The following is a 56574-nucleotide window of genomic DNA, read 5'->3' as shown; positions in this document are numbered from 1 at the left end:
AAGTAGGTCCCGCGCGGGCCGGGCGGATCAGGCCGCCCGGTCGTCCGGGACCGCCGCCCGCGCGCGGTCGATCAGGCGGCGGGCCTCGGCGCCCGGGACCGGGCGGCTGAACAGGAAGCCCTGCACCTCGTCGTAGCCCTCGGCGCGGAGCATCGCGAGCTGCTCGGCGGTCTCGACGCCCTCGGCGGTGGTGGCGATGCCGAGGCTGGTGCCCAGGCTCGCCACCGCGCGCACGATCGCCGTGCAGTGGGTGTTCTCGCCGACCTGGCTCACGAAGGAGCGGTCGAGCTTGATCTTGTCGAACGGGAAGCTGCGCAGGTAGCCGAGGCTGGAATAGCCGGTGCCGAAATCGTCCATCGCGATCCGGATGCCCATGGCCCGCAGCGCGTGCAGCGTCGCGAGGTTGGCGGCGCTGTCGGCGAGCAGGACCGATTCGGTGATCTCCAGCTCGAGGCGCCGCGGGTCGAGCCCCGCGGCGGCGAGCGCCCCGCGCACGGTCTCGACCAAGTCGCGGTTGCGGAACTGGATCGGGGAGAGGTTCACGGCGAGCCGGATCGCCTCCGGCCAGGTCGCCGCCTCGGCGAAGGCGGTCTGCATCACCCAGGCGCCGATCGGCACGATCAGGCCGGTCTCCTCGGCGAGCGGCACGAACTCGGCCGGCGAGACCGGGCCGTGCTCCGGGTGGTGCCAGCGCAGCAGCGCCTCGAAGGCGAGGATCCGACCGGCGCGGGCATCCATCAGCGGCTGGTAGACCAGCGAGAACTGGCCGCGGGCGAAAGCCTCGCGCAGCTCGTTCTCGCGCCGCCGCCGCGCCTGCACCCAGGCATCCATCTCCGGCTCGAAGCACCGGAAGGTGCCGCCGCCCTCGGCCTTCGCCCGGTAGAGGGCGAGGTCGGCGTTCTTCATCAGCGTCTCGGGATCGGTGCCGTCCCGGGGCAGACAGGCGACGCCGATGCTGGTGCCGATGTGGCAATCCTGGCCGTCCAGCCGGAAGGGGCGGCCGAGCTCGGCGATCACCCGCGCGACCAGCCCGTCGGCCAGCGCCGGGAGGTCCGGCCCGCGCACCAGGATGGCGAACTCGTCGCCGCCGAGCCGGGCCACGAGGTCGTCCTCGCGCAGGCAGCCGGCGATCCGCTCGGCCGCCTCGCGCAGCAGCGCGTCGCCGACCGGGTGGCCCAGCGTGTCGTTGACGATCTTGAACTTGTCGAGGTCGAGGCAGAGCAGCACCGCCGCCTCGCCGTCCCGGGCGTGGCGGGCGATCGCCTCGGCGAGGCGGTCCCGGAACAGCACGCGGTTCGGCAGCCCGGTGAGCGCGTCGTGATGGGCCATGTGGGCGATGCGGGCCTCGGCCCGGCGCCGCTCGGTCATGTCGATGGCGGCCTCGAGCACCGCCTGCCGCCCCTCGAACGGCATCGCCCGCTGGAACAGGGACACCTCGATCGCGGAGCCGTCGGCGCGGCGGTGGAGGGTGCCGGTGGGCGGCAGGCCGGGTGCCGGCGCCGCGTCGGCGGCCATGGCGAGATCGGCCGGCGCCCGCTCCAGGAACTGCTCGCGGCTGTAGCCGTAATGGGCGATGGCCGCGTCGTTGACCGCTAGGAACCGGTCGCGCGCGTCGGCCACGACCCACATCGGCACCGGGTTGTTCTCGAACAGGAGCCGGAACGAGGCCTCTCGGGCCTTGATGTCGCCGACATCCGTCATCGTGACCGAGACGAGATCGCCGACGCAGCCCGCCTCGACCTTGAGGTAGAGCGTGCCGCCGTCGGAGCGGGGACGGCTCAGCTCGAAGGCCGCCCGCCCGCCCCGCTCGACCATGGCGGCGAGCGTCGCGATCGTCCGCGCGGTGACGGCCCCCGGGAAGAGCTGGCCCACGCGCTGCCACTGCAGGGCGGCGGCGGGGCGTTCCAGCAGGCGCTCGGCCCCGCGGTTGAGGGCGACGATCTTGAAATCGACCGGCCGGCCGGCCGCGTCCCGGACCGTGCTGAGGGCCAGGATGCCCTGGTCGGTGGCGGTGAACATCGCCTGGACCAGCTCGGTCCGGACGCTCGCCCCGTCGAACCCGACCAGCACGAACGGCTCGCCCCAGCGGTTGTCCAGGGGCACGCCGACGAGGCGGGTCGACGTCACCACCCCGGCGGCGAGGCGATCGCACCGGGCGTAGGCGGGCTGGCCGGACGTGAGGGCGGCCGCGACCATCTCGTCGACGGGCTCGCGCAGCTCGATCGGGAGCGCGTCGACTGGGAGGGTCTCCGTCGGGATGATCTCGGCCGGGACGATCCCGGACAACGCGCCCTCCGCGCCTTCGGCACCCTGCGCGAGCCAGGCGCCGAAGACCTGGCCCGCCCAGAGGATCCGGGCGGCCCGCCCGTCGCGGGTCGTCACCAGGGCGGCCCGGTCGGCGAGGCGGCCGAGGCTCCCGAGCACGACGGCCTCGTAGGACGGGATCGGCGCCCCCGGCGTCCGGCAATCCTGCCAGTGCCGGAGGAGGTTCTTGCCCGTCTGTCCGTCATCGTGCTGCGCGCTCACCGAGCCGCCCCAGTTGTTCACCGGGCGCCAGGAAGCAGGGACTTCGTTTAAGCCGGGTTCATATGCCGACTTATAATCCCATGATACGTACTATTCCCCGGTTCTAGCCAGGATTTCAGGCAGACTCGAGCAGCCGGCGGGCGATCACCTGCGCCTGGATCTCCGCAGCGCCCTCGAAGATCGAGAGGATGCGCGCGTCGCACAGGATCCGGCTCACCGGGTACTCGAGCGCGAAGCCGTTGCCGCCGTGGATCTGGAGGGCGTTGTCGGCCGCCGCCCAGGCGACGCGGGCGCCGAGCAGCTTCGCCATCCCGGCCTCCAGGTCGCAGCGCTTGCCCTCGTCCTTCTCGCGGGCCGAGAAGTAGGTGAGCTGGCGGGCGATGTTGATCTCCACCGCCATCATGGCGAGCTTATCGGCCACCCGCGGGAAGTTCACCAGCGCCTTACCGAACTGGACCCGCTCCTCGGCGTAGCGCAGGCCGACGTCGAGGGCCGACTGGGCGACGCCGATGGCGCGGGCCGCGGTCTGGATGCGGGCCGACTCGAAGGTCTGCATCAGCTGGGCGAAGCCCTTGCCCTCGACCTCGCCGAGCAGGTTGCCGCCCGGCACCTCGAAGCCCTCGAAGGCGAGCTCGTACTCCTTCATGCCGCGGTAGCCGAGCACCTCGATCTCGCCGCCCGACAGGCCCTGGACCGGGAAGGGATCCTCATCCGTGCCGCGGGGCTTCTCGGCGATCAGCATGGAGAGGCCCTTGTGGCCCTTCTCCTCGGGCTTGGTGCGCACCAGCACCGTCATGATGTCGGCGCGGACCGGGTGGGTGATCCAGGTCTTGTTGCCGGTGATCTTCCAGACGTCGCCCTCCTTCACCGCGCGGGTGCGCAGGCTCGCGAGGTCGGAACCGGTGTTCGGCTCGGTGAAGACGGCGGTGGGCAGGATGTCGCCGGAGGCGATCTTCGGCAGGAAGCGCTGCTTCTGCTCCTCGGTGCCGCCGCACAGGATCAGCTCCGCGGCGATCTCCGAGCGGGTGCCCAGCGAGCCGACGCCGATATAGGCGCGGGACAGCTCCTCCGAGACCACGCACATGGCGGTCTTCGGCAGGCCCATGCCGCCGTACTCCTCGGGGATCGTCAGGCCGAAGACGCCGAGTTCGGCCATCTTCTGCACGATCTCCATCGGGATGTAGGCGTTCTTCAGGTGCCACTCGTGCGCCTGATCGACCACCTCGGCCTTGCCGAAGCGGCGCATCTCGGAGCGGATCGCCTCCATGTCCTCGTCGAGGCCCGAGGCGCCGACGGTCGCCGAGCCGCCGCCGTCGCGCATCAGCGCCACCAGGGCGGCGCGGTTCTCGGGGGTGTTGCCCTCGGCGATCAGGGTCTCGACCGCGTCCGTGCGGTACGGGGCCACCTCCTTGGCGGAGAGGCCGAGCGACCCGGTGACGCGGACCATCTCGCCCTGGCTCATCGGGATGCCGGAGAACAGCTGGTCGAGATACTCGCCGGCGCCGATCCGGACGAGGAGTGCCTCGGTCTCGCCGAACCGGCCCTCCCCTTGCAGGCGCTCGGCGTAGCCGCCGAGCTCGTTCACCGCCTCCGCGTAGGTCGCGAGCCACGCGAGCCCGTGGGCGGCGTGCTGCTGGCCCTCGAGCTTGGCCGCGTCGATCCGCCCGTCCGTCCCGAGGATCCGCGTGCGGACCCGGCGCGTGGCCTCGGCGGCCAGCGCCTTCGCGCTCTCACCGGCGGCCTTGGTGAGGGCCACGAGATCCTGCGGCTCGGTCTGGATGGCGGGGGATGCGGACATGGTTCTCTGCTCGCGTGGCGTCTTCTTGGATCGGGTCTTTTAACCTGCCGCGGTCCGGAGCCGAAGCAGATTTCGTTTGTCTCGCCTTGAACTGAAGTTGAATACCGGGGCTGGCGGGCCGGCGCGCAGCCCTGCGAAGTCAAGGCCTGACCGGCGCGGCGACGCGCGACGCTCCGGACACTGATGATCGTGCCTTCAGCCTACCGAAACCTGCTCGCCGGACGGCCCCGGCTCAGCGCCTCTGCTCGCACCGGGTCTTCAGGTAGGACCCGTCCTCGCCCTTGAAGCCGGCATTGGCCGCCAGGACCGGACCCTGGACGAGGCATTCCTGGAGCGTGTGGGCCGGGCCCGTCACCACGTCGATAGCGGTCTCGCGCGAGCAGTCCGGGGCCTGGACGGAGGCGGCGCAGATGAGGGCGACGACGATGATCTGGTTCATGGGGCCTCCCGTGCGGGCCCGGCTCACGAGACGGCGGGCGGCGTCTACCGAAAGATGGACCGCCCGACCTTGTTCCCTCGGTCCGGCCGCCCCGACGTGGCGCCGATGTCGCGCCGTCACACCAGCCCGGCGAGATCCGCACCGGCCTCGATCCGGTCGGGGGCGGGCACGCGGCCCTCGCCCAGCAGGTGGAGGAACGCCGTGAAGGCGGGGTTGCGGCCGATGCTGCAGGCGGCCACCGCGCGGTTGTCGCGGACGTAGTAGGCGATGAAGTCGAGCGCCGCCGGGTCGCCCTGCAGGATGATCCGCTCGAAATCCGGCGCGTAGCCGCCGTAATCCAGGCGCTTGTCGCCCTGGTTGCTCCAGAAGAACGGCGCCCCCGCGAAGGCGCCGGTGGCGCCGAGCATCGCCCGGGCGACGTGCGTGCCGTGCTGCTGCGCCAGCCGCCAGTGCTCGATCCGCGCCGTGACGCCGCTGCCGCGCTCCGGGAAGGCCGCGATGTCGCCCGCGACCCAGACGTTGTCGGCGAGCTTCAGGTCGGCGCCGACCGGGAGGCCGCCGGACTCGTCCGGCTCCACCCCGGCGACGATCCCGGTCTCCGGCGCGGCGCCGGCGCCGATCAGCACGAGGTCGGCCGGAAGCCGCGCGCCGTCCTCGGTCTCGACGGCCTCGACGGAGCCGGTGCCGGCGATCCGCGCGACCGTGCCGGTCACGAAGGTCACGCCGTTGCCGGCGTGGTAGCGCTTCAGCGCCGCACCCACGGCCTCGCCGAAGCGCTTGGCGAAGGGGACCTCCTCCCGGGACAGGACCGTCACCGACAGGCCGCGCTTGGTCAGGAAGGCCGCGGCCTCCAGGCCGATGAAGCCCGCGCCGATCACCACCACGCGCGTCGCCCGTTCCGCCGCGGCGCTGAGGCGCACCGCGTCGTCGAGGCTGCGCAGGGTCATGACGCCGTCGAGATCCCTTCCCTCGAAGTCCGGCACCACCGCGCGGCTGCCGGTGGCGATCAGCAGCGCGTCGCCGGTGAGTGTGCGCCCGTCCGCCAGCGCGACGCTGCGGCCGGCCGGGTCGATCCGCGTCGCCTCGGCCTCGACCCGCTCGACCCGGTGGGCGGCGGCGAAATCCGGCTCCAGCAGGGTCTTCTCGGCCGGGGTGGGCTTGGCCAGGAACTGCTTGGACAGCTTGGTCCGGTCGTAGGGCGGGTGGCCCTCGCGGCCGACCAGGGTGATCGCCCCCGCGAAGCCCTCGCGCCGGAGCGTGGTGACGCAGGCGGCGGCGGCCGCACCGGTGCCGACGATCAGGACATGCGCGACGGGCGTTTCCGCCCGCTTGGCCGGAGGGGGCTCAGGGCTGAGGGTCGCCACCGCCTCGCCGCCCTCGATCCGGACGGGATAGCGGGTCAGCGCCTCCAGCGCCGGCGGCTCCTCCAGGCTGCCGTCGGCGACCGCGAAGGCCGCCTTGTGCCAGGGGCAGTAGAGCCGGCCGCCGCAGATCTCGCCCTTGGCCAGCGGCGCGCCGAGATGCGGGCACTTCGCCTGGAAGGCGCGCACCCCGTCAGCGTCGCGCACGAACAGCACCGCGTCGTCGCCGGCCTTGCCCTCGGCCTTGCCGCCGAGGGGGATCGCGTCGAGGGCGAGGCGGATCTCGCGGGGCTTGTCCTGGTTCATCCTCGCCTCGCGCGCTGCCGGCCCGGGCCGATCCGGCCCGCGCGCACCAAACCGCGAGGGCGCGAAGGGTTTCCGCGCCTTCCGTCGCAGGGGTCGCGGCCTCGGCGGCGACCGCCCGCGGCCATCTCAGCCGCGGCTCGCCACCGCCACGCCGAGGGCGGCGAGCGCCATGCCGGCGCCCTGCACGGGGGTCAGCACCTCGCCGAACAGCAGGTAGCCGAGGACGGCCGCGACCGGCGGCACGAGGAAGAACAGGGCGGCGACGCCCGCCACCGCGCCCCGCCGGATCAGCACCAGCAGCAGCAGGATCCCGGCGACCGAGTTGACCAGGACCGCCCAGCCGAGGCCGAGCCACAGGGCGGGCGCCGGATCGAACGCGCCGCCGCCGAAGGCGAGCGCCAGCGGGATGGCACAGGCCATGCCGCCGACGAACTGGAGGGTCGCTCCGGCCAGGAGATCGACCTGGCCGCCGGTGCGCTTCTGCCAGAGCGTGCCGAGGGTCAGCGCCAGCACCCCCAGGAGGCTGACGGCCAGCGCCGCCGGCGGGATCCCGGACGGGTCCGTGGCGCCGAGCTTCGGGGCGAGCACGAGGCCGGTGCCGACGAAGCCCATGAGGATCCCGAGCGCCCGCCGGCCGCTGACGCGCTCGCCCAGCAGCGGCTGCGCCAGGAGCGCGGTGAGCAGCGGCTGGAGGCTGCCGACGAGCGCCGCGATGCCGGCCGGCAGCCCGTGGCTCACCGCCCAGAAGACGCCCGACAGGTAGACGCCCTGCATCAGGAAGCCCGCGACGACCGGGTCGCGCCACCCCGCCCGGTCCGCCGGCCAGCGCACCCGGGCGGCCGCGGCGATCAGGGCCAGCACCAGGGCGACGGCCGTGAAGCGGATTGCGGTGAAGGCCAGCGGATCGACGTGCGGCACGACCGCCCGGGCCGAGATGAAGCCCGTGGCCCAGATCGGGATGAACAGCGCCGGGAGAGCGCCGGACGCGAGCGTCGACGGGCGGGAGAGCGTAGGCATGGCCGCCGGACGGAGCATGCCGGCGCGCCCGGCGCAACGGTGATCTCGTCCGCGGGGCGCGACCGGCACCGGCGTGGCGCGGACGCGTCACCGGCCGCCGATCGGGACCGGAGCGCGCCGGCGGCGTTGACGCGCGGGTCCCGGCGCCGTTCATCGGCGGACCTCTCCCGGAGAGGGCCGCCCCGAGGATCGCGCGATCGAGGATCGTTGGACACCCGTGAAACCCCTCCGCAGCGGATTACAGGTCATGGGCGTCGCCGCGCAGCGCTTCGTCTCCCATGACGGCTGGGCGATCGCGAGCCACATCGCGCTCTCGAGCCTGACCTCGCTGTTCCCGTTCCTGATCCTGCTGGCGGCGCTCGCCGGCCTGTTCGGCACCCAGTCGCTCGCCGACGAGGCCGGGGTGCTGATCTTCGACGCGTGGCCGCGGGAGATCGCCAAGCCGATCGTCGGCGAGGTGCACCGGGTGCTCACCGAGCAGCGCAGCGGCGTGCTGACGCTCGGCGCGCTGTTCGCCCTGTACTTCTCCTCCTCGGGCGTCGAGAGCCTGCGGGTCGGGTTGAACCGGGCCTACGGCCTGCGCGAGAGCCGGCCCTGGTGGCTGACCCGCCTCGAATCGATCGGCTACGTGATCTGCGGCGCCTTCGCGATGCTGGCCTTCGCGCTGCTCGTGGTGCTGGGGCCGCTGATCTGGCGCAACGTCGTCCTGGTGGCGCCGGGCCTGGAACCCCTGAGCCTCACGGTGGCGATCGGGCGGATCGCTGTCACGGCCCTGCTGCTCGCCGTCGTGCTGGTCATCGCCCACAAGTTCGTCGCGGCCGGGCGGCGCTCGATCCTGTCGGTGCTGCCGGGGATCGGGGTGACCCTGCTCCTGTGGTTCTTCGCCGGCCTCGGCTTCGGCTACTACCTGGACCGGTTCTCCAACGCCTACGCGTCGACCTACGGGGGGCTGGCCACCGCGATGGTGTTCCTGGTCTTCCTCTACTGGCTCGCCGCCATGTTCCTATTCGGCGGCGAGATCAACGGCACGGTGATCGCCGCCCGCCGCACCCGCCTGCAGGCGAAGATGCTGGCGCGCCGGGCCGAGATGGAGGGCCGCCGGGCCGGGACGGGGTCCACGGGACCGGGCGCCTGACGCCTCTCGGCCCCCGCCTCGAGGCGGTGCGCCCGGCGGCGGCTCACGCCGCCAGCGCCAGCCCCTCGTCCTCCTCCGCCTGGGCCGCCATGAACTGCGCCCGGGCGAGTTCGGCGAAGCGGCCGCCCTCGGCCACCAGCTGGTCGAAGGTGCCGGCCTCGACGATCCGGCCCTCGTGGAACACCAGGATCCGGTCGGCGTCGCGGATCGTCGCGAGGCGGTGGGCGATCACGAAGGTGGTCCGCCCCTCCATCACGGTCTCCAGGGCGCCCTGGAGCTTGCGCTCGGTGGCGGCGTCCAGCGCCGAGGTCGCCTCGTCGAGGATCAGGATCGGCGGGTTCTTCAGGAGCGCCCGGGCGATCGAGAGCCGCTGGCGCTCGCCGCCCGAGAGCGACCGGCCGCGCTCGCCGATCACCGTGTCGAGCCCGTCGGCCTGACGCGCCATGAAGGCGCTGGCCTGGGCGCGCTCCAGCGCGTCGAGCATCTCGGCGTCGGTGGCGTCGGGGCAGCCGACCTGCAGGTTCTCGCGGATCGAGCGGGCGAACAGCATCGGCTCCTGGAACACCACGCCGATGTTGTGGCGCAGCGAGGCGAGGCCGACGTCGCGGATGTCCATGCCGTCGATCCGGATCGCGCCGGAGGCCGGGTCGAAGCTGCGGTGCAGGAGGCCGAGCGTCGTCGACTTGCCCGAGCCGGTGGTCCCGACCAGCGCGATCGTCTCGCCGGGCTTGGCGGTGAACGAGACCCCGTCGAGCGCCTGGCGCCTTCCGTCGTACGAGAAGGCGACGTCCTCGAAGGTGACCGCGCCCTCGAAGCGGGCGACCTGCCGGGCGTGCGGCCGGTCGGCCACCGCCGGGACGGTGTCGTAGATCTCGAAGAACTCGGCGATCTTCGGCGCCTGCTGGAACAGGCCGTTGACGAAGCCGACCACGTGGTCGAGCCGGGCCACGAAGGCGGTGGCGAGGCTCATGAAGGCCACGACCTCGCCCACCGTGGTCGTGCCGGCCTGGTAGAGCCAGATGCCGGTGACGAAGATCGCCGTCATGGTGATGGTCGCCGAGGCGCGGGTCGCCACGTTGGCGAGCGCCCACCAGGACAGGACCGGGATCTGCGCGGCGAGCAGGTTGGTGATGATGCCGCGCATCGCCTCCTTCTCGGCCTTGGCGCGGGTGAAGGACTGGATCACCGCGACGTTGCCGAGGGCGTCGGAGGCGTGGGCGGCCAGCCCCGAGTTGAACGCCTCGACCTGACCCTGGAGCGTCTCGGTCCGGCGCATCACGAAGGTGGTGAGCGCCGTGAAGGCCAGCACCAGCACCACCAGGATCGAGCCGAGCTGCCAGTTGATGAACAGGGTCATCGGCAGGAGCACGCCGAGCGAGACCAGGGCGACGAGGTGATCGCGGAAGAAGCCGAGCCACAGCCACGCCATGCCGTTCGTGCCCTCCAGCATCGCCTTCAGGACGCGGCCGGAATGGTTGGCCGAGTGGAAGGCGAGCGGCAGGTCGAGGACGTGCTCGAAGTAGCTCGCCATCGACGACAGGCGGTTGCGGTGCGCCAGCCGGTCGGCGTGGAGCGCGATGAACACGCCCGCCGCGATGGTGAAGAAGCCGAACGCCACCCAGGCGGCGAGCAGGGGCAGCATCGTGCCCATGGCGTCGCCGCCGCGCTTGAGATGGGTCAGCTGGTCGATGATCCGGCCCATCAGCAGGGGCTCGGCGAAGGCCGCGATCGCCAGGACCACGTTGGTGACGGCCAAGCCTATCGCCAGCCGCCGCTCCGCCTTCAGAAATCCCAGGACCCGCCCGTACAGACGAACCATCGTACCGCTCCGCCACCCCTGGCGCGGCCCGTGTGACCCGGGTCTCACGCCTTCACCGAGGAGGTCCGCGCGGCCGGCATGCGTGCCGGATCCGAGTCAAACCCCTCGTACGAAACGGGTATGCCAGCGCCTGCCTGAACGGGCGATGACGGGCCGATACAGGTTCGAAACAGTCGCCTTTACGGTTGCTTCAGCAAAGTTTCCCGAAGCTTAGCCCGGACCCGCCGCGTCCCGGACGCGCGGGCGGTGCCCGACGGCTCGGCGGCGTCGAGGCGGCGTTCGCGCCGTTCATGATCGACGGCGGCCGGCTGTCCGGACGACCGATTCGCCTCCCGCCGGCGAGGCCCCCTCCATGCCGGCCGACCGGCGGGGTGCCGCTACTTCGCGGTGAGGAGGGCCCAGTAGACCTTGTACTTCGAGCCCGGGGCGTAGGCGGTGGCGATCCCCATCCGGGTCGCCCCGGGCGCCAGCATGGTGGCGTCGTGGGGCGGGCTCTCGCGCCAGCCCGAGAAGGCCTCGGCCAGGGTGTGGTAGCCCGCCGAGAGGTTGGCGTTGACGCTCGCGTAGCCGAGCCGCTCGACGGCGGCCTTGACGGTCTGGGCCCGGCTCGGCCGGTCGGCGAGCGCCATGGCGGCCGCCTCGGCCTCGGCGAGGCGCTGCAGTTCGGGATCGACCGTCAGCGGCGGCGCGCCGCGGTTGCGACGGTAGGACGAGATCATGTCGCGGGCCGCCTCGACGTCGATATGCGCGCTGTTGCTGGCGAGCGGCAGGTAGATGCTCGGCAGCCCGGCGCTGCTCGGCGGCTGGGCGGCGCAGCCGCCGAGCAGCGCCGCCGCCAGCGCGGCCGGACCGACCATCCGGGCCCCGGTCCTGATCCGGGCGAGCCCGCGCCCCGCATGTCGACCGTCCCGATCGCGTCTCGTCACGTTTCACCCATCCCTGCGACGGCCCCACCGCCCAGCCGCCATATAGGGGCTGCCGCTCGGCCGCACATCGGACGGTTAGGGCTTCCTCAAAGGCCCTCCGTCTAAAATTGCACACCGATGACGGCCGCGCGTTCCCTGACCCCGGTGGATCCACCCCGCGACCGACCCGTCGGCGGGTGCGCGGACCCGTCGGCAGCGTCTGAGGCGGCGTCGGAGGCCGCGGCCGCGCGCGCCCTCCAGCGGACGATCCTTCGCCAGCAGGCCGGCCTGCTGGCGCGGCAGGAGCGTGCCCTGGCGGCCGCCGGGATGGGCCTCTGGTCCTGCCGCCTGCGCGACGGCGCCCTCGACTGGTCCGGGGGCGTCCACGACCTGTTCGGCGTCCCCCGGGGCGCGGCGCTGCACCGGCCCCGGATCCTGGACCTCTACGAGCCGACCTCGCGGCGCCTGCTGGAGGCGCTCCGGCACCGGGCGATCGCCGGGAGCGGCGCCTTCGTGCTCGACGCCGAGATCCAGGCCGGGGGCCGGCGGCGCTGGATCCGGATCCGCGCCGCGGTCGAGGCCGAGAACGGGCGCCCCGCCCGCCTGTTCGGAACCAAGCAGGACGTCACCGAGGAGATCGCCCGGCTGGCCGAGCTGAGCCGGCGCGCCGAGCGCGACCCGCTCACCGGGCTGGCGAACCGCCGCGGATTCGAGGCGCGGTTCGAGGCCGGGACGGACGGCGCCGGTCCGGATCCCCTCGCCGCCCTGCTGCTGATCGACCTCGACGGGTTCAAGCCGGTCAACGACGTCCACGGCCACGCGGCCGGCGACCTGTGCCTCCGGCGCTCGGCCGCGCGGCTCGCCGCCGTCTGCCGGGACGCGGCCCTCGTGGCCCGCATCGGCGGCGGCGAGTTCGCCGTGCTTCTGCGGGCGCCCGTCGACCCGCTCGCGCTGGTGGAGCGCGGCCGGCGCGTCGTCGCCGCCCTGAGCCGGCCGATCCCGTATCGCGGCCGGGAGTTGCGGATCGGCGCCTCCGTGGGGATCGCGGTGGGAGACGCCGCGGGGATGTCCAGCGGGCGCGGGGGCCGCGCCCGGCTGTTCGACCGGGCGGACGCGGCGCTCTACGCCGCCAAGGACGCGGGCGGGAACGCCGTCCGGATCGTCCTCGGCGGCGGCCGGTCAGGCACCGGCGCTGCGCAGCCCGCGGTCGCGCTGGGGGCGGGCTGATTCGCCGCCCTCGGGAACCGCGGCCGGCTGGATGAAGCGGCTGGCGATCTCGCCCATGGCGCTCTGCATCGTGTCGAGGCCCTGCACGGTGACGATGCTGGAGCCGGGCCCGAGCGGCGGGATGAAGCCCGCCTCCGAGAGGGTCGCGAACACCGAGAAGTTCAGGTCGGTCACCACCTTCTGGCCGAGGCTCACGTCGACGATCCAGACGAGCAGCTCGAATTCCAGGAACGGGTCGCCGATCTTCTTGAACACCACCCGGGGCGGGGGCTCCTTCAGGACGTCGGAATGGCCCTGCGCGCAGGCCGTGATCATCTCGGCGGCGCGCACCGGGTCCTGGTTGCGCAGGACGCTGACCGTGATGCTGACGCGCCCGGTCCGGTCGCCCCGCACCCGGTTCTTCACCACCCCGGAGATCAGGTTCGAGTTCGGCACGATCACGGCCGAGCGGTCGAAGGTCTGGATCTCGGTGGAGCGCACCGAGATCCGCTTCACGATGCCCTCGGAATCGCCGATCACCACTTGGTCGCCGACCCGGATCGGGCGCTCCCACAGGAGCAGCAGGCCGGAGACGAAGTTGTTGACGATCGACTGGAGGCCGAAACCGATACCGACCGACAGGGCGCCGGCCACGATGGTGAGCTTCTCCAGGCTCAGGCCGAGATACGAGAAGGCCAGCGCCAGCGCGATCAGGAAGCCGCAATAGCCCGCCACCGTGGTGATCGAGTTGCGCAGGCCCGCGTCGAGGTCGGTGGCCGGCAGGTAGGTGTTCTCCAGCCAGCGCTGCACCCCGCGGGTGATGAACACGCCGACCACCAGGATGCCGATCCCGAAGGCGATGCTGGAGAGCGAGATCGTGACGTCGCCGACCTTGAAGCCGAAGAAGGCCTGCCGGACCGACGAGACGATGTCGGTGGAGTCGAGCCCCCAGGGCGCCAGCACGAGGACCGCGGCCGCCAGGAACAGGATGAGCCGGGTCGCGCCGGTCGTCAGGACCGAGATCTGGTTGAGCGAGCGCTTGCGCAAGCCGGTATTGGCCTGGAGCGTGGTGGCGAGCCGCGTCTCGTCGCTGAGGGCGCGGCCGACGAAGATATCGACGCTCTGGACCAGCAGGTAGAGCAGCACGAGGACGGCCGCGTCCCAGATCAGCTGGTCGATCAGGAAGGCCGCGAAGGCCACGTAGCCCACCAGCGCGCCGAGCCCGATCAGCGCCACCGCGGCCCAGCCCAGGAGCCGCGCCGGCCCGCCGATGCCCGTCGTGGTCTTGGTCGGCACGTAGGGGCCGAAGCAGGCCTCCTCCTCCTGCTCGGTGTCGGCGAACCGGTGGAGGCCGACCGCGAGGATCAGCGCGGTGGCGACCGCCCCGATGCCCCGTGTGGCGATGGAGATCGGCAGGGCCGCCGAGATCCCGGAATTCAGGGCCTCGACGGACTTCACCACGGTGATCACCGTGGCGATGCCGACGGCGAGCCGGGTCAGGCGCGTGGCCGCCGCGTCGCTTACCGGGGCGGGCCGCCACGCCGGCTTCTCGGGGCTGAGCAGCCCGTCGCAGAGGGCCTCCACGAAGGCGATGAAGGCCAGCCCTCCGAGGATCGCGGCGGCGACCGGCAGGAGCCGGGACGGCAGCAGGTTGGTGGAATCGAGGGCGTAGTAGACCGCGTAGGATCCGGCCACCGCCGGCACCGTGCCGAGCAGGATCACCCGCCAGGCGGCGAGCATCACGGCGCGCCGCGACGGGTCGGTCTTGGTGGCATCCCGGCGGGCGCCCTTGGGGGCGATGTTGCGCCGGCCGAAATACAGCGCCACCGAGATCCCGAAGGCGAGCCCCAGGAACAGCAGGTTGGCGAGGTTGCCGTTGCGGGAAAACAGCAGCCCGATATCCGACACGGCGCTCTGCAGGGCGCGCGTGTCCCGGGGGACGTCGCCCATCACCTTGGTCCAGAGACCGGGGCCGACCAGCGGCTGGGAGCGCTGGAGCAGGTCGCGAGTGAACGATTCGCGGCGGCGATTCGAGACGCGGTCGACGATCTGGTCGCCCTGCACCACCAGGGAGCGGGCGAGGCGCTGGGTCTCGTCGATGCGGGTGACGGCGGCCTCGCGCTCGGCGCGCTCGGCGGCGACGTCGGCGCTCTCCTGGGTATCCTTGGGTTTCGGCCCGAGCTGGGCCAGGCGCTCGCGCGCGGCCTCCAGCGGCGCGTCGAGCCGGGTGACCAGGGTGCGGATCTCGTCGGTGACCGTCACGGCGCTGTCGCGGATGGCGGTGAGGTCGGCCACCGTCAGCTCCGTGTGGCCGAGCTGCTTCTCGCGGGCGTCGAGCTCGGTCTTGGCGGCGTCGAGCTTGGCCCGGACCTTCTTGAACTGCTCGGGAACCTCGGCCTTGGCGGCCGGCGGGGGCGCGGGCTTCGCTTCGGCGGGTTTCGCGTCGGGCGCCTTCGCGTCGGGCGCCTTGCCGTCCGCGGGCTTGGCGTCGGGCGCGGCCTTGGTGTCGGCGGACTTGTGATCGGCGGGCTTCTGATCGGAAGACTTGGCGGCGGGCGCCGGATCCTGGGCGAAGGCCGGCAGGGTCAGGGCCGCCGGGGTTGCGAACACCAGCGCGGCGAGCAGGGCGAGTGCGCGGGACGGGCGCGGCGCGCCCTCCGGCTTCCGGGTCCGCGCTGGGATACGATGCATGAGCAACCTCTCGTCGGGCGCGCGGCGGCCGGCCGGAGTCCGGCATCGGCGAATCGGCGGCGATCGGGGACCGGGCGGGCCTCCTGGCGGCCGGGCGCTCTGGGCGAGCAATAGGGCGAAACCGTGCCGCTGCCCACCCCGGGCCGGATCCCGCGCCGGGTCCCACCCCCGCGAGCCCGCTGTGGGTGCGTCCCCGGGGCTCATCCGGAAAAGCTTCACAAGGGTGTCACGCTGGGATTAGATGAACACCTGATGGACAGGGCCTTTTCGTTGCTACGCGAAAGGGCGCGGCCGGTGGCGATACCGGCCCGGCCCGGCCGCGTTCCGGATGCTACCGCATCGACCGGCGCCCCCGCGCGCCGGCCCGCCGCCCTGTTGTTCCCTCCGTCTCTCCCGTCGAGCCGTCGCTCCGCGCGCCGGCCCGTCCCGCATCGGCCCCGGGCCGGTTCGGACGGGCCGGCGGGGCGGCGGCATGGTCCCGCGCGTCCCATGCGCCAGAGCTAGTCCGAAGAGTCGCGCCGATGATGGATCTCCAAACCCTCGTCCTCAACGCGGATTATCGGCCGCTCTCGTACAATCCGCTCTCCCTCTGGTCGTGGAAGGACGCCTTCACTGCCCTGTTCCTCGACCGCGTCACCCTGGTGGCGAGCTACGACGTCGAGGCGCGCTCGCCCTCGCGCGCCCTGCGGGTGCCGAGCGTCGTGGCGCTGAAGAACTACGTGGCGCTGGCCCGCAGCCCGGCCTTCACCCGCTACAACATCTACCTGCGCGACGGTTTCAGCTGCCAGTATTGCGGCCTGCGGCTACCCTCGGGCGGCCTGACCTTCGACCACGTGGTGCCGCGCTCCCGGGGCGGCCTGTCGAGCTGGGAGAACGTCGTGGCGGCCTGCTCGCCCTGCAACCTGCGCAAGGCCAACCGCACGCCGGACGAGGCGGACATGCCGCTGATGACCGAGCCCCGGCGGCCGACGCGCTACGAGCTGCACCACCGGCAGCCCGAGTTCGACCACCGTCAGTACCATCACACCTGGCTCGACTACCTGTACTGGGACAGCGAGCTGGAGAGCTGAGGGCGGCGCGGAGGCCTCACCAGGCCGGCTCGCGGCGGGGCGGCTCGTTGTACATCGGGACGTTGTGGTTGCGCGGCAGGTAGCCCCGCACCAGGACGGGCGGGCGGACGGCGGGAACGGACGGCACCGGACTCCGGTATCGAACGCTGCGCGGCGGATGCGGGTCGCGCGGCCAATCCGCCGCGACGGCGGGGTCGAGGAGCGGGCCGGCACCGAGCAGCAGGACGGTGAGCCGGATGGTGCGTGCGTACTGCATGAACAGGCTCCCGCCGAAGCGCGGCATCAGAACTTGACGGCCGCGCCGGCCCGGACGGTGTTCAGGTTGACCTTGTGCCCGTCGAAACTGCTGAACAGCACGTACTGATACTCGGCGCGCAGTAGGATGTTCGGCGTGATCGCGTACTCGACGCCCGCTCCCGCCGCCACGCCGGCGGTGACCTTGGTCCTCGACTGCGTCTGGATCGAGGTGAACGGGGTCCCGTTGTAGGGCGCGCTCTGGTTGAAGCTCGTGTAGCCGTAATTGTTCACGTAGGTCGGCGTCCCGGCCAGAGTCGCGTTGTAGGCCGTCAGATTGAAGCCATAGTTCTGATAGCTCGTTGTATCGGCGACGCGCGCCCGACCGATGGCGATGCCGCCAGTGACATAGGGCAGGAAATTGCCCAGGGCGTAGCCGACCCGCGCGCGCAGCGTGCCATAATCGTTGACCCGCGTCGCCGTGGATCCACTCAGGCTCACGGTATCGTAGCTGCCGGCGGCCGACATTTGGGTCCGCGCAAGACCATCGCTCGACACGCCCATCCGGCCGAAATTCGTGTAGTCCCCCTCGATGCCGAAGACGAACTCGTCGAACTGAACGTTGTAGCCCGCGAAGGCGCCGAAACTCGTGTCGCCGACTCGCCGCGACGGCGGGCTGAGGAGCGTCGAGGCGTGGAAGTCGGACTCGCCCGTCGTGTTGTGCGAGTCCCGGTAGATCAGCGGTTGGAACGCGCCCTTGCTCCCCATGAGCGCGGAGGTGTAGCCGCCGTGGCCGCCGACATACACGCCGCTCCAGTCGACCACCGGGGCCGGGACCGGGTCGTAATCCGCGCCGCGCAGGTAATCGTAATCCAGATCCGCGGCGCGCGCGGTGTTCACGCCGCAGAGACCGAGAACCGCCAGCAGCGGGAAAGTGACGGTACGCATCGGGATCGTCCTGGGACGGAAGAGACGGACGGCGGATCGAGCCTCGACACGGTGATACGCCGGTAACCTTAATTCTCCGTTGCTCGACTGTGAAAGGTACGTCTCGATCCGGGGATGCCAGTCCCGGGACGTCGTGGCGGTTATTGGGTCGGCCAAGGACGGGCTGAGGACAGGCCGAGAACCGAGCCTGTCGCGACGGGGCGCCGAAACGCGAGACGGCGCGGAGACCCTCCGCGCCGTCGTCGTCCGTCAGGGGAATCGCGGTCGAGGCGCGATCAGTACTTGCGCACCAGCGGGCCGGGGACCGGCTCCGGCATCAACGGCGGCAGCGGGGCCGCCACGAAGCCGCCGAGGTAGTAGCGCAGGCCGATCTTCACGTCGTGCGCCTCGATGTCCTTGATCTTGATCGCCTGCAGGCTGCCGGTGCAGCACGGGACGAAGCCCGGGCCGGTCTCGGCCTTGCCGAGGTTCAGGTAGCGGTAGGCGAGTTCGATCTTCAGCGCGTCGGTCACGTTGTAGGCGAGACCGGCGTGGAGCGCCCAGGCGAAGCTGCCGGTGGTCTTGTCCTTGTAGAACTTGCTGCCGCTGTTGGTGTTGTAGACCGGATTGCCGTTCGGGTCGTAGACCGGGGCGTACGGGATGCAGCCGCAGCCGGCATTGGTGTAATCGTACGCGTAGGTCGGGCTGGTGAACTGCTGGTTGGTCGAGTAGCTCGAGACGTGATTGAACGCGTAGCCGACGCCGCCGCCGATGAACGGCGTGATGCCGTACCACGTGCCGAGGTCGAAATACGCGTTGGCCAGCACCACTGCGGAGTCGAAGTTGCCGCTCGACTTGTTCACGCCGTACGACCCGAGCCCGTTGTCGAAATCCGGGCCCTTGTAGTACTCGCTGCCGCGCAGGCCGGTGGAGTAGCGGTACTCACCGGTGATGTCGCCGCGCAGGAACGGGGTGAACTGGTAGCCGACGCCGACGCCCGCGAAACCGCCGCCGCCGACCGCGTTGCCGAAGGCGCGGTTGGACTCGGCGTAGCCGGTGTAGTCGTAGGCGTCGCTGTAGCGCGGACGGGTGTAGATGCTCGCGCCCACGTCGCCGCGCAGGTACCAGCCGCCGCCGACCTCGATCGGGGGGGGCGGCGGGGGCGGGGGCGGCGGCAGCATCAGATCCGCGGCCGCGGCGAGGCAGGGCGCACCGACGCTCGCCGCGAGCGTCAGGCTACGCACCAAAGCGTTCAGCTTGGAGCGGGCCATGAGGATTCCTTCACTGGACTCGTGAGCCGGACGCGCGGCGCGCGGTCCCGGGGTACGAGGGCAGGATGGAAGGAACGTCTTAAATCCGGCTTAACGTTAAATGTTAGGCTTGCGCATCCGTTGCCGAACTGTCGAAACGGATATCCGGGCGAGACTTGCTTGTTTCGGCTGCGCCGCGCCGCCGGGGTCGGCGCAGTTCTTCTGTGGGGGCCGGACGGCGCGGGGGCTGAGGCCGCATGGGACCCGACGACGTGCGCATCCTGGCGCTGATGCTGCCCGAGGCGGTGGCGGGCGCCCACAGCGGCAACCCGGATTTCCGGGTCGGCGGCCGGGTCTTCGTGACCCTCTGGGTCGAGGAGGCGCGGGTCGTGCTGCGCCTCGCGCCCGCCGATCAGGCCGCCCTCTGCGAGGCCGAGCCGGACCTGTTCGCGCCGCTCGACGGCGCCTGGGGGCGGCGGGGCTGGACCAATCTCGACCTCGACCCGTGCGCGGAGGAGATTCTGCGGGCGGCGCTGCTGGCGGCGTGGCGGATGACCGCACCCGCGGAGCTGCGCGCCGCCTACGCCGATCTGGGCTGACTCGGGCTGCCCCCTTCGGAGTCGAGCCGCGCCCCTCCGGGGCTCCGGCCTCAGGCCGCCGCGCGGGTGACGGCGTCGACCACCTCGTCGACCACCGCGTTGACGAGGCCGCGGTCGTCGCCCTCGGCCATGACGCGGATCACCGGCTCGGTGCCCGACGGGCGGATCACGAGGCGGCCGGCATTGCCGAGCCGCTCGCGGGCGTGCTCGATGGCGCTGACCACGCTGTCCTCGCGCAGGGGCTCGCCGCTCCGGTAGCGGACGTTCTTGAGGATCTGCGGCAGCGGGTCGAAGCAGTGGCAGACCTCGCTCACGGGCCGGTTCTGCCGCTGCACCACGCTCAGCAGCTGCAGGGCGGCCACGAGGCCGTCGCCGGTGGTCGTGTAGTCCGACATGATGATGTGGCCGGACTGCTCGCCGCCGAGGTTGTAGCCGTGCGCCCGCATGTGCTCGAGGACGTAGCGGTCCCCCACCGCCGTGCGGGCCAGGGTCAGGCCGAGACCGCCGAGGAAGCGCTCCAGGCCGAGATTCGACATGATCGTCGCCACCACGCCCGGCTGCGTCAGGCGCTCGTCCTCCTTCCAGGAGCGCGCTACGACGGCCATGAGCTGGTCGCCGTCGACCACCTGGCCCTTCTCGTCCACGATCAGCACCCGGTCGGCGTCGCCGTCCAGCGCGATGCCGATATCGGCCCGGCGCTCGCGCACCATGTCGATCAGGGCCGCGGGCGCGGTCGAGCCGACATCCCGGTTGATGTTGAACCCGTCCGGCTCGGTGCCGATGGCGATCACCTCGGCGCCGAGCTCCCACAGGGTCTCGGGGGCGACCCGGTAGGCCGCGCCGTTGGCGCAGTCGACCACGACCCGCAGCCCGTCCAGCGTCACCTGCCGCGGCAGGGTCCGCTTGGCGAACTCGATGTAGCGGGCGTGCACGCTCTCGATGCGCTTGGCCCGGCCGAGGTCGTTCGAGCCGGAGAGGCGCTTGTGCATGTCGGCGTCGATCAGCCCCTCGATCTCGTGCTCGATCGCGTCGTTGAGCTTGAAGCCGTCGGGCCCGAACAGCTTGATGCCGTTGTCCTCGAACGGGTTGTGCGAGGCCGAGATCATCACGCCGAGATCGGCCCGCATCGAGCGGGTCAGCATCGCCACGGCCGGCGTCGGCACCGGCCCGAGCAGGAGCACGTCCATGCCCACCGAGGTGAAGCCGGCGACGAGCGCGGTCTCGATCATGTAGCCCGAGAGGCGGGTGTCCTTGCCGATCACCACCCGGTGGCGGTGGTCGCCGCGCTGGAACACGAGGCCGGCGGCCTGACCGACCTTGAGGGCGAGCTCCGGCGTGATCACGCCGTTGGCCCGGCCCCGGATGCCGTCGGTTCCGAAATACTTGCGCACCATCACGTCTCCGGCGCCCGGTCTCGCGGACCCGGCACAGCTTAGCAGATTATCGCGCCCGCCGGCGGCTCACCGGCCGGCAGAGTCAACGGGGTGCTCCCCGACAAAGGCGGTCGAAATGGGGCGCCCGGCGCGCTGCAGGAGCCGCGGCGCCGAGGCCGAGACCAGCGCGAGGCCCGAGACGGTCAGCAGGCCGAGCACGAGCCGGCGGAAGGCGATCTCGCTGAGGCCGAGATAGATCCGGGTGCCGAGCAGCGTCGGGATCAGCATCGCCGGCAGGACCACCGCCAGGATCGGCAGCGTCGCCCGGGTGACGAGCCCCGCGGCGAGGTAGGTCGCCAGGGTGACGCTGAGCATCGCGAGGTTGAAGTTCTGGATCACAGAGCGCTGCACGTCGCGCTCGTAGCGGCGCAGGGTGCACCAGAGGGTCGGCAGCACGCCCGTGAAGCCGCCGAGCCCGCCCATCATCCCGCCGCCGAGGCCCACCGCGGCGTCGGCGAGCCGGCCGCCGGCCGCGATCCGCGGCAGGTTCCGGGCGAACAGCATGGTCGGGCACCAGACCATCAGCAGGAGGCCGAGGAGCGTCTTGAACCAGTCGGCGTCGAGCCGCGGCAGCAGGAGGACGCCGAGGGGGATGCCGGCGAGGCCGCCGAGGACGAAGGGCGCGAGGCGCCTGGTCTCGAACCCGCGCCGGACCGAGACTGCCGCGATGACTTGGCCTGTGAAGGCGCCGGAGACGGCCAGCACGGCGGCGAGCTGCGGGTCGATCACCCAGGCCCAGAACGACAGGGCCGTGAGGCCGAAGCCGAAGCCCGACAGGCCCTGGACGAAGCCGGCGACGACGGCGCCGAGGGCGACGACGAGATAGGTCGAGACCGGCATCGGGGCTTCTGGATGCGCTGCGGCGATGAACCCTGTGTTTCCGATTCGACGCGACAGGCCGAGGCTCCGGCCGAGCTTGACGCGGCGATACGCCGACATGGGAAGCGGTTTGTCACGGAGCACGCGATGGGCCGCCCCGCTCAGCGGGACTGGGTCAGGGATCCGGTCTGCCCGGAGAAGGCGCGACCGAGCTACACGTCGACGATGTGCTCGATCCTGGGACTTCTCATACGGTTTCCGGCTGAATGCTTCGGTCTGCGCAGCCTGTTCCGTCATCGCGAGCGCAGCGAAGCGACCCAGGGCTTCGCGCGCGACCCGAGCGTGGCGCTGCTGGATCGCTTCGCTGCGCTCGCGATGACGGCACCGATCTGATCAAGCGGAAACCGCATCACCCCTCACCCCAACCCTCTCCCGCCCGGGATTGGGGGGCCGTCGCGCTCTGCCCCCCAGCGGCGGTGCCCGGCGGAGCGGTGCGAACATCGTAGCCCAATACGGGGGATTGGTGCGTTCGGCACCGGGCCTCCCCGTCCACGAAAAAGGGCGCCTCGCGGCGCCCCCTTCGATCGTCCTCTCGAGGCCTCAGGCCTGCGGCTGCGGCTCCAGGCCGCCGTCGCTCTCCTTCGGCCGGCCGCGGCCCGCCGAGGGGACCGAGGAGCCCCGGGCCGGGGTCGGCGGCACGTCGCCGCCGTCGCGGATCGGGGGCTGGCCCTTGAGCAGGTTGCGGATCTCCTCGCCCGAGAGGGTCTCGTACTCGAGGAGCCCCTGGGCCAGGGCTTCCAGGTCGTCCTTGTGCTCGGCCAGGATGCGGCGCGCCTCCTCCAGGCCGGTCTCCACGAGGCGGCGGACCTCGGCGTCGATCTTCTGGGCGGTCGACTCGGAGACCGATTGCTGCCGGCCCATCGACATGCCGAGGAAGACCTCGTCATTGTTGTCGCCGTACGCGACGGTGCCGAGCTCGGGGCTGAAGCCCCAGCGGGTCACCATCATCTTGGCGAGCCGCGTCGCCTGCTCGATGTCCGACTGCGCGCCCGAGGTCACCTTCTCGCGCCCGAAGATCATCTCCTCGGCGATGCGGCCGCCCATCATGATCGCCAGCCGCGAGGTCATCTGCTCGAAGCTCATGGAGAGCTTGTCGCGCTCGGGCAGCTGCATGACCATGCCCAGCGCCCGACCGCGCGGGATGATGGTCGCCTTGTGCACCGGGTCGGTGGCCGGGACGTTCAGCGCCACAATGGCGTGGCCGCCCTCGTGGTAGGCGGTGAGCCGCTTCTCGTCCTCGGTCATGACCAGGGTGCGTCGCTCGGCGCCCATCATGACCTTGTCCTTGGCGTCCTCGAACTCGTGCATCGTGACGATGCGCTTGCCGCGGCGGGCCGCCAGCAGGGCCGATTCGTTGACGAGGTTCATCAGGTCGGCGCCCGAGAAGCCCGGGGTGCCGCGCGCGATGGTCTTCAGGTCGACGTCGGGGGCCAGCGGCACCTTGCGGACGTGGACGCGCAGGATGCGCTCGCGGCCGGTGACGTCCGGGTTCGGCACCATGATCTGGCGGTCGAAGCGGCCGGGACGCAGCAGCGCCGGGTCGAGCACGTCGGGGCGGTTGGTCGCCGCGATGATGATGACGCCCTCGTTGGCCTCGAACCCGTCCATCTCCACGAGGAGCTGGTTGAGGGTCTGCTCGCGCTCGTCGTTGCCGCCGCCGAGGCCGGCGCCGCGGTGGCGGCCGACCGCGTCGATCTCGTCGATGAAGATGATGCAGGGCGCGTTCTTCTTGGCCTGCTCGAACATGTCGCGCACGCGGCTGGCGCCGACGCCCACGAACATCTCGACGAAGTCCGAACCCGAGATGGTGAAGAACGGCACGTTGGCTTCGCCCGCGACCGCCCGGGCGATCAGGGTCTTACCGGTGCCGGGCGGGCCGACGAGCAGCACGCCGCGCGGGATCCGGCCGCCGAGCCGCTGGAACTTCTGCGGGTCGCGCAGGAACTCGACGATCTCCTGCAGGTCCTCCTTGGCCTCCTCGACGCCGGCGACGTCGTCGAACGACACCCGGCCGTGGGCCTCGTTCAGGAGCTTGGCCTTCGACTTGCCGAAGCCCATGGCGCGGCCGGCGCCGGACTGCATCTGGCGCGAGAGGAAGATCCAGGCGCCGATGAAGACGAGGATCGGCAGCCAGCTCACGAGGAGCTGGATGAACCAGGGGGTGTTGTCGGACGGCGGGCGGGCGGTGATCTGCACGCCCTTGCCCTGGAGCTTGGAGACCAGGCTCGGGTCGTTGGGCGCGTAGCTCGTGAAGTTGCCGCCGCCCACGTAGGTGCCGGACACGTCCTGCCCGGAGATCACCACCGACTGGATCTTGCCGGCATCGGCGTCGTTCAGGAGCTGGCTGTAGGCGATCTCGCTGCCGCCGCCCCGGTGCCCCGGGTTCTGGAACAGGGTGACCAGGGCCAGCACCAGCAGGAAGATGACGACCCACAAGGCAAAGTTGCGAAAATTCGGGTTCATCGATCAATCCCTGGCGCGTGCGACCCCCAGGACGGACCCGCCACGCGGCTATTCCGGTCCATCCGTGCACACTCCGCCAATGTAGGCGGGGGGCTCTCCCTTGCCAAGTAAGTCGGGAGACCCTGCGGCGAGGGCAGCACCTGCGGGCCCGTGCCGGCGCGGCGGCGCTGTGGCGAGGCTCACGCCCCCGCCCGCGTCGGCGGCGACGAGGATCCCCGCGAGGGTGCGGCGGACCGGCTCCCGGCGGCGCAGGGCCGGCAGGAGCGAATCGAGGACGAGGGCCTCGAGGCGCTCGAGGCGGCGCGGCGCCGCGCCGGCCCGGGCCAGGGCGAGATCCAGGCAGCGCAGGGCCACGGCGTCCGGCAGGGCCGCCAGGGCGCGCCCGTCGAGGCGCAGGCCCGCGCCCGTCTCCGGCCCGGGTCGCAGCGCCCCGTCGAGGGCCCGCTCGGCCGCGCCCCGGAGCGCGGCCTCGTCGCGGGCGGCGCGCTCGGCGAGCCGGGCGAGGCGCGCCCGGGTCAGGCCCTCGCGCTCCAGGGCCGGCCAGGCCGCCCGCAGGCGGCCGCGGGCGAAGCGCGGATCGCCGTTGGCGGGATCGCGCAGATACCCGATGCCGCGCGCCGCGCACCACGCCTCCAGGCTCGCCTTCGGCAGGTGCAGGAACGGGCGCCCGAGGGCGAGGCCGGGACCGAGGTCCCGCTCGGCGCGCATGCCGGCCAGCCCCGCGGGGCCGCTGCCGGCCGCGAGCCGGATCAGCACCGTCTCGGCCTGGTCATCCCGCGTGTGGCCCGTCAGCACGAGCCCGGCGCCGACCGCCCCGGCATGGGCGGCGAGGAGTGCGTAGCGGGCGGTGCGGGCCGCGTCCTGCAGGCCGGTGCCGGGCTTCGTGCCCGTCCAGGTCAGGGTCGCGTGGGGCAGGTCCAGCGCCCGGGCGGCGCGGCCGACGCCCTCGGCCTCCGCGCCGGATTCCGGCCGCAGGCCGTGATCGACGGTCGCCACGCGCAGGGACGCGCCGGTCGCGTCGCGCAGGCGCGCGGCGGCGTGCATCAGGGCGCTCGAATCGGGACCGCCCGAGACGGCGAGGAGCACGCCCCGCCCGCCGCGCGCGGCCCGGTCGAGCCAGGGACGGAGGGCGCCGAGGACCGGGTCGCCCGAGTCGCCCGAGCCGCTCAGAGCGCCCGAGACGCTCAGGCGCCGCAGCGGGCGCGCTTCTGCTCGCGGGCGACGCCCTGGCGGACGCCGGTGCCGGCATTCGGGAACTTCCGGTCCAGCTCGGCCAGGGTCGCGCAGGCCTGCTCGCGGGCGCCGAGCGCGTTGAGCGTGACGCCGAGCTTCAGCATCGCGTCGGGGGCCTGGGCGGAGCGGGCGTAGTCGGTGGAGACCTTCAGGAACTGCTCGGCGGCCTCGCGGTTGCGGCCGCGGGCGAGGTAGCTCTCGCCGAGCCAGTAGGTCGCGCCGGCGACCCGGTTGTCGCGCGGGTGCGACTGGATGAACTGGCGCAGGCCCATCTCGGCCTGCTCGTACTGCTTGGCGCGGTACAGCTCGACCGCGGCGTCGAAATCGGCGGCCGGATCGCCGGTCCGGGTCGCCGCCACGCTCTCGGAGGGCCGCGCCGGGATCGCCCCGGTCCGGGCCGGCGGCCGCAGGTCCACGGGCTCGTCGTAGCCGGAGGTCCCGGCCTCCGCGTCGTCCTCGCCGGACTCGTTGAGCGCGCCCTGGGGCAGGCGCTGCGGCCGGGGCGCCGCCTCGGCGGCCTCCTCGGCCTCGCGGGGCGGCAGCGGCGCGGAGGGCTGCGTGCTGCCGAGCTGCATCGGGGCGCCCGGGGCGCCGGGGGCCTGCGACGGGTCGAAGGCGTCGCCGCGCTTCCCGGGGCGGCCGGCGCCCGGATTGCCGCCGTTGACGGGCCCCGACGGCGCGGGCGCGGCCGAGGGCTTGCCGCCCTTGCCCTCGTTCAGGCGGTACTCGACGTCCTCCTGGAACTTGCGCAGCTGCTCCTTGAGCTGGCGGTTCTCGTACTGGAGGGTCTCGATCTGCCCGGCCATCATCCGGGACTGGTTCTCGATGCGGCCGAGGCGCACCACCAGTTCCGAGGCGTCCTGCGCGGCGGCCGGGTGGCCGAGGAGCACGGCACCGACGGCGGTGGCGAGGGCGAGGCGGGTGCGAAGGCGGGCGGGCATGGTACGGCTGCGGTCCGGTGTCGGCGCGAGGCCCTATCAGATGCGCCGCACCGCGGCAAAACTGCGGCGCGGGTCGAAGGAGTGATCGAAGGCCGTGATCGAGAGCATCGATCGGAGGCGGCGGCCGAGAGCCGCCTCCGGGGTCGTTCGCGCGGCGGCCTACGCGCCGGCGCCGCGGTCGAGGACGATCACCGCGCGGCGGTTCTGCGACCAGCAGGAGATGTCGTTGCACACCGCCACCGGCCGCTCCTTGCCGTACGACACGGTCCGCATCCGGCTCGCCGCGATGCCGCGGGTGGCGAGGTAGTCGTTCACCGCCTGGGCCCGGCGGGCGCCGAGGGAGAAGTTGTACTCGCGGGTGCCGCGCTCGTCGGCGTGGCCCTCGATGATGAAGGTGTAGCGCGGGTAGCGCTGCAGCCACGCGGCCTGCTTGTCGAGGGTCGCGGTCGCGGTCGGCGTCAGGTCGGTGGAGTCCGACTCGAAGAAGACCCGGTCGCCGATATTGACGACGAAGTCCTGCGCGCTGCCCGGGGTGGCGGCGCCCGCCCCGAAGGCGGAGGCGTCGGCGAGGTCCTTGTCGTTGCTGCAGGCGCCCAGGCCGAGGGCGGCGACGAGCGCGAGGCCGAGGGCGGCGGCGCGGAAACGCTGGGGCATGGTCTGAAAAACTCCTCGAGCGGTGCCGAAGGCCGGCTGCTGGTCTTCGAGGCGGGTCCGCGTAATCCTGGCGCCGTTGGTAGGCGGGGTTGGTTAAGCGACGGTTCCGCCGGGCGGCGCGGGGGCGTGGTGACGGTCCGCACCGATCGACGGCGTGCGCTGACGCACCCGGACGCGCCCGGAATGCGGCGGCGGCGGGGCGGCGGGCCGCGACGCGCCATTTCGGCCGCCCCGGTTGCGGCGCTGCAACAGCGCCGGGCCTCCGCCGGTAACGGTCGCGGGCCAGTCTTTAAGAGATCCTCAACCCTATCGGCCCCTTATCGGCGGGCCGAAGACCGGACCTCCCGCATGCGCCCCGCCCAGAGCGTCCTCATCGTCGAGGACAGCTACCTGCTCCTCGAGATCGTCGCGAGCCTGTGCGAGACGCACGGCATCCGGGTGATCGAAGCCTCGACGGGCGAGGCCGCGCTGACCGTCCTGCGCGACCGGGGCGCGGCGATCGACTGGCTGTTCACCGACATCCACCTGCCCGGGCTGATCGACGGCTGGACGGTGGCCCACGCCTTCCGGGCGATCCATCCGGACCGGCCGGTGGTCTACACCTCGACGGACACGCACGGCCGCAGCGGCGTGCCGGGCAGCCTGTTCCTGCGCAAGCCCTTCCAGATGCAGGAGGTCAACCGCCTGGTCCGGATGATGGTCGAGGGCCTGGGCGAGGCCGGCTCCGAGAGCCGGCTCTGCGCGGCGGGCTGAGCACGGACCCTTCCGAGCGGGATTGTCGTCGCGCGCGCCGCGAAGCGACCCGGGACGCCGCGGCGCCCGGAGGCGGCCTCAGCCGCCCCGGAACAGTGCGACGATCTCCGGCGCGGCGAGCCACGCCTCGACCCGCGGGCAGGCGAGATCCCCGGGGGGCATCGCGTCGTAGAGGGCGAAGCTCGCCGCGACGAAGCCCGGCAGGTCGTAGAGCACCGGGAAGTCGTCGCCCCGCGGCTTGGTCTTGAACAGGTACGAGCCGGTCAGGCCGAAATGCTCGGCGATGGGCGGGTAGATCGGCCAGACCACGTCCTGGGCCAGCTCGTCGCCGAGGTAATCCTCGATCTCCACGGGCTCGGGCGTGAGCCCGTTCTCCTGCAGCAGCCGCCTCGCGATGTCGCCGAGGACGTGGACCTTGGGATGGTTCATCAGGTGCATGAAGGCGCCGCGGCGCGCCCAGCGGGTCACCTCGCGCTCCAGCCCGAAACCCAGTGCGTCGGCCGCGCCGACGAGTTCGCGCACCGCCGGGTCCCAGTGGTCGAGGTAGCCCAGGCGGGCGAACACGTCCTCGCGGAACAGGGCGGCCGTGCGGCCGGCATCGAGGCCGAGCCGGTGGGCGGTGACGACGATCGCCGAGTGGTACTGGCCCAGCGGCGACGGCGTCAGCTTCAGCGCGGCGAGGTCCGAGGCCTGCCCGACATAGACCATGTCCGGGTGGAAGGCCGAGAACACGATCGACGGGAACAGCTTGAGCCGCGGGTCGGCCGCGCGCAGAGTGGCGACGTCGCCGCCCGGGATCAGCCCGGCCGGGAAGGCCTGCGAGAAGACGTGGTCGTGGGCGCGCAGGGTCCGGATCAAGCCGTCGACATGGCCGTGGTCGCGCTTCAGCGAGCCCATGGGCAGGTAGCGGACCGGGCTCTTCGGCGCGAGCAGGCGCATGGCCCGGGCGATGCCCCGGGCCTGGCAATTGCCCAGCACCGCGATGCTCGGCCCGTCACGGGTCGTGGCGGTGCGGGCGCGGTTCCGCCATGGTGTCGCCCAGGTGGGGGCCCAACGGGTAGGCGTCCAATCGGGCGCCGAGCGGGTGAACGCGCTGCGGGCGCGCCGGGGCAGGTCGTTCAGGGCCACGTCGCGTGCCGGTGTCAGCGGACGGAACAGCGCCCCCGAGGGCCTGCCGCCGTCGTGAAGAAGAGGGTTCGAAGATGGCGTTGAATCCGTATACGGGTCTACCGGCCGAGCGATTCTGGCGCAAGGTCGTCACCAACGTGCCGCCCTTCGCGGTCAATCCGCACCCGAAGGACACGTTCGTGATCGGGCCGACCGACAAGGTCGCCACCGGCGGCTCGTGCTTCGCCCAGCGGGTGGCCGAGGCGGTGCGCGGCGCCGGGTTCAACTACTACCTGACCGAGCCGCCGACCCCCGGCATGAGCGCCGAGGAGGCCAATGCCCGCCAGTTCGGCACGTTCTCGGCGCGCTACGGCAATCTCTACTACACGCGCCAGTTCGTGCAGCTGTTCGACCGGGCCTACGGCACGTTCGAGCCGGAGCTGAAGGCGTGGCTGCGCGACGACGGCCGCTACGTCGACCCGTTCCGCCCGACCGTCGAGCCGGCGGGCTTCGCCAGCGAGGCCGAGGTGGTCGCGGCGCGCGACGCGCACCTCGCCGAGGTGCGCCGCCTGTTCGAGACGCTCGACGTGTTCGTGCTGACGCTCGGCCTCACCGAGGGCTGGCGCTGGCGGGCCGACGGCGCGGCGCTGCCGCTCGCCCCCGGCGTCGCGGGCGGCACGTTCGACCCCGCGCTCTACGAGTGCGTGAATGCCGGCGCGGGCGAGGTTCTGGGCGACCTCAACGGCTTCCTCGACCGGCTCTGGAGCGTGAACCCGAAGGCGCGGGTGATCTTCACGGTCTCGCCGGTGCCGATGATCGCCACCTACATGGACCGGCACGTGATGGAGTCGAACAGCTACTCCAAGTCGGTGCTGCGGGTGGCGGCCGGCGAGGTGGTCGGCCGCGGCGACCCGCGGGCGGTCTACTTCCCCGCCTACGACATCGTCACGAGCAACGTGAATGCCGGGCGCTACTACAACGAGGACCAGCGCACCATCAACGACGCGGGCGTGCGCCACGTCATGCGCCTGTTCCTGGCGACCTTCGCCCGCGACCGGGTCTCGCCGGCGCCGACCCACGCCCCCGTCGACCTCGCGGCCGAGTTCGAGGGCAATGCCGGCGTGATCTGCGACGAGGAGGAGATCGAGCGCAGCGTGGCGTGACGGGGGGCCGAGATCGTTACCGGAGCGGCCGCGGCCATCGGGCGGCCTGCATCGTCTTCACGAGCGTAGCGAAGTGACCCAGGGCGACGCGACATCGACAGTCGTGGCGCTGCCTGGATTGCTTCGCTCAGCTCGCAAAGACGGCAGCGCTCCGAAGATCCCGCCGGGCAAACGCTCGAGCCCTTCGCGACCGTCACGGCGGCCGGGGCGATCCCGCGTTTGCCTCCAGCCCGGCCTTTCGGGCAAGCTCGGCCGCCCGGGCGCTCGCGCCTATCGGAGACGAACCCCTTGAGCCTGCCCCCGCCCCGCCGCGCCGACCACGACATCGATCCGGTCTTCGTGAAGCGGCACTCGCCCCGCGCCTTCACGGGCGAAGCCGTGCCCGAATCCGAGCTGATGCGGATGATCGAGGCGGCGCGCTGGTCGCCCTCCGCCTACAACTCGCAGCCCTGGCGCTTCCTCTACGCGCTCCGGGGCGACGCCCACTGGGACACGTTCTTCGACCTGCTGGTGCCCGGCAATCAGAAATGGGTGTCCGGCACCGGCGCGATCCTGTTCCTGGTCTCGAACGGGTTCATGAAGGTCGGCGACGAGCTGAAGCCCTCCTACAGCCACTCCTTCGACGCCGGTACCGCCTCGCTGGCCTTCCAGCTCCAGGCGATCCACCAGGGCTGGCACGCCCACGGCATGGTCGGGTTCGACCACGTCCGCGCGCCCGCGGTGCTGCGTCTGCCCGAGAATCACCGGATCGAGGCCGCCTTCGCGGTCGGCCGCAAGACGCCCGAGGCGGACCTCACCGAGGAGCAGCGGCCCCGCGAGACTCCGAACGGCCGCCGGCCGATCACCGACTTCACCATCGCGGGACCGTTCCCGCAGGCCGCCGGCTGAGGCGGGCCGGAACCCGCTCGGACGGCCGGGGATTGGCTCCGCATCGCGACGCCGTCGCAGGTCCGTGGGCGCAGGCCCACGGGCTCGACCCGGGCCGGCAGGGGGCCGCCGCCGCGCGCCTCCTGTCCGCCCTCCGACGCTTCGGGAGCTGGCTCATGGACCCGTCCGACACCGCTGCGTCCGACCCGTTCCGGGACGACGGGCCGTTCGACCCCGTCCGCGGGCTGCAGGCCGTCGCCGACCGCCACGGGGTCAGCCCGGACGCGGTGCGCCATCTGGTCCGGGCCCTCGAGCGCGGCCACGGCACGATGGCGCAGTTCGACCATCCCGATCTCGGCGGGATGGGGCAGTGGTTTTCCGGCGGGATGGTGATGGTCGGCCGGATGTTCGACGACGCGCTGAAGGCGCGGGTCGACGCGCTCTGCACCGAGCTGGCCGGCGCGCTCCCCGCGGGGGGCTTCTCGGAGGCCGCGCCCGCGGCGCGCCGCGGCGGCGGCGAGTGGTGGCCGGCCGGCCTCGGGGATCCGGCCAGCACCGGCGCGCAGGACGGGCTGCGCTACGCCTATTTCCCGGACAGCAGGCGGCTCGCCGTCGACGCGGGGTCCGGGGTCGCGCTGTACGATACCGGCGAGCACCGCATCACCGGCGTTTCCCAGGCGAACGGCAGCCTCGGCTTCACGGGACCGTCCGGGGCCGTCGCCCTCGACCGCCTGCGCCGGATCGAGGCGGAGGTCGCGGCGCCGCGCCAAGCGGACCCGGGCCGAGCGGACCCGGCCGAGATCCCGGCGAAGGCCGCCCCCGCCGCTTCGCCGGCCGCTGCGGCTGCCCCTTCGGCGGCCCCGGACCGGTCGTCTCCGGACGCGATCCTCGCGACCATCGAGCGGCTGGCCGACCTGCACGCGCGCGGCGTGCTCACCGACGCGGAGTTCGCGACCAAGAAGACGGAGCTGCTAGCACGGCTGTGAGGGGCGCCCGGCCGCCGCACCCTGCGCCCCGTCCTGAGGCGCGGAGGCCTCGCGGGATGCGGGCGCGGATCGGACCTGGCGGGTCCGGACGGCCTCAGGCGATGCCGACGCGCAGCAGGTCGTGGACGTGCACGATGCCGACCGGCCGGCCGTCGGTGACGGCGAAGACCGCCGTGATCAGCCGGCGGTTCATCAGTTCCAGCGCGGCCTGGGCCAGCTTGTGCGGCTCCACGGTCACCGGGTCGCGGGTCATGACGGTCGAGACCGGCGTGTCGAGGAGCGCCGGACCCATGTGGCGGCGCAGGTCGCCGTCCGTGACGATGCCGACGAGGCGGCCGGCCGCGTCCGTGACGCCGACGCAGCCGTAGCGCCGCGCCGCGATCTCGATCATCACCTCGGACATGAGGGCGGTCTCGTGCACCAGCGGCATGTCCTGGGGCCCGTGCATCACCTGCTGCACGGTCCTGAGGCGGGCCGCGAGGGTGCCGCCCGGATGCAGGGTGTGGAAGCGCGCCGAGGTGAAGCCGCGCCGCTCCAGGAGCGCCACCGCCAGGGCGTCGCCCAGCGCCAGCTGGATCAGGCTGGAGGAGGTCGGCGCGAGGTCGTGCGGGCAGGATTCCCGCACGCGGGGCAGTTCCAGCAGCACGTCGGCGGCCTTGCCCAGGGTGCTCTCGCCGTTGCGGGTAATCGCCACCAGGGGGATCGAGAACCGGCGGCTGAAGCCGACGAGGTCGGACAGTTCCGCGGTCTCCCCCGACCACGACAGCGCGATGATGACGTCGTCCCGGGCGATCATCCCGAGGTCGCCGTGGCTCGCCTCGGTCGGGTGGACGAAGAAGGCGTGCGTACCGGTGGAGGCCAGCGTCGCGGCGATCTTGCGCCCGACATGCCCGCTCTTGCCGATGCCGCTGACGATGACGCGGCCCTTGCTCTGCAGGATGGTCTGCACCGCCTCCTCGAAGGCCGCGCCGAGCCGGCCCTGGAAGGCGGCGCTCGCCTCCTGCAGGGCCGCGATGCCGAGCTGGAGGCTGCGGATCCCGAGGTCGCGGGTGGTGGCGAGATGCGCCGACGGCGCGTCGTAGCGGTCGTCGCGCAGGGCGCTGGAGGCGGGAGCGTTCATCGTGTCCGTTCTTGACCCGTCGACCGGATCCGGCATCGGGGCCGGAATCGGGGAGCGGCGCAGCGAGGCGTCTCCGGCGACGCTAGGCAGCCGTCGTGGTTGAAATGTGACGCGGGGACGACGCAGCGCCGCACGCCGGTTGAAGGCGCGGCCGCCGGGGTCCATGCTCCCGGCACGCCACCCCGCGCCGTCCCGCGCCGCGGGCCCCAGGAGGGCAAGAGCCCCATGACCATCCGCTTCCCCGATCCCGATCCCGTGATCCTCGCCCGCCGCGAGGCGATCCTGGCCGGCCTCGCGCCCCTGGTCGCGCCAGAGGCGCTGGTGGTCAGCGAGGACGAGCGCCGGGCCTTCGAGACCGACGGGCTCACCGCCTACCGGCAGATGCCGCTCGCCGTGGTGCTGCCCTCCACCACCGCGGAGGTCGCCGCCGTGATGGCCTACTGCCACGCCAACGGCGTGCGGGTCGTGCCCCGGGGCGCCGGCACCTCGCTCGCGGGCGGCGCCATCGCGCAGGCCGACGCGATCATCCTCGGCGTCGGCAAGATGACCCAGGTCCTCGACATGGACTTCGCCAACCGCACCGCCCGGGTGCAGAGCGGCATCACCAACCTGGCGATCTCCGGGGCGGTCAGCCACGAGGGCTTCTTCTACGCTCCCGACCCGTCGAGCCAACTCGCCTGCACGATCGCCGGAAACATCGCGATGAATTCGGGCGGCGCGCACTGCCTGAAATACGGCGTGACCACCAACAACCTGCTCGGCGTCACCCTGGTGCTCAACGACGGCACCGTCGTGGAGATCGGCGGCCAGCACCTCGACAGCGGCGGCTACGACCTGCTCGGCCTCGTCTGCGGCTCGGAGGGGCAGCTCGGCATCGTCACCGAGGCGACCGTGCGGATCCTGCGCGCCGCCGAGGGCGCGCGCCCGGTGCTGGTCGGCTTCTCGAAGGTCGAGGATGCGGGCGACTGCGTCGCGGCGATCATCGCGGCCGGGATCATCCCGGTCGCGATCGAGTACATGGACCGCGAGGCGATCCTCATCACCGAGGACTTCGCCCAGGCCGGCTACCCGCGCGACGCCGAGGCGATGCTGATCATCGAGGTCGAGGGCTCGGACGCCGAGTGCGACGCGATGCTGGCGCGGATCGAGACGATCGCCCGGGATTTCCGACCGACCAGCGTGCGCGTCTCGCGTTCGGAGGCGGAATCGGCCGCGATCTGGAAGGGCCGCAAGTCGGCCTTCGGGGCGACCGGCCGGATCTCCGACTACATCTGCATGGACGGGACGATCCCCACCGGCCAGCTCGGGCCGGTGCTGGAGCGGATCGGCGCCATCTGCGCCGAGAAGGGCCTGCGCGTCGCCAACGTGTTCCACGCGGGCGACGGCAACCTGCACCCGCTGATCCTGTTCGACATCAACACGCCCGGCGAATTGCAGAAGGCCGAGGCCGCGGGCGACGAGATCCTGAAGCTCTGCGTCGAGGTCGGCGGCTGCCTCACCGGCGAGCACGGGGTCGGCATCGAGAAGCGTGAGTTGATGCGCTTCCAGTACGACCAGGTCGATCTCGAGCAGCAGATGCGGGTCAAGGCGGTGTTCGATCCGGACTGGATGCTGAACCCCGCCAAGGTGTTCCCGCTGGACGGGCGCCTCGCGGCCTGAGCCGCGCCGCGCGAGGGGTCCGGCCGAGAGCTTGGCCGAGAGCTTGGCCAAGAGGTCTGGCGAACAAGCCCGGACCGGTGCGGGCGCGATCGTCTCCGATCGCCCGCCCCCGTCCGGGCCTCGCGGCCGCGCTCAGGCGGCCTCGACCTTGCGGCTCGCCCGGGTCTTGGTCGCGGCGGTCTTGCGGCGACCGGAGGCAGGGGCGGAGGCGGCAGCCTCCTCCTCGACGGGGGCGGCGGCCTTGTCGCCCGACGGGGACCGGCCCGGCTGGCCGAGGCCGAGGCTCTTGGCGAGGGCCGAGCGCTGTGCCGAGTAGTTCGCCGAGGTGGTCGGGTAATCGGCCGGCAGGCCGTAGCGCTCCCGGTAGGTCTGCGGATCGAGACCGTGCTTGGTCAGGTGACGCTTCAGCGTCTTGTACGACTTCCCGTCGATGAAGCTGACCAGCCCGTCGGGACGGATCGACTTGCGGATCTGGGCGGGCGTCGGCCGCTCGACGCTCTCGGTCGCCGGAGCGACGGGGCCGGCCCCGATCGTGTTCAGCGCCTCGTGGATGCTCGCGATCAGGGCCGGCAATTCGGCCGAGGGCAGCGAGTTGTTGGAAACGTAGGCCGCGACGACGTCCACGGTCCGCTCGATGAAATCCAATTGCGATGTCGGCGCAGCTTCTGACATTCTCTCGTTCCTCGGCACAAATGCCTGATGGGATCCCCACTTTTCGCGAGTTAAGTCAGCGTCCGAAAAATGCAAGCCGCGCCATACAATTATCTGTGATGAGACCGAAGTCTAACTCTGCATCATGCGGCGAGGCTTACAGGGTATGGTTGCATTGGCGGCACTTAAGGGACACTTCTGAGACGCTTTATCGGTGTCCGCCCGGCGAATTCTAGTCGCTTCCTCGAAGCGGGTTTTCGCAGCCGGCAGAGACCTTTACCCCCGGGTCAGGGGCCGGCTCTAGACGGTCGTATACGATTGCCGCCCGGTCGTGCGGGCACAATGCGCAATCTTCGTACAGTTGTGCGAGCGCGGGGCGAGGCCCTGCGTCATTTTCGCAACCCGCGCGGCCTCAGGCGAAAGTCTTGCGCGGATCGAAGGCGTCCCGCACGGCCTCGCCGGCGAAGACGAGCAGGCTCAACATCACGGCGATGACCAGGAAACCGGTCAATCCGAGCCACGGCGCGGTCAGATTGTCCTTGCCCTGCGCGAGAAGCTCTCCGAGGGACGGAGAGCCCGGCGGCAGGCCGAAGCCGAGGAAGTCGAGCGAGGTCAGGGTGGTGATCGAGCCGTTCAGGATGAACGGCAGGAAGGTCAGCGTCGCCACCATGGCGTTCGGCAGCAGGTGAACCGTCATGATCCGGATATTCGACAGCCCCAGCGCCCGGGCCGCCCGGACATACTCGAAGTTCCGCGCCCGCAGGAACTCGGCGCGCACCACGCTCACCAGCGCGACCCAGGAGAACAGCAGCATGATCCCGAGCAGGACGAAGAAGCCCGGGGCGATGAAGGCCGAGATGATGATGATCAGGTAGAGGGTCGGGATGCCGCCCCAGACCTCGATGAAGCGCTGGAAGGCGAGATCGACCCAGCCGCCGAAATAGCCCTGCACGGCCCCCGCGATGACCCCGATCACCGACGAGACCGCGGCCAGGATCAGACCGAACAGGACCGAGATGCGGAAGCCGTAGATCACCCGCGCCAGCACGTCCCGCGTGGTGTTGTCGGTGCCGAGCCAGTGCTGGGGAATGTCCGCGCAGGTCGAGCCGCCGAGCTTCTCGGCGACGGGCTTGCACTGCGCGTCCGTGAGCATCCAGGTCGGCGGCGACGGCGAGGGCGTCGGCAGGTCCTCGTTGATCGTGTCGTACGCGTACGGGATCGGCGGCCACAGCGCCCAGCCGTTCGCCGCGATCTCCCGGCGGATCTCGGGGGAGCGGTAGTCGGTCGTGGCGAGGAAGCCGCCGAACTTCTCCTCCGGATAGTCGACCAGGACCGGGACCAGCCACTCGCCCTTGTAGGACATCACGATCGGGCGGTCGTTGGCGATGAACTCCGCGAACAGGCTGAGCACGAACAGGACCGTGAAGATCACGAACGATCCGTAGCCGAGCCGGTTGCGGCGGAAATTGTCGAGGCGGCGCCGGTTGAGCGGCGACAGCCGGGCGCGCCGGCCGGCGGCCCCGGGCAGGACCGGCGGCGGCGCGCCCTCGTCGGGCCGCAGGACCAGCGGCTGGGCGCCGGGCATCGGCGCGGGCACGACCTCGCTGTCGGCGGGACGCGTGACCTCGTTCATCCGTGCTGCCTCCCGAGCCGCGTCGCGCGCGCGTCGGCCGCCCCGATATCCGGGCGGCCCCGCGACCGGTCGGCCGCGGGACGGAGGCCGGGAACGCTCAGCCGTCGAGCCGGGTCGCGGTGCCGTCGATCTCGGTGGGACGCAGGTTGCCGCTGCGCTCCAGCCAGCGGCGCAGCAGCCGGACGTTGCGGCGGTTGGCCTTGAAGGCGGCGTCGAACAGGTCGCCCGCCACCGGCACGGCGCCGATCAGCCCGTCGAAGGCCACGTTCAGGCCCATCCGGGCCACCAGCCAGCGCGGCGCCCCGAGGCGCTTCGCCTCGTAGACGATGAAGGACGAGATCACCATGCCGGCCAGGTCGCCGATCACCGGCACGAGGCCGATCAGCGCGTCGAACCCGACCCGCCGGTTGATGCCCGGGATGACGAAGGCGGTGTCCATCAGGTGGGCCAGCGTCTCCAGCCGGGCGAGGCTCGCCTCCCGTCCGAGATCCGCCGACAGGTAGGGGGGCCGGGTGCCGGCGCGGGTCTCGCCTCCGGGGAAGGTCTCGGCACGGGCGAAACGCCCGGCCCGGGCAGCCTGGGTGAAGTCCATGGTCGGGATCCGTCGGGAAGCCATCGTCCCCAACGATGTGGCCCCCCGCCCGGATCCCCGCAAGGACGGCGCCCGCTCGGCGCGTGCGGTCCGCCGTGATGCCCGTCCTGCTGCCCGTCATGCCGTCCCTCGAGCCGACCCTCATGCCCCGGTCCCCGGGAGCCCGCGCATGCGGTCGAGCGCCGCATCCAGGGTCGCGTCGTCCTTGGCGAAGCAGAGCCGGACGAGGCCGCGCACGGAGGCGTCCGGGTAGAAGGCGCTCACCGGAATGGCCGCGACGCCGTGGCGGGTGACGAGCGCCTCGCAGAACGCCGCGTCGTCGGCGTGGCCCAGGGCGGCGATGTCGATGTTGAGGAACCACGTGGCCCGGGCCGGCAGCACGGTGAAGCCGAGGGCGCGCAGGCCGTCCGCGAGCCGGTCGCGGGACCGGGCGTAGCCGCCCCGCATCGCCTCGAACCACGGGGCCGGCTTGCCCAGCCCGTAGGCCACCGCCTCCTGGAGGTTCGGGGGCGTGGTGAAGGTCAGGAACTGGTGCGCCTTGGCGAGCCCGCGCATCAGCCGGGCATCGGCCATCACGAAGCCGACCTTCCAGCCGGTGAGGGAGAAGATCTTGCCGGCCGAGCCGATCTTGACGGTCCGCTCCCGCATCCCGGGCAGCGCCATCAGGGGCCGGTGACGCGCGCCGTCGAACACCACGTGCTCCCAGACCTCGTCGCAGAGGGCGGTCACGTCGAAGCGCTGGCAGTAGCGGGCGAGCAGGTCGAGGTCCTCCGGCGCGAACAGGGTGGCGCTCGGGTTCAGGGGATTGTTCAGCACCACGACCCGGGTCCGCGCCCCGAAGGCCTCCGCGAGCGCGGACTCGTCGAGGCGGAAGGCCGGAGGGTGCAGCGACACGATCCGCGGCACGCCGCCGGCCCGCCTGACCAGGGGCAGGTAGGCGTCGTACATGGGCGCGAACAGCACGACCTCGTCGCCGGGCTCGATCAGCGCCAGGAGCGCGCCGGCCAGGGCCTCGGTCGCCCCGGAGGTGACCATCACCTCGGTCTCCGGGTCGAGGACGAGGCCCTGGTGCTGCGCGTAATGGGCGGCGACCGCCTCGCGCAGGGCCGGCAGGCCCATCATCGGCGGGTACTGGTTCCAGCCGTCCAGGAGCGCCCGCGCGCCCCGCTCGCGGACATCCGCCGGCCCGGCATCGTCCGGGAATCCCTGGCCGAGATTGATCGCACCGTGGACCCGCGCGAGACGCGACATGGTCTCGAACACGGTCGTGGGCAGCGCGTCGAAGACGGAGTTGATGACGGCGGACCTCATGCGGCGCGGCATACGGTACGGCACGCAGCGCCGGGCATCGAGAAAGTCGGCATGGCGGGTCTCGGCATCGCCGGCCTGTAACATGGCCGTCGCGCGTTGCGGAATGTGCGCGGTCGCACAGACCCGGTCTCCGGCGCGCCGGGGCCTGCTGACGAATGTTGACATTCATCACCCGTCTCTTAGGTTCGGATCACGGCCGGAGCGGCGCACACGCCGACGGAGCTTCGCCCCCTCGCTCCGTCAGCGGGGCGCCGCTCCGGTCCTCAGAAGGGCCATCGACTTGCGGGTCGGTGGCCCTTTCGGCATGTCCGGACGCGGCCGCACCCGCTCACGCCCCGCTCGCTGGGTCGGCCACCGGATACGACGATGCGGCCCTCCTCACGCGCGTTCCTCGGCTGCCTGGTGCTGGCGCTGCTGATCGGCGGCCTCGGACTCGGCCTGCGCCGCGCCGTGGCCGTCACCCCGGTCGATCCCGCGTTCCGGGCGGTGCTGCGCGCTTATGCGGTACCGGACGCGTCCGGCGGGCCCCAGCAACACGAGTGAAACGTCGCCGCCCTAGTGACGGCGCATTGGCCGGGCACCGGTGGAGGGCGCCGCGAGGTGCGCGAGCGGCGCGGCCGCGGGTGTCCATGACGCCGCGGTAAGGAGCCGTTCGGGGCCCGGACAGCTTTAAGGGCTTACGCTCCCGTACACGGGATCGGAGCCGTCGGGTCCCGCGGGACCGGGCGGCTTCAGGACGGGCTTCCGGGACGCGGCGTTCCGGGGGCGGCATGGGGGCTTGGACAGCGAGGGATAGGGTGCCGCCGGTCGCGCAGACGACCGTCCTGTGCTCTAGTCAGGCATGAACGAGAGTTCACCGATCCGGACCGACACGGCCCGCGCCTACCAGCCCGGCGAGGCGCCCGCGCGCGAGGTCCGGACGCGGCGCTTCCGCCCGATCCGCTGGCTCGTGATCCTGGTGCTGCTCGCCGGCGCCGGGGCGATCGGCCACCGCTGGTACGAGGCGCGCACCGGCAAGGGCGCCGAGCCCGCGACGGCGCATCACACCGGCGGCCACGGCGGCCGGCGCGGTGGGGCCGACATGCCGCAGGCGGTGGGCATCGCCAGCGCGACGACCGGCGACATGCCGGTGGTGCTGCAGGGCCTCGGCACCGTGACGCCGCTCGCCACCGTGACGGTGAAGTCGCAGATCAGCGGCTACCTCACGCAGGTGCAGTTCCGGGAGGGCCAGACCGTGAAGGCGGGCGACGAGCTCGCCCGGATCGATTCCCGCCCCTACGAGGCGCTGCTCGCGCAGTACCAGGGCCAGCTCGCCCGCGACCAGGCGCTGCTCCAGAACTCGAAGCTCGACCTGCAGCGCTACCAGACGCTGAACCGGCAGGACTCGATCTCGAAGCAGAACGTCGACACGCAGGCCGCCCTGGTGAAGCAGAACGAGGGCACGGTCGCGGCCGACCAGGCGCTCGTCGACCAGCAGAAGCTCAACATCGCCTACACGCACATCGTCTCGCCGGTGGACGGCCGCGTCGGCCTGCGCCAGGTCGACCAGGGCAACTACATCTCGGCCGCCTCCACGGCGATCGTGGTGGTGACCCAGCTCCACCCGATCTCGGTGGTGTTCACCCTGCCGGAGGACGACGTGTCGCGGGTGATGCGGCAGGTGCGGGCGGGCGCGAAGCTCACCGTGCGGGCCTACGACCGCGGCGACGCCCACGAGATCGCCACCGGCCGCCTCGACACGGTCGACAACCAGATCGACACGACCACCGGCACGGTGAAGCTGCGCGCGCTGTTCGACAATTCCGACGAGGAGCTGTTCCCGAACCAGTTCGTCAACGCCAAGCTGACCGTCGACACGGTGCGGGGCGCGACGCTGGTGCCGAATTCCAGCCTGCTCCAGGGCACGCCCGGCACCTACGTCTACCTGATGGACGGGGACAGCAAGGTCACGGTCCGGCCGATCAAGACCGGCGAGACTGACGGGACCCACACGGTGGTGGTCTCCGGGCTGAACCCGGGCGACCGCGTCGTCACGGACGGCACCGACCGGCTGAAGGACGGCGCGCCGGTGCGCATCACCGAGGGCGCGCCGGCGGCCGCCGGCGACGGCAAGGCCGCGGCGGCGAAGCCGGACGGCAAGGCTGACGGCAATGGGGATGTGAAGCCCACCGCGCCGGCCGACGCGGCGACGGATTCCCAAGGGACAGCGGAGGGCGGTCGTCGGCACCGGCGCCGTCAGGCGCAGTGAGGACGGCTCTGGCGCGACGCTCCCTCTCCCCCCTCTGCGGGGGAAGGGATAACGGGAGCGCGTCATGAACCCGTCCCGCCTGTTCATCCTGCGGCCGGTGGCCACGACGCTGCTGATGCTGGCGATCCTGATCGTCGGCGGCGTGTCGTACCTGAACCTGCCGGTCTCGGCGCTGCCGGCGGTCGATTACCCGACCATCCAGGTCCAGACCTTCTATCCCGGCGCCAGCCCCGAGGTGATGACCTCCTCGGTGACGGCGCCGCTGGAGCGGCAGTTCGGCCAGCTCGCCAACCTCAACCAGATGACCTCGCAATCCTCGGCGGGCGCCTCGGTCATCACCCTGCAGTTCAGCCTGGACCTGCCGCTGGACATCGCCGAGCAGCAGGTCCAGGCGGCGATCAACGCCGCCGGCAACCTCCTGCCCTCCGACCTGCCGGCGCCGCCGATCTACGCCAAAGTCAACCCGGCCGACGCGCCGGTCCTGACGCTGGCGCTCACCTCCAAGACCCTGCCGCTCACCCAGGTGCGCGACCTCGCCGAGTCGCGCCTCGCGCAGAAGATCAGCCAGGTGGCGGGCGTCGGCCTCGTGAGCATCTCGGGCGGCCAGCGCCCGGCCGTGCGGGTGCGGTTCAACGCGCGGGCGCTCGCCGCCTACGGGCTCAACATCGACGACCTGCGCACCACCATCACCAACCTCAACGTCAACACGCCGAAGGGCACGATCGACGGGCCGAAGCAGTCCTACGCGATCAACGCCAACGACCAGATCCGCGACCCGAAGGCCTACGACGCGGCGATCATCGCCTACCGCAACGGCGCCCCGGTGATGCTCTCGGAGGTGGCCGACGTGGTCGAGGGGCCGGAGAACACCAAGCTCGGCGCCTGGGCGGACGCGACGCCGGCGGTCATCCTGAACATCCAGCGCCAGCCCGGCGCCAACGTCATCGCGACCGTCGACAAGATCAAGTCGCTGCTGCCGCAGCTCCAGGCGAGCCTGCCGGCCGCCGTCGCGGTGGCGCCGCTCACCGACCGGACCACCACGATCCGCGCCTCCGTGGAGGACGTGCAGTTCGAGCTCGGCCTCGCCATCGCGCTCGTGGTGCTGGTGATCTTCCTGTTCCTGCGCAGCCTGTCGGCGACCCTGATCCCGAGCCTGTCGGTGCCGCTGTCGCTGGTCGGCGCCCTGTCGGTCATGGACCTCTACGGCTTCTCCCTCGACAATCTGTCGCTGATGGCGCTCACCATCGCCACCGGCTTCGTGGTCGACGACGCCATCGTGGTGATCGAGAACATCGCCCGGCACGTGGAGGCCGGCGACTCGCCCCTGGAGGCGGCGCTCAAGGGCTCCCGCGAGATCGGCTTCACCATCATCTCGCTGACCGTCTCGCTGATCGCCGTGCTGATCCCGCTCCTGTTCATGGGCGACGTGGTCGGGCGGCTGTTCCACGAATTCGCCATCACGCTGGCGGCCACGATCATCATCTCGGCGGTGGTCTCGCTGACGCTGGTGCCGATGCTGTGCGCGCGGCTCCTGAAGCACGTCCCGGAAGCCGGCCACCGCCGCCGGGAGGGCGTCCTCTCCCGCCTGGGCCGGCGCGCCATCGACGGCACGATCGAGTCTTACGGCCGCTCCCTGCGGGTCGTCCTCAACCACCAGGGCCTGACGCTGCTGGTGGCGCTCGGCACGCTCGGGCTCACGATCTACCTGTTCGCGGTGATCCCGAAGGGCTTCTTCCCCGTGCAGGACACGGGCGTCATCCAGGGCATCACCCAGGCCGACCAGTCGGTCTCCTACGCCGCCATGGCCGAGCGCCAGCAGCGGATGGCCGAGATCGTCCTCAAGGACCCGGACGTGGCGAGCCTGTCGTCGTTCATCGGGGTCGACGGCCAGAATGTCACGCTCAATTCCGGCCGGATGCTGATCAACCTGAAGCCCCGGGACGCGCGCACCGCGACGGCGAGCGCGATCATCCGGCGAATCTCGGCGGCCACCGCGAACCAGCCCGGCATGCGGCTCTACATGCAGCCGGTCCAGGACCTGACGATCGACACCGCGGTCTCGGCGACCCAGTACCAGGTGATCCTGGAGAGCCCGAACATCGACGATTTCGAGACCTGGGTGCCGCGCTTCACCGAGGCGCTGGCGAAGTCGCCCGTGGTCACCGACGTGGCGAGCGACCACCAGGGCCAGGGGCTCGCCGCCTACGTGACCATCGACCGGCCGACCGCCGGCCGCTACGGCATCACCCCGGCGACGATCGACAACGCCCTCTACGACGCCTTCGGCCAGCGGATCATCTCGACGATCTTCACCCAGTCCAACCAGTACCGGGTGATCCTGGAGGCCGACCCGAAGCTGCACACGACGCTCCGCAGCCTCGACGCGATCTACCTGCCCTCCTCCACGGCGACCAACGGGCAGGTGCCGCTCTCGGCGGTCGCGCGGATCAGCGAGCGGCGGGCGCCGCTGCTGATCTCCCATCTCGGCCAGTTCCCGGCCACCACCGTGTCGTTCAACCTCGCCCCCGGCGCGGCGCTGGGGCAGGCGGTCGAGGCGATCGACAAGGTCAAGGCCGAGATCGGCCTGCCGCCCTCGTTCCGGGTGGTGCCGCAGGGCTCGGTCTTCGCCTTCCAATCGGCGCTCGGCAACGAGCTGTTCCTGGTCCTGGCGGCGATCGTGACCGTCTACATCGTGCTGGGCGTGCTCTACGAGAGCTTCATCCACCCGATCACGATCCTCTCGACCCTGCCGTCGGCGGGGATCGGGGCGCTGCTCGGCCTGATGCTGTTCGGCCTGTCGCTCGACATCATCGCGGTGATCGGCATCGTGCTGCTGATCGGCATCGTGAAGAAGAACGCCATCATGATGATCGACTTCGCGCTCCAGGCGGAGCGCGAGGACGGGCTCGAGCCCCGCGAGGCGATCTTCCAGGCCTGCCTGCTGCGCTTCCGGCCGATCCTGATGACGACGCTGGCGGCGCTCTTCGCGGCGGTGCCGCTGATCCTCGGCACCGGCGTCGGCTCCGAGCTGCGCCAGCCGCTCGGCATCTGCATCGCGGGCGGCCTGATCGTCAGCCAGGTGCTGACGCTGTTCACCACGCCGGTGATCTACCTGGCCTTCGACCGGCTGGAGCGGCGGATCTCGGGGCGGCGGGGGCCGGATCTCGCGCCCGGCGAGGCGCTGCCGTGAACATCTCCGAGCCGTTCATCCGGCGGCCGGTGGCAACCACGCTGCTCACGATCGGCGTGCTGCTCGCCGGGCTGTTCGCCTTCCTGAAGCTGCCGGTGGCGCCGCTGCCGCAGATCGACTTCCCGGTGATCCTCGTCCAGGCCCAGATGGCCGGCGCCTCGCCCGACACCATGGCCACCACCGTGGCGGCGCCCCTGGAGCGGCGGCTCGGCGCCATCGCGGACGTCAACGAGATGACGTCCACGAACTCCCTCGGCTCGACCCGGATCGTGCTGCTGTTCGGCCTCAACCGCGACATCGACGGCGCGGCCCGCGACGTCCAGGCCGCCATCAACGCGGCGCGCGCCGACCTGCCCGCGTCGCTCCGGCAGAACCCGACCTACCGGAAGTTCAACCCCGCCGACACGCCGATCATCATCCTCGGCATGACCTCGGAGACCCTGACCCGCGGCCAGGTCTACGATTCCGCCGCCACCGTGGTGCAGCAGAAGCTGTCGCAGCTGCCGGGCGTCGGCAACGTCGACATCGGTGGCTCGTCCCTGCCGGCGGTGCGGGTCGAGCTCGATCCCACGGCCCTGTTCAACTACGGCATCGGCCTCGAGGGCATCCGGGCCGCGCTCGCCTCCGCGAACGCGAACTCGCCCAAGGGCGAGATCGACGCGGGCGACCGCCGCTACCAGCTCTACGCCAACGACCAGGGCCGCAAGGCCGCCGATTACCGCGACATCATCGTGGCCTACCGCAACGGCGCCGCGGTGAAGCTCACCGATGTCGGGCAGGTGCTCGACGGGGTCGAGGACAAGCGCAACCTCGGCATCGTCAACGGCAAGCCGGGCGTGCTGCTGTTCGTCTACAAGCAGCCCGGCGCCAACGTGGTCGAGACCATCAACGCCGTGAAGGAGGCGCTGCCGCAGATCACCGCCTCCCTGCCCGGCGGCATCGACATCAAGCTCACCGGCGATCGCAGCGCCACGATCCGCGCCTCCCTCGCGGCCACCGAGGAGACGCTGCTGGTGGCGGTCGGCCTCGTCATCCTGGTGGTGTACGGCTTCCTGCGCTCCTGGCGGGCCACGCTGATCCCGGCGGTCGCCGTGCCGATCTCGATCGTCGGCACCTTCTCGGCGATGTACCTGCTCGGCTACTCGCTCAACATCCTGTCGCTGACCGCGCTGATCATCGGCACCGGCTTCGTGGTCGACGACGCCATCGTGGTGCTGGAGAACGTCCAGCGGCACATCGAGGAGGGCAAGCCCCGGCTCCAGGCGGCGCTGATCGGCGCGCGGGAGGTCGGGTTCACGGTGATCTCGATGAGCCTGTCACTCATCGCGGTGTTCCTGCCGATCCTGCTGATGGGCGGCCTCGTCGGCCGCATCTTCCAGGAATTTTCGGTGACGCTGTCGCTGTCGATCCTGATTTCCTTGGTGCTCTCCCTCACGACCACGCCGATGATGTGTGCCCGGCTGCTCCGGGCCGAGGGGCATGGCCCCAATGGCGAACCGCCGGCCGGCCGCCGGCCGAACCTGCTGATCCGGATTTTGGAGGGCGGCTTCGCCCGGCTGCTCGGGGCCTACGCGCGGACGCTGGAGGTGGCGCTCGCCCATCCGCGCCTCGTCCTGCTGAGCCTGCTCGCCACGGTCGGGCTCAACGTCTACCTCTACATCATCGTCCCGAAGGGCTTCTTCCCCGAGCAGGATACCGGGCAGATGATGGGCGGCATCCAGGCCGACCAGCGCATCTCGTTCCAGTCGATGGAGAAGAAGCTCACGCAGGCGACCGCGATCGTCGGGGCGGATCCGGCGGTCGAGAGCGTCGTCGGCTTCACGGGCGGCCGCGGCACCAACTCGGCCAACGTCTTCGTCGGCCTGAAGCCGCTCAACGAACGGGCGCCGATCTCGGCCGTGATGGCGCGGCTGCGGCCGAAGCTCGCGCAGGTCGCGGGCGCGCGCCTCTACGTCTTCCCCCGCCAGGACCTGCAGATGGGCGGCCGCCAGAGCTTCGCCCAGTACCAGTACACCCTCCAGGGCGACACCGCCGAGGAGCTGTTCGCCGCCGCCCCGAAGCTGGTGGCGGCCCTGCAGAAGGACCCGACCTTCGCGGACGTGACCTCGGACCAGCAGGAGGGCGGGCTGGAGAGCCGGGTCGTGATCGACCGGGCGACCGCGTTCCGCTACGGCATCACGCCGAACAAGATCGACAACACCCTCTACGACGCCTTCGGCCAGCGCCAGGTCTCGACGATCTACAACCCGCTGAACCAGTACCACGTCGTGATGGAGATCGCGCCGCGCTACTTGGAGACGCCGGAGACGCTCAAGCAGATCTACGTCTCGACCTCGGGCGGCAACGCGCCGGGCTCGGCCACCACCAACGCGGTCGCCGGCACGGTGGCGGCGGGCGGGACCGTCAACACCAACGCGGCGACCGGCACCAGCAGCCCGGGCAGCGGGTCGTCGGCGAGCGCCGCGACCGGCGTCGCCACGGGCTCCGGCGCCGTCGGCGGCTCGGGCACCGCGGGCGCCGTCGCGGCGGCGGCCGCCGCCGCTTCCGCCAGCACGGCCGACACCGCCTCGAACGCCGCCGCCATCGCGTCCGACTCGGCCCGCAACGCCTCCGCCAACGCCATCGCGGCGAGCAAGGGCGGCGCCTCGTCGAGCGCGCCGGTCTCGGCCGCCAAGGAGACGATGGTGCCGCTCTCGGCCTTCGCGCGGATCGAGCCCGGCAGTGCCCCCGTGCAGGTGAGCCACCAGGGCCTGTTCGTGGCGACCACGATCTCGTTCAACCTCGCCCCGGGCAAGAGCCTGTCGGACGCCACCGATGCCATCGACCGGGCCATGGCCTCCCTGCAGCTGCCCGCCACGATCCACGGTGAGTATGCCGGCGCGGCCAAGAACTACGTCGCCTCCGCGTCGCGCCAGCCGCTGCTGATCCTGGCGGCGATCCTGGCGGTCTACGCGGTGCTGGGAATCCTCTACGAGAGCTTCGTGCACCCGCTGACGATCCTCTCGACCCTGCCCTCGGCCGGCGTCGGCGCGGTGCTGGCCCTGCTGGTGACGGGCACCGACTTCACCATCATCGCGCTGATCGCGGTGTTCCTGCTCATCGGCATCGTGAAGAAGAACGCGATCATGATGATCGACGTGGCGATCGACGCGGAGCGGACCCGGGCCGCGAATCCCGTGGACGCGATCCGCGAGGCCTGTCTCCTGCGCTTCCGGCCGATCATGATGACGACGCTGGCCGCCATGCTCGGCGCCGTGCCGCTGATCCTGGCCAACGGCGAGGGCGCGGAGCTGCGCCGCCCGTTGGGCATCGCCATCGTCGGCGGGCTGATTGTGAGCCAGATCCTGACCCTCTACACCACCCCCGTCGTCTACCTCACCCTCGATCGCCTCCGGCACAGGGTGCTCAACCGACGCAGGCGCGGCGGGCGGAGCGGAGAAGCGGCGCTGCCGGCCGGGGAATGATGGTTAAGGTTTCACGTGAAACAGAGGCGACTCCGGTCGGGTGTGAAGGTCTGTCCGGCCCGCGCCCTCATCCGGAGGTGCCCGCGGCAGCGGACCTCGAAGGCGGGTTCCGGGGATCGCGCCGCCGGCTGGAGCCGTCCTTCGCGGCCTCCGCCACGCTCCGGCACCTCGGGATGAGGGCGCCGGTGGGCATCATCCCCGCGTCCATCCGACCGTCGAGCCACCAACCCGCCTCCGCCGACCGCCGGCGTCGCACCCTCGCATCCCTCCTCCTCGCCGCCCCGCTCCTCGCCGGCTGCGTGGTCGGCCCGGACTACACCCGGCCCTCCGTGGAGACGCCGCTGGCCTACAAGCAGGGCGGTGTCCGGGAGGACAGACCGGCCTACGTCGCGGCGCGAAAGAAGGGCTGGCGCGAGGCCCGGCCGAGCGACGCGGTCGAGCGCGGCGACTGGTGGCGGGTGTTCAAGGACCCGACCCTCGACCGGCTGATCCGCCTCGTCGACGTCGACAACCAGTCCCTCCGGCAGGCGGTGGCGAACTACCGGCAGGCGCGGGCGCTCGTCGCCTCCGCGCAGGCGGCCCTGTACCCGACGGTGATCGGCGCGCCGAGCATCACCCGGACCGGCAGCGGCACCGCCACGCGCACCAACGTGGCGCTGCTGGGCCAGGCGAGCTGGGAGCTCGACCTGTTCGGCGGCACGCGCCGCACCATCGAGAGCGAGGCGGCCCTGGCGCAGTCCGACGCCGCCACGATCGCGCTGACCCGCCTGAGCATCCAGGCGGAGATCGCGGCCGACTACCTGACGGTGCGCTACGCCGATTCCCTCCAGAAGGTGCTCGACGAGAACGTCGAGAACTTCAAGAGGACCCTGGCGATCACCGAGAACCAGTACGCCGCCGGGGTCGCGGCGCGCTCCGACGTGATCACCGCGCAGACCCAGGTCCAGACCATCCAGGCCCAGGCCATCGCGGTGCGCCTGACCCGGGTGCAGTTCGTCAACGCCATCGCCACCCTGATCGGGCGCCCGCCCTCCGAGGTGTCGATCCCGGTATCCGGCATCGGGCGCAGCCCGCCGGGCGTGCCGGTGGGCATCCCCGGCGACCTGCTGGAGCGGCGGCCCGACGTGGCCCAGGCCGAGCGCCTCGTCCAGGCGCAGAGCGAGCGCATCGGCGTGGCGGTGGCGGCCTTCTTCCCGACCGTGACGATCTCGGCCCAGGGCGGCATCTCGGGGGCGACCCGCAACGGCCTGCTCTCGGCGGCCAACCAGGTCTGGTCGGTGGCGGCCTCCGGCAGCGAGGTGCTGTTCGACGGCGGCGCCCGCACCGCGGCGCTGCGCTCGGCCGAGGCCGGCTACGACGCGGCGGTGGCCAATTACCGGCAGGTGGTGCTGGCCGCCTTCGCGGAGGTCGAGAACCAGATGGCGGCTTTGCGCATCCTCGGCCAGCAGCAGGGGGCGCAGGACACCGCCGTGGACCTGTCGCGCAAGGCCGTGGAGATCACCCTCAACGAGTACCGGGCCGGCACCCAGAACTTCACCACGGTGGTGACCGCGCAGAACCTGCTCGTGAACAACGAGGTCAACGCCCTCCAAGTGCGACTGAACCGCTTCACCGCGGCGGTCACGCTGATCCGGGCGCTCGGCGGCGGCTGGGACGTGCGCGCCCTGCCGAGCGATTCCGAGCTGAAGGGCCCGAGCCTGCCGATCGACCGGGGCGGCCAGGCGGTCCGCCCCGACGAGTAGCGGCCGCCGGGCCGAGCGCCCGCGCGGGACCGTCAGGCCGCCGCGGCGTGCCCGACGCAGGGCTGGACCTCGACGGTGACGTGGCTCAGGCCCTTCACCCCGGCGAGGCGCGCCTTGTAGTGGGCGGGCGGTTGCGGATCGTCGCTGACGAGGGCGATCACGGCGGCCCGGTGGCCCGGCCCGATCTGCCAGAGATGCAGGTCGCTGACCCGGTCGCCGCCGATCTCCAGGCGCTCCCGGATCTCCCGGGTGGCCGCCGGCGAGGGCCGCGCGTCGAGGAGCACGAGGGCGGCCGTCCGCAGCAGGCTCCACGACCACGCCAGGATCACCGCGGTGCCGACGAGGCCCATGGCCGGGTCGAGCCAGGCGAGGCCGAGATAGCGCCCGCCGAGCAGCGCCACGATGGCCAGGACCGACGTCAGCGTGTCGGCCAGGACGTGGACGTAGGCGGCCCGGAAGTTCGTGTCGTGGCCGCCGTGGCCGCCATGCGCGTGGCCCGCGTGCGCGTGACCTCCGTGCGCGTGGCCTCCGTGATGGTGAGCGTGGTCGTCGTGGCCGTGATCGTCGTGGTCGTCGTGCAGCAGCCAGACGCTCGCGAGGTTCACGGCGAGCCCCAGCACGGCGATCGGGATCGCCTGACCGAAGCCGATCGCCACCGGGTGCAGCAGCCGGTCGAGGCTCTCGGCGCCGATCAGCAGGGCGATCAGGCCGAGCAGCAGCGCGCTGGCGAAGGCCGCGAGGTCGCCGAACTTGCCGGTGCCGAAGCTGAAGCGGGGATCGTCCGCGTGGCGGCGGGCGAAGTGGTAGGCGAGCGCCGCGACGCCCAGGGCCGCCGCGTGGGTCGACATGTGCCAGCCGTCGGCGACCAGCGCCATCGAGCCGAGCCACGTGCCGCCGGCGATCTCCGCCACCATCGTGACGGCCGTGAGCGCGACCACCGCCCAGGTCCGGCGGGCGTGGCGATCGTGCCGGTCACCCAGGAAGACGTGGCTGTGGGCCCAGGGCTCGAGGGAATGGGTATGCATGCGGGGTTCCTTGATCCGAGCCTCGGCGCAGCATAGCCCAGCGGGTACCGGAACGGGCCTCGCCGCGGCGGGTTGTCAGGCCGGTTTGGTGCACTGCAGCCACACGGGAGTCAGGGATGGCCGAGCCGACGACAGCCCTCAAGGACACGGCAGCCTGCGGCACGCAGCCGGCGCCGCCCTGCACGCTGGTGATCTTCGGGGCCGGCGGCGACCTCACCAAGCGCCTGCTGATGCCGTCGCTCTACAACCTCGCCGGCGCGGGCCTGCTGTCCGAGGGCTTCTCGATCCTCGGCATCGATCACAATGACGGGACGGACGAATCGCTCCGCGAGAATCTCACCCAGACCCTTGAGGCGTTCAGCAAGGACCCGACCTCGGAGTTCCACGCCGACCACATCGACCCGAAGAGCTGGGGCTTCATCCGGGACCGGCTCCACTACCTCAAGGGCGATTTCGAGAAGCCCGAGACCTTCGCGGCCGTGAAGCAGCGGGTCACCGGCAGCGCGGTGTTCTACTGCGCGGTGGCGGCGCGCTTCTTCGGGACGATCGTGGACGGGCTCGGCCAGGCCGGCCTGCTCAAGCAGGAGGGCGACACCTTCCGGCGCGTGGTCATCGAGAAGCCGTTCGGCTCCGATCTCGCCTCGGCCCGGGAGCTGAACGCCCGCATCCTCCGCCAGGGCGACGAGAGCCAGTTCTACCGGATCGACCACTTCCTGGGTAAGGAGACCGTGCAGTCGATCATGGCGTTCCGCTTCGCCAACGGCCTGCTGGAGCCGGTCTGGCGGCGGGAATACATCGACAGCATCCAGATCACGGCGGCCGAGACCGTGGGCGTCGAGGAGCGGGGCGGCTTCTACGAGCCGACCGGGGCGCTGCGCGACATGGTGCCGAACCACATGTTCCAGCTGCTCTGCATGGTCGCCATGGAGCCACCGAACTCCTTCGACGCGGAGGCCGTGCGCACCGAGAAGGCCAAGCTCGCCGAGGCCGTGAAGCCGATTCCGCCCGAGGACGCGGTGCGCGGCCAGTACACGGCCGGCACCTCGGAGGGGCGCGACGTGCCCGCCTACCGGGACGAGCCGCACGTGGCGAAGGACTCGGTCACCGAGACCTACATCGCGTTGAAGCTCAACATCGAGAACTGGCGCTGGGCCGGGGTGCCGTTCTACGTCCGCACCGGCAAGCGCATGACCGGGCGGCGCACTGAGATCGCCGTGCTGTTCAAGCCGGCGCCGTTCAAGATGTTCGAGGACACGCCCACGGCCGACCTCGCGCCCACCGTGATGCGGATCCAGATCGATCCCGATCACGGGGTGAGCACCGAGTTCAACGTCAAGGTGCCGGGGCCGCAGATGAAGATCGGCCGGGTGCGCTCCGGCTTCCGCTACAAGGACTTCTTCGCCGACCGGCCGAATGTCGGCTACGAGACGCTGCTCTACGATTGCATGACCGGCGACGCGACGCTGTTCCAGCGCGCCGACAACATCGAGGCCGGCTGGGCCGCGGTCGATCCCCTGCTCAAGGGCTGGCCGCAGGCGGAGGTGAACTTCTACCCCGCGGGCAGCGCCGGCCCGACGGAGGCCGACGCACTGCTCGCCCGCGACGGCCGCCACTGGCTGGGTCTGGACGGCGAGACCGACTGAGCGGCCCGACGATTCGTTCGAACGCGAGGGTCGGCGGTTTCGCGCCTCCCCTTCCCGAAGCGGTGCGGCCGCCTGCCGCCCCCTGCGCCCCAGCCGTCAGTGCGCGTGCAGCGAAGCGATCCAGGGCAGCGCCACGGCGACGAGCGTCGCGCCACCTTGGGCCACGGCGCTGCGCTCGCGGTGACGGGGTTCGGCCCTGTCAAACCGGTCGCGGCGGATGGATCGACCCGGTTGTCCAGCGGGTCGCCGGCTCATCCGCGTCTCAGCCCGCCCGGCCGTAATCGCGGGCGTCCCGCGCCTGGCGGTGAAAGGTGAGCCGGCGATCGAATTCCCGCGGGTCCTTCGGCTTCACCAGGGCGCCCGGGGGCACGTTCAGCCAGTCGACCAGCCGGGTGAGCATGAAGCGGAGCGCGGCGCCCCGGCACAGGATCGGCAGGGCCGCGACCTCGGCGGCCTCCAGGGGCCGCACGGCCTCGTAGCCGGCGATCAGCGCGGCGGCCATGTCGCGGTGGAAGGTGCCGTCGGGGTCGAAGCACCACGCGTTCAGGCAGACCGCGAGGTCGTACGCGAAGGCGTCCGTGCAAGCGAAGTAGAAGTCGATCAGGCCCGACAGCGCGTCGCCGATGAAGAAGACGTTGTCGGTGAACAGGTCCGCGTGGATCACGCCGCCCGGCAGGTCCCGGGGCCAGTGCGCTTCCAGGACGGCGAGGTCCGACCGGGTGCGCGCCGCGAGGCCGGGCTCGACCGAATCGGCCTGGGCCTCGGCCTGCGCGAAGAGCGGGCGCCACGCGGACACCGAGAGATTGTTGTCCCGCACCATCGGGAAGTCTCGGCCGGCGGCGTGCAGCTCCGCGAGGGCCCGGCCGAGTTCCCGGCAATGCTCGACGCCCGGCGCCTTGACCGAGACCCCCTCCAGGAAGCTCACGATGGCGGCGGGCCGGCCGCAGAGCTGGCCGAGGGCCTGGCCGACCCGGTCGCGCACGGGCTGCGGGCAGGCGAGGCCCCGGGCCGAGAGGTGCTCCATCAGCCCGATGAAGAACGGCAGGTCCTGTTCCCGGACGCGCTTCTCGTAGAGCGTCAGGATGTAGGCGCCCTCGGTCGTGTGCAGGAAGAAGTTCGAGTTCTCGACGCCCTCCGCGATGCCCTTGAAGGAGAGCAGGCTGCCGATCGCGTAGGCGGACAGGAACTCGGCGAGCGCCGCGTCGGATACCTCGGTGTAGACGGCCACGTGTCTGCGCTCTGATGTCGGAAGTTCGATATGGCAAGGGGCGCCGAAGCGCCCCCGCATAAAGCCTGCCGCGCGCCCCGAGCCCGGGGCGTCGGCGCTGTCGGACCGGACCGCCTACTCGGCGGCCTCGCTGCGCAGCTCTCGCGGCAGCGGGAAGACCATGTCCTCGATCACGGTCGAGACCGTGTCGACCATCACGTCGTAGCGGGCCGCGAAGGCGTCGATGATCTCCTCGACCAGGACTTCGGGGGCCGAGGCGCCGGCCGTGAGGCCGAGCTTGCGGATGCCCTCGAAGGCCGGCCAGTCGATCTCCTCGGCGCGGAGCACGAGGCGGGTGATCGGGCAGCCGACGCGCTCGGCGACCTCGCGCAGGCGCTGCGAGTTCGACGAGTTCGACGAGCCGACCACGATCAGGGCGTCGACCAGCGGCGCCACCTGCTTCACCGCCTCCTGGCGGTTGGTGGTGGCGTAGCAGATGTCGTCCTTGTGCGGCCCGGTGATGTTCGGGAACTTCTTCTTCAGGGCGTCGACGATGTGCCGGGTGTCGTCCACCGACAGGGTCGTCTGGGTGACCCAGGCGAGGTTGTCGGGATTGTCCGGTGTCAGGGCGGCGATCTGCTCGAGATCCTCCACGAGGGTGATCGAGCCCTTGGGCAGCTGGCCCATCGTGCCCACCACCTCGGGATGGCCGGAATGGCCGACGAGCAGCACGTGGCGGCCGCGCTTGTGGTGGATCTCGGCCTCGCGGTGGACCTTGGTCACCAGCGGGCAGGTGGCGTCGATCGTCGTCAGCCCGCGCGAATCAGCGTTGGCCGGGACGGTCTTGGCCACCCCGTGGGCGGAGAAGATCACCGGGGCGCCGCCGTCCGGCACCTCGTCGAGCTCGCGGACGAACACGGCGCCCTTCCGCTTCAGGCTCTCCACGACGTACTTGTTGTGCACGATCTCGTGGCGGACGTAGACGGGCGGCCCGTAGATGGCGAGCGCCCGCTCCACGACGTCGATGGCCCGCACCACGCCGGCGCAGAAGCCGCGCGGGGCGCAGAGCAGGATCTCCAGCGGCGGCTTGCCGGCGGTGCCCGGGACGGGCTCGGGGGTCGCGATATCGGCGGTCATGCGGGGGATGTGGCGAGGGCGGGGCTGTCCTGTCAACAGGACTGGCCCAGGAACCGGGCGGGAAGAGGGAAGCGGAGCCGCTCCGTGGCCCCTCTGTAGCACGATTGCCGCGGGAATGGGACCCGCGCCGGCTCCCTCAGAGCCGCCGGATCCCCGTCACGGCGCCGAAGCTGTGCGCCGCGATGCGGGCGACCGCCCCGGCGAGCGGCTCCGCGGCGACCGCCATGTGGTGGCCGTTGGCGTGGATCAGCGTCTCGGGATCGACCATCAGCCCGACATGGCCGCGCCAGAAGACGAAGTCGCCCCGGCGCAGGCCCGCGACGTCCGGGCGCGCGGGGTCGAACGTCAGCGCCTGCCCGAGGGCCCGCTCCTGCATGTCGGCGTCGCGCGGGCAGGGCAGCCCCGCCGCGTCGAGGCAGAGCTGCACGAGGCCGGAGCAGTCGAGCCCGAGGCTGGTTCGGCCGCCCCAGAGATAGGGGGTCCCGGCGAGCCGCGCGGCCGTCGCGGCGTAGTCCGGCTCGCGCGCGTCGACGGGCGCGCAGTGGCGGGCGAACACGTAGCCGCCCGGCGTCTCCAGGTAGGCGCCCGCCTCCCCCGTCGCGGCGAGGCGTGCGCCGAGGCTGAGATGGCCGAGGACCGGCCGCTTCAGGTCCGGCTCGGGATACAGGAAGGTGCGCAGGGCCGTGACGCGGTGCGTCGGCTCCGGATCGGCCGGACCGAGGCTGTCGGCCGGCAGGTAGCCGACGTAACCGTCGCGGGCGAGCTGCACGAAGGCGAAGCCGTCCGCCGTGTCGTAGAGATCGACCGCGTCGCCCAGCAGCGCCTCGGTGTCGAGCCCCGCATCGGCGGCGGGCGCGCGGCGCAGCGGCGCCGACGGGACGGTCACCCGCCGCCGCGTCCCGGCGACGTAGCGCGCCGCCGCGACGCGGTCCCGCAGGCGGAGATCGGCGACGTGGGGCCGGGCCGGGGTCAGCCGGGGATCGAGGCTCTCGGTCATGCGCGGACCCTACCATGCCGGGCTGAAGCGCAGGTAAGCGCGGGCTCGCCGGACTGCGCCACTATGACGCATCGGGGCGCGCTTCCGAAGCTGGGCAGACGGCACTGGCCCGCGGGACGCCCGAAACTCCGGCAGATCGGGCACCGGATGCCCGAAGCGGCCCGACCCTGCCCAAGCGCGCGGCAGCCGGCCTCACATCGGCGCTACCTGCGCGTCAGCTCCGCGTCTCCCCCGCGCAATCCGCCGACGAGACATGTGCGGGAGGCGCCCTTCACACGTTTTTGATGCACTGCACAACCTGCCCGGAAGGCGCTATGTCTGGTGCATGAAGACCGCGAGTCGCCCCGTGAAGAAGACGCAGAAGAGCTTCGCCGACCTGCCACCGATCCGCGTCCGCCGCGAGCCGCCCACCGTGAGCGAGGCGGTCGCCGCCGCGCAGGACCTCGCGGACGACGTGGAGCAGCAGGTCGAGATCGCCGCCGGCCTGATGGGCCTGCCGGCCGACGAGGTCCGCCCCCACGTCCTGGCGGCCAAGAAGGCCAGGCCGGAGCGCACCCCCGAGCGGATCCTGACCCAGGCGAGCCCGAGCCGCGCCCCGCGCACCGTGGTGGTGGAGCGCCGCACGCGCCCGACCGTGGTGATCGAGCGCCGCAGCCGGCCCCTCGACCCGCGTCGCTGACGCCCCGGGTCACCCGCCGGAGGGCGGCCCTCCGGATCGCCGCCTAGCCCGCGCGCCGCGCTCAGTCGGCGGTCTGCACCGACCACGTGGCGTGGCGGATGCCGGGCATGCGGGCCAGCTCGTTGGTCACGGCGTCGAGTTCCTCCGCCTTGACGGCGCTGGCCGTGAGCGTCGCCACCACGTCGACCGCGCTCTCGCCGCGCTCCTCGATCTCGACGCTGCCGACCGGGTAGTTCGCGGCCTCCAGGCGCTCCACCAGCAGGTCCTGCGCCGGCCCGGCCTCGCCGGGCGCCGTGGTGACCTGGACCTCGTAGGTCGCCTCGGTGGCGGATTCGCGGATCGGCGCGCGGTTGATGGCGTTCACCAGCGGCCGGAGCGCCGTGTTGCAGGCGAGCACCGTCACCATCACGAACACCGCCTCCAGGGGCAGGTCGGCGCCGCAGAAGGCCCCGACCGCGGCCGAGCACCACAGGGTCGCGGCCGTGTTGAGGCCGCGGACGTTCATCCCCTCCTT

46 protein-coding genes (2 of these 46 cut by a window edge) are annotated in these 56574 nt (G+C 71.9%); 18 read left to right on the top strand and 28 right to left on the bottom strand.

The features are described 5' to 3' along the window. Positions 1-6 carry the 3' end of a hypothetical protein gene (locus tag ACLBYG_RS17030; protein WP_165923182.1) on the top strand. It extends 171 nt beyond the left edge of the window, so the window shows 6 of its 177 coding nt (coding positions 172-177); the start codon falls outside the window, past its left edge; the stop codon is at positions 4-6. Between the two features lie 21 nt (positions 7-27). On the opposite strand, the gene ACLBYG_RS17025 is transcribed toward ACLBYG_RS17030, so the two are convergent. The 5 genes from ACLBYG_RS17025 to ACLBYG_RS17005 form a co-directional block, all read right to left on the bottom strand. Then, positions 28-2547 (bottom strand): putative bifunctional diguanylate cyclase/phosphodiesterase, encoded by a 2520-nt coding sequence (locus tag ACLBYG_RS17025; RefSeq protein ID WP_447682166.1) that lies wholly within the window; start codon positions 2545-2547, stop codon positions 28-30. A 94-nt stretch (positions 2548-2641) separates the two neighbouring features. Next, on the bottom strand, positions 2642-4324 hold the full coding sequence (locus ACLBYG_RS17020; RefSeq protein ID WP_100252510.1) for an acyl-CoA dehydrogenase family protein: 1683 nt from the start codon (positions 4322-4324) through the stop codon (positions 2642-2644). Between the two features lie 232 nt (positions 4325-4556). Further along, positions 4557-4763: a hypothetical protein gene (locus tag ACLBYG_RS17015; protein WP_012321270.1), complete on the bottom strand. Its 207-nt coding sequence runs from the start codon at positions 4761-4763 to the stop codon at positions 4557-4559. 116 nt (positions 4764-4879) lie between these two features. Then, the gene (locus ACLBYG_RS17010) at positions 4880-6430 is read right to left on the bottom strand and encodes an FAD-dependent oxidoreductase (RefSeq protein ID WP_447682165.1); all 1551 of its coding nucleotides are present in this window, start codon (positions 6428-6430) and stop codon (positions 4880-4882) included. A 126-nt stretch (positions 6431-6556) separates the two neighbouring features. Further along, entirely contained in the window at positions 6557-7465 is a 909-nt protein-coding gene (locus ACLBYG_RS17005) for a DMT family transporter (protein WP_100252508.1), read from the bottom strand. A gap of 229 nt (positions 7466-7694) precedes the next feature. Between ACLBYG_RS17005 and ACLBYG_RS17000 the strand changes: the two genes are divergently transcribed. Further along, positions 7695-8582, top strand: a complete 888-nt coding sequence (locus tag ACLBYG_RS17000; RefSeq protein ID WP_447682198.1) for a YihY/virulence factor BrkB family protein — start codon at positions 7695-7697, stop codon at positions 8580-8582. 43 nt (positions 8583-8625) lie between these two features. Here ACLBYG_RS17000 and ACLBYG_RS16995 read toward each other — a convergent pair whose 3' ends face one another. Then, positions 8626-10401: a glucan ABC transporter ATP-binding protein/ permease gene (locus tag ACLBYG_RS16995; RefSeq protein ID WP_056533707.1), complete on the bottom strand. Its 1776-nt coding sequence runs from the start codon at positions 10399-10401 to the stop codon at positions 8626-8628. 377 nt (positions 10402-10778) lie between these two features. Then, a complete protein-coding gene (locus tag ACLBYG_RS16990) occupies positions 10779-11258 on the bottom strand; it encodes a CAP domain-containing protein (protein ID WP_020094001.1) in 480 nt (159 codons plus the stop codon). A gap of 186 nt (positions 11259-11444) precedes the next feature. Between ACLBYG_RS16990 and ACLBYG_RS16985 the strand changes: the two genes are divergently transcribed. Then, the gene (locus ACLBYG_RS16985; RefSeq protein WP_447682164.1) at positions 11445-12533 is read left to right on the top strand and encodes a GGDEF domain-containing protein; all 1089 of its coding nucleotides are present in this window, start codon (positions 11445-11447) and stop codon (positions 12531-12533) included. Here ACLBYG_RS16985 and ACLBYG_RS16980 read toward each other — a convergent pair. After that, entirely contained in the window at positions 12486-15203 is a 2718-nt protein-coding gene (locus ACLBYG_RS16980; protein ID WP_447682163.1) for a DUF3772 domain-containing protein, read from the bottom strand. The two genes, ACLBYG_RS16985 and ACLBYG_RS16980, sit on opposite strands and share 48 nt — an antisense overlap. 521 nt (positions 15204-15724) lie before the next feature. On the opposite strand from ACLBYG_RS16980, the gene ACLBYG_RS16975 reads away from it, so the two are divergent. Then, the gene (locus ACLBYG_RS16975) at positions 15725-16273 is read left to right on the top strand and encodes an HNH endonuclease (protein ID WP_020094004.1); all 549 of its coding nucleotides are present in this window, start codon (positions 15725-15727) and stop codon (positions 16271-16273) included. A 16-nt stretch (positions 16274-16289) separates the two neighbouring features. Here ACLBYG_RS16975 and ACLBYG_RS16970 read toward each other — a convergent pair whose 3' ends face one another. The 3 genes from ACLBYG_RS16970 to ACLBYG_RS16960 all read right to left on the bottom strand — a co-directional run bounded on the left by ACLBYG_RS16970 (position 16290) and on the right by ACLBYG_RS16960 (position 18705). After that, positions 16290-16529, bottom strand: coding sequence for a hypothetical protein (locus ACLBYG_RS16970; protein WP_447682162.1), 240 nt, complete (start codon positions 16527-16529; stop codon positions 16290-16292). A 26-nt stretch (positions 16530-16555) separates the two neighbouring features. Further along, a complete protein-coding gene (locus ACLBYG_RS16965; protein WP_020094006.1) occupies positions 16556-17455 on the bottom strand; it encodes an outer membrane protein in 900 nt (299 codons plus the stop codon). 275 nt (positions 17456-17730) lie between these two features. After that, entirely contained in the window at positions 17731-18705 is a 975-nt protein-coding gene (locus ACLBYG_RS16960; protein WP_447682161.1) for an outer membrane protein, read from the bottom strand. 236 nt (positions 18706-18941) lie between these two features. On the opposite strand from ACLBYG_RS16960, the gene ACLBYG_RS16955 reads away from it, so the two are divergent. Then, the gene (locus ACLBYG_RS16955; protein ID WP_447682160.1) at positions 18942-19283 is read left to right on the top strand and encodes an MmcQ/YjbR family DNA-binding protein; all 342 of its coding nucleotides are present in this window, start codon (positions 18942-18944) and stop codon (positions 19281-19283) included. Positions 19284-19333: 50 nt separating this feature from the next. On the opposite strand, the gene glmM is transcribed toward ACLBYG_RS16955, so the two are convergent. Both glmM and ACLBYG_RS16945 read right to left on the bottom strand, forming a co-directional pair. Further along, on the bottom strand, positions 19334-20674 hold the full coding sequence (gene glmM / locus ACLBYG_RS16950) for a phosphoglucosamine mutase (protein ID WP_026605059.1): 1341 nt from the start codon (positions 20672-20674) through the stop codon (positions 19334-19336). Positions 20675-20743: 69 nt separating this feature from the next. After that, on the bottom strand, positions 20744-21556 hold the full coding sequence (locus ACLBYG_RS16945; RefSeq protein WP_447682159.1) for a sulfite exporter TauE/SafE family protein: 813 nt from the start codon (positions 21554-21556) through the stop codon (positions 20744-20746). A 126-nt stretch (positions 21557-21682) separates the two neighbouring features. Between ACLBYG_RS16945 and ACLBYG_RS16940 the strand changes: the two genes are divergently transcribed. After that, entirely contained in the window at positions 21683-21928 is a 246-nt protein-coding gene (locus ACLBYG_RS16940) for a hypothetical protein (RefSeq protein ID WP_447682158.1), read from the top strand. A 207-nt stretch (positions 21929-22135) separates the two neighbouring features. Here ACLBYG_RS16940 and ftsH read toward each other — a convergent pair whose 3' ends face one another. From ftsH to pal, 4 genes are all read right to left on the bottom strand, one after another. After that, a complete protein-coding gene (ftsH, locus tag ACLBYG_RS16935) occupies positions 22136-24058 on the bottom strand; it encodes an ATP-dependent zinc metalloprotease FtsH (protein WP_012321255.1) in 1923 nt (640 codons plus the stop codon). A 48-nt stretch (positions 24059-24106) separates the two neighbouring features. Further along, positions 24107-25144 carry a tRNA lysidine(34) synthetase TilS gene (tilS, locus tag ACLBYG_RS16930; RefSeq protein ID WP_447682157.1) on the bottom strand — a complete coding sequence of 346 codons (1038 nt, stop codon included), beginning with the start codon at positions 25142-25144 and terminating at the stop codon, positions 24107-24109. A 98-nt stretch (positions 25145-25242) separates the two neighbouring features. Beyond that, positions 25243-26232, bottom strand: a complete 990-nt coding sequence (gene ybgF / locus ACLBYG_RS16925) for a tol-pal system protein YbgF (RefSeq protein ID WP_447682156.1) — start codon at positions 26230-26232, stop codon at positions 25243-25245. 159 nt (positions 26233-26391) lie between these two features. Further along, positions 26392-26886 carry a peptidoglycan-associated lipoprotein Pal gene (gene pal, locus ACLBYG_RS16920; RefSeq protein ID WP_012321252.1) on the bottom strand — a complete coding sequence of 165 codons (495 nt, stop codon included), beginning with the start codon at positions 26884-26886 and terminating at the stop codon, positions 26392-26394. Between the two features lie 348 nt (positions 26887-27234). Between pal and ACLBYG_RS16915 the strand changes: the two genes are divergently transcribed. Continuing rightward, positions 27235-27639 (top strand): response regulator, encoded by a 405-nt coding sequence (locus ACLBYG_RS16915; protein ID WP_020094013.1) that lies wholly within the window; start codon positions 27235-27237, stop codon positions 27637-27639. A gap of 78 nt (positions 27640-27717) precedes the next feature. Here ACLBYG_RS16915 and ACLBYG_RS16910 read toward each other — a convergent pair whose 3' ends face one another. Then, positions 27718-28767 carry a WcbI family polysaccharide biosynthesis putative acetyltransferase gene (locus ACLBYG_RS16910; protein ID WP_447682155.1) on the bottom strand — a complete coding sequence of 350 codons (1050 nt, stop codon included), beginning with the start codon at positions 28765-28767 and terminating at the stop codon, positions 27718-27720. A 74-nt stretch (positions 28768-28841) separates the two neighbouring features. On the opposite strand from ACLBYG_RS16910, the gene ACLBYG_RS16905 reads away from it, so the two are divergent. The 3 genes from ACLBYG_RS16905 to ACLBYG_RS16895 all read left to right on the top strand — a co-directional run bounded on the left by ACLBYG_RS16905 (position 28842) and on the right by ACLBYG_RS16895 (position 31762). Further along, the gene (locus ACLBYG_RS16905; protein WP_042675851.1) at positions 28842-29909 is read left to right on the top strand and encodes a GSCFA domain-containing protein; all 1068 of its coding nucleotides are present in this window, start codon (positions 28842-28844) and stop codon (positions 29907-29909) included. Between the two features lie 288 nt (positions 29910-30197). After that, positions 30198-30797 carry a nitroreductase family protein gene (locus ACLBYG_RS16900; protein ID WP_100252501.1) on the top strand — a complete coding sequence of 200 codons (600 nt, stop codon included), beginning with the start codon at positions 30198-30200 and terminating at the stop codon, positions 30795-30797. A 155-nt stretch (positions 30798-30952) separates the two neighbouring features. Continuing rightward, the gene (locus ACLBYG_RS16895; RefSeq protein ID WP_447682154.1) at positions 30953-31762 is read left to right on the top strand and encodes an SHOCT domain-containing protein; all 810 of its coding nucleotides are present in this window, start codon (positions 30953-30955) and stop codon (positions 31760-31762) included. A gap of 94 nt (positions 31763-31856) precedes the next feature. Here ACLBYG_RS16895 and ACLBYG_RS16890 read toward each other — a convergent pair whose 3' ends face one another. Further along, complete coding sequence (locus ACLBYG_RS16890) at positions 31857-32882, bottom strand: KpsF/GutQ family sugar-phosphate isomerase (RefSeq protein WP_056533680.1); 1026 nt, start codon at positions 32880-32882, stop codon at positions 31857-31859. A 225-nt stretch (positions 32883-33107) separates the two neighbouring features. On the opposite strand from ACLBYG_RS16890, the gene ACLBYG_RS16885 reads away from it, so the two are divergent. Further along, positions 33108-34541 carry an FAD-linked oxidase C-terminal domain-containing protein gene (locus tag ACLBYG_RS16885; protein ID WP_447682153.1) on the top strand — a complete coding sequence of 478 codons (1434 nt, stop codon included), beginning with the start codon at positions 33108-33110 and terminating at the stop codon, positions 34539-34541. Positions 34542-34673: 132 nt separating this feature from the next. Here ACLBYG_RS16885 and ACLBYG_RS16880 read toward each other — a convergent pair whose 3' ends face one another. The 4 genes from ACLBYG_RS16880 to ACLBYG_RS16865 form a co-directional block, all read right to left on the bottom strand. Further along, a complete protein-coding gene (locus ACLBYG_RS16880; protein WP_447682152.1) occupies positions 34674-35213 on the bottom strand; it encodes a MucR family transcriptional regulator in 540 nt (179 codons plus the stop codon). A 391-nt stretch (positions 35214-35604) separates the two neighbouring features. Then, positions 35605-36825, bottom strand: coding sequence for an ABC transporter permease (locus tag ACLBYG_RS16875; RefSeq protein ID WP_447682151.1), 1221 nt, complete (start codon positions 36823-36825; stop codon positions 35605-35607). 97 nt (positions 36826-36922) lie between these two features. Next, the gene (locus ACLBYG_RS16870; protein WP_447682150.1) at positions 36923-37417 is read right to left on the bottom strand and encodes a DUF4112 domain-containing protein; all 495 of its coding nucleotides are present in this window, start codon (positions 37415-37417) and stop codon (positions 36923-36925) included. 141 nt (positions 37418-37558) lie between these two features. After that, entirely contained in the window at positions 37559-38728 is a 1170-nt protein-coding gene (locus ACLBYG_RS16865) for an aminotransferase (protein WP_447682149.1), read from the bottom strand. A 366-nt stretch (positions 38729-39094) separates the two neighbouring features. Between ACLBYG_RS16865 and ACLBYG_RS16860 the strand changes: the two genes are divergently transcribed. The 5 genes from ACLBYG_RS16860 (at position 39095) to ACLBYG_RS16840 (ending at position 49372) form a co-directional block, all read left to right on the top strand. Further along, positions 39095-39271 (top strand): hypothetical protein, encoded by a 177-nt coding sequence (locus tag ACLBYG_RS16860; protein WP_020094024.1) that lies wholly within the window; start codon positions 39095-39097, stop codon positions 39269-39271. Between the two features lie 298 nt (positions 39272-39569). Further along, a complete protein-coding gene (locus ACLBYG_RS16855) occupies positions 39570-40976 on the top strand; it encodes an MdtA/MuxA family multidrug efflux RND transporter periplasmic adaptor subunit (protein WP_091680968.1) in 1407 nt (468 codons plus the stop codon). A gap of 64 nt (positions 40977-41040) precedes the next feature. Beyond that, complete coding sequence (locus ACLBYG_RS16850) at positions 41041-44166, top strand: MdtB/MuxB family multidrug efflux RND transporter permease subunit (protein ID WP_056533669.1); 3126 nt, start codon at positions 41041-41043, stop codon at positions 44164-44166. Continuing rightward, complete coding sequence (locus tag ACLBYG_RS16845) at positions 44163-47630, top strand: efflux RND transporter permease subunit (protein WP_020094027.1); 3468 nt, start codon at positions 44163-44165, stop codon at positions 47628-47630. The genes ACLBYG_RS16850 and ACLBYG_RS16845 overlap by 4 nt, the downstream gene beginning before the upstream one ends. A 185-nt stretch (positions 47631-47815) precedes the next feature. Then, positions 47816-49372, top strand: a complete 1557-nt coding sequence (locus tag ACLBYG_RS16840; RefSeq protein ID WP_447682148.1) for an efflux transporter outer membrane subunit — start codon at positions 47816-47818, stop codon at positions 49370-49372. A gap of 32 nt (positions 49373-49404) precedes the next feature. Here ACLBYG_RS16840 and dmeF read toward each other — a convergent pair whose 3' ends face one another. Then, positions 49405-50397 carry a CDF family Co(II)/Ni(II) efflux transporter DmeF gene (gene dmeF, locus ACLBYG_RS16835; RefSeq protein WP_447682147.1) on the bottom strand — a complete coding sequence of 331 codons (993 nt, stop codon included), beginning with the start codon at positions 50395-50397 and terminating at the stop codon, positions 49405-49407. A gap of 116 nt (positions 50398-50513) precedes the next feature. On the opposite strand from dmeF, the gene zwf reads away from it, so the two are divergent. Beyond that, positions 50514-52040 (top strand): glucose-6-phosphate dehydrogenase, encoded by a 1527-nt coding sequence (gene zwf, locus ACLBYG_RS16830; RefSeq protein WP_042672970.1) that lies wholly within the window; start codon positions 50514-50516, stop codon positions 52038-52040. 262 nt (positions 52041-52302) lie between these two features. Here the strand turns inward: zwf and ACLBYG_RS16825 are convergent, their stop codons facing one another. The 3 genes from ACLBYG_RS16825 to ACLBYG_RS16815 all read right to left on the bottom strand — a co-directional run bounded on the left by ACLBYG_RS16825 (position 52303) and on the right by ACLBYG_RS16815 (position 55381). Continuing rightward, positions 52303-53268 (bottom strand): homoserine kinase, encoded by a 966-nt coding sequence (locus ACLBYG_RS16825; RefSeq protein ID WP_447682146.1) that lies wholly within the window; start codon positions 53266-53268, stop codon positions 52303-52305. A gap of 114 nt (positions 53269-53382) precedes the next feature. Then, positions 53383-54384, bottom strand: coding sequence for a 4-hydroxy-3-methylbut-2-enyl diphosphate reductase (ispH, locus tag ACLBYG_RS16820; protein WP_091926965.1), 1002 nt, complete (start codon positions 54382-54384; stop codon positions 53383-53385). Positions 54385-54520: 136 nt separating this feature from the next. Further along, positions 54521-55381 carry a C40 family peptidase gene (locus ACLBYG_RS16815; RefSeq protein WP_447682145.1) on the bottom strand — a complete coding sequence of 287 codons (861 nt, stop codon included), beginning with the start codon at positions 55379-55381 and terminating at the stop codon, positions 54521-54523. A 346-nt stretch (positions 55382-55727) separates the two neighbouring features. Between ACLBYG_RS16815 and ACLBYG_RS16810 the strand changes: the two genes are divergently transcribed. Then, positions 55728-56060, top strand: a complete 333-nt coding sequence (locus ACLBYG_RS16810) for a hypothetical protein (RefSeq protein ID WP_447682144.1) — start codon at positions 55728-55730, stop codon at positions 56058-56060. Positions 56061-56121: 61 nt separating this feature from the next. Here the strand turns inward: ACLBYG_RS16810 and ACLBYG_RS16805 are convergent, their stop codons facing one another. After that, on the bottom strand, positions 56122-56574 hold the 3' portion of the coding sequence (locus ACLBYG_RS16805) for an MgtC/SapB family protein (protein WP_056533658.1). The gene runs 258 nt beyond the window's last position; 453 of the gene's 711 nt are visible here — the last part of the coding sequence; the start codon falls outside the window, past its right edge; the stop codon is at positions 56122-56124.

The sequence above is a fragment of the Methylobacterium sp. D53M genome, assembly GCF_053345625.1.
This window is presented reverse-complemented; position numbering and strand designations above follow the sequence as displayed.

What these genes read in the sequence shown, in the direction of transcription:
- ACLBYG_RS17020 (WP_100252510.1), bottom strand. Translation starts at nt 4,324, where the DNA reads ATGTCCGCATCCCCCGCCATCCAGACCGAGCCGCAGGATCTCGTGGCC.
- ACLBYG_RS17015 (WP_012321270.1), bottom strand. Translation starts at nt 4,763, where the DNA reads ATGAACCAGATCATCGTCGTCGCCCTCATCTGCGCCGCCTCCGTCCAG.
- ACLBYG_RS17010 (WP_447682165.1), bottom strand. Translation starts at nt 6,430, where the DNA reads ATGAACCAGGACAAGCCCCGCGAGATCCGCCTCGCCCTCGACGCGATC.
- ACLBYG_RS17005 (WP_100252508.1), bottom strand. Translation starts at nt 7,465, where the DNA reads ATGCTCCGTCCGGCGGCCATGCCTACGCTCTCCCGCCCGTCGACGCTC.
- ACLBYG_RS17000 (WP_447682198.1), top strand. Translation starts at nt 7,695, where the DNA reads ATGGGCGTCGCCGCGCAGCGCTTCGTCTCCCATGACGGCTGGGCGATC.
- ACLBYG_RS16995 (WP_056533707.1), bottom strand. Translation starts at nt 10,401, where the DNA reads ATGGTTCGTCTGTACGGGCGGGTCCTGGGATTTCTGAAGGCGGAGCGG.
- ACLBYG_RS16990 (WP_020094001.1), bottom strand. Translation starts at nt 11,258, where the DNA reads ATGGTCGGTCCGGCCGCGCTGGCGGCGGCGCTGCTCGGCGGCTGCGCC.
- ACLBYG_RS16985 (WP_447682164.1), top strand. Translation starts at nt 11,445, where the DNA reads ATGACGGCCGCGCGTTCCCTGACCCCGGTGGATCCACCCCGCGACCGA.
- ACLBYG_RS16980 (WP_447682163.1), bottom strand. Translation starts at nt 15,203, where the DNA reads ATGCATCGTATCCCAGCGCGGACCCGGAAGCCGGAGGGCGCGCCGCGC.
- ACLBYG_RS16975 (WP_020094004.1), top strand. Translation starts at nt 15,725, where the DNA reads ATGATGGATCTCCAAACCCTCGTCCTCAACGCGGATTATCGGCCGCTC.
- ACLBYG_RS16970 (WP_447682162.1), bottom strand. Translation starts at nt 16,529, where the DNA reads ATGCAGTACGCACGCACCATCCGGCTCACCGTCCTGCTGCTCGGTGCC.
- ACLBYG_RS16965 (WP_020094006.1), bottom strand. Translation starts at nt 17,455, where the DNA reads ATGCGTACCGTCACTTTCCCGCTGCTGGCGGTTCTCGGTCTCTGCGGC.
- ACLBYG_RS16960 (WP_447682161.1), bottom strand. Translation starts at nt 18,705, where the DNA reads ATGGCCCGCTCCAAGCTGAACGCTTTGGTGCGTAGCCTGACGCTCGCG.
- ACLBYG_RS16955 (WP_447682160.1), top strand. Translation starts at nt 18,942, where the DNA reads ATGGGACCCGACGACGTGCGCATCCTGGCGCTGATGCTGCCCGAGGCG.
- ACLBYG_RS16945 (WP_447682159.1), bottom strand. Translation starts at nt 21,556, where the DNA reads ATGCCGGTCTCGACCTATCTCGTCGTCGCCCTCGGCGCCGTCGTCGCC.
- ACLBYG_RS16940 (WP_447682158.1), top strand. Translation starts at nt 21,683, where the DNA reads ATGGGCCGCCCCGCTCAGCGGGACTGGGTCAGGGATCCGGTCTGCCCG.
- ftsH (WP_012321255.1), bottom strand. Translation starts at nt 24,058, where the DNA reads ATGAACCCGAATTTTCGCAACTTTGCCTTGTGGGTCGTCATCTTCCTG.
- ybgF (WP_447682156.1), bottom strand. Translation starts at nt 26,232, where the DNA reads ATGCCCGCCCGCCTTCGCACCCGCCTCGCCCTCGCCACCGCCGTCGGT.
- pal (WP_012321252.1), bottom strand. Translation starts at nt 26,886, where the DNA reads ATGCCCCAGCGTTTCCGCGCCGCCGCCCTCGGCCTCGCGCTCGTCGCC.
- ACLBYG_RS16915 (WP_020094013.1), top strand. Translation starts at nt 27,235, where the DNA reads ATGCGCCCCGCCCAGAGCGTCCTCATCGTCGAGGACAGCTACCTGCTC.
- ACLBYG_RS16905 (WP_042675851.1), top strand. Translation starts at nt 28,842, where the DNA reads ATGGCGTTGAATCCGTATACGGGTCTACCGGCCGAGCGATTCTGGCGC.
- ACLBYG_RS16895 (WP_447682154.1), top strand. Translation starts at nt 30,953, where the DNA reads ATGGACCCGTCCGACACCGCTGCGTCCGACCCGTTCCGGGACGACGGG.
- ACLBYG_RS16890 (WP_056533680.1), bottom strand. Translation starts at nt 32,882, where the DNA reads ATGAACGCTCCCGCCTCCAGCGCCCTGCGCGACGACCGCTACGACGCG.
- ACLBYG_RS16885 (WP_447682153.1), top strand. Translation starts at nt 33,108, where the DNA reads ATGACCATCCGCTTCCCCGATCCCGATCCCGTGATCCTCGCCCGCCGC.
- ACLBYG_RS16880 (WP_447682152.1), bottom strand. Translation starts at nt 35,213, where the DNA reads ATGTCAGAAGCTGCGCCGACATCGCAATTGGATTTCATCGAGCGGACC.
- ACLBYG_RS16875 (WP_447682151.1), bottom strand. Translation starts at nt 36,825, where the DNA reads ATGAACGAGGTCACGCGTCCCGCCGACAGCGAGGTCGTGCCCGCGCCG.
- ACLBYG_RS16870 (WP_447682150.1), bottom strand. Translation starts at nt 37,417, where the DNA reads ATGGACTTCACCCAGGCTGCCCGGGCCGGGCGTTTCGCCCGTGCCGAG.
- ACLBYG_RS16865 (WP_447682149.1), bottom strand. Translation starts at nt 38,728, where the DNA reads ATGAGGTCCGCCGTCATCAACTCCGTCTTCGACGCGCTGCCCACGACC.
- ACLBYG_RS16860 (WP_020094024.1), top strand. Translation starts at nt 39,095, where the DNA reads ATGCGGCCCTCCTCACGCGCGTTCCTCGGCTGCCTGGTGCTGGCGCTG.
- ACLBYG_RS16855 (WP_091680968.1), top strand. Translation starts at nt 39,570, where the DNA reads ATGAACGAGAGTTCACCGATCCGGACCGACACGGCCCGCGCCTACCAG.
- ACLBYG_RS16850 (WP_056533669.1), top strand. Translation starts at nt 41,041, where the DNA reads ATGAACCCGTCCCGCCTGTTCATCCTGCGGCCGGTGGCCACGACGCTG.
- dmeF (WP_447682147.1), bottom strand. Translation starts at nt 50,397, where the DNA reads ATGCATACCCATTCCCTCGAGCCCTGGGCCCACAGCCACGTCTTCCTG.
- zwf (WP_042672970.1), top strand. Translation starts at nt 50,514, where the DNA reads ATGGCCGAGCCGACGACAGCCCTCAAGGACACGGCAGCCTGCGGCACG.
- ispH (WP_091926965.1), bottom strand. Translation starts at nt 54,384, where the DNA reads ATGACCGCCGATATCGCGACCCCCGAGCCCGTCCCGGGCACCGCCGGC.
- ACLBYG_RS16815 (WP_447682145.1), bottom strand. Translation starts at nt 55,381, where the DNA reads ATGACCGAGAGCCTCGATCCCCGGCTGACCCCGGCCCGGCCCCACGTC.